Annotated in this window: 54 protein-coding genes and 5 tRNA genes (1 of these 59 only partly in view); 40 read left to right on the plus strand and 19 right to left on the minus strand. The window is 75.2% G+C overall.

The window, feature by feature from the left end; genetic code table 11:
* Window positions 1–1,317: DUF222 domain-containing protein (locus ACI780_RS13120; protein ID WP_457003354.1), on the plus strand; the 1,317-nt coding region annotated here is incomplete at its 5' end.
* 82 nt (window positions 1,318–1,399) lie between these two features.
* On the opposite strand, the gene ACI780_RS13125 is transcribed toward ACI780_RS13120, so the two are convergent.
* Both ACI780_RS13125 and ACI780_RS13130 read right to left on the minus strand, forming a co-directional pair.
* On the minus strand, window positions 1,400–2,155 hold the full coding sequence (locus ACI780_RS13125; protein ID WP_457003356.1) for an SDR family NAD(P)-dependent oxidoreductase: 756 nt from the start codon (window positions 2,153–2,155) through the stop codon (window positions 1,400–1,402).
* Entirely contained in the window at window positions 2,152–2,766 is a 615-nt protein-coding gene (locus ACI780_RS13130) for a nitroreductase family protein (protein ID WP_457003358.1), read from the minus strand. Before ACI780_RS13130 ends, ACI780_RS13125 begins: the two co-directional genes overlap by 4 nt.
* Before the next feature lie 60 nt (window positions 2,767–2,826).
* On the opposite strand from ACI780_RS13130, the gene priA reads away from it, so the two are divergent.
* Genes priA through hisF form a run of 3 tightly spaced genes read left to right on the plus strand, consistent with a single transcriptional unit; the run spans window position 2,827 to window position 4,741 of the window.
* The gene (gene priA / locus ACI780_RS13135; protein WP_457003360.1) at window positions 2,827–3,561 is read left to right on the plus strand and encodes a bifunctional 1-(5-phosphoribosyl)-5-((5-phosphoribosylamino)methylideneamino)imidazole-4-carboxamide isomerase/phosphoribosylanthranilate isomerase PriA; all 735 of its coding nucleotides are present in this window, start codon (window positions 2,827–2,829) and stop codon (window positions 3,559–3,561) included.
* Window positions 3,558–3,950, plus strand: coding sequence for a RidA family protein (locus ACI780_RS13140; RefSeq protein ID WP_456872348.1), 393 nt, complete (start codon window positions 3,558–3,560; stop codon window positions 3,948–3,950). The genes priA and ACI780_RS13140 overlap by 4 nt, the downstream gene beginning before the upstream one ends.
* A complete protein-coding gene (gene hisF / locus ACI780_RS13145; RefSeq protein WP_457003362.1) occupies window positions 3,947–4,741 on the plus strand; it encodes an imidazole glycerol phosphate synthase subunit HisF in 795 nt (264 codons plus the stop codon). Before ACI780_RS13140 ends, hisF begins: the two co-directional genes overlap by 4 nt.
* 75 nt (window positions 4,742–4,816) lie before the next feature.
* Here the strand turns inward: hisF and ACI780_RS13150 are convergent, their stop codons facing one another.
* Entirely contained in the window at window positions 4,817–5,458 is a 642-nt protein-coding gene (locus ACI780_RS13150; protein WP_457003364.1) for a TIGR03085 family metal-binding protein, read from the minus strand.
* A gap of 116 nt (window positions 5,459–5,574) precedes the next feature.
* Between ACI780_RS13150 and ACI780_RS13155 the strand changes: the two genes are divergently transcribed.
* From ACI780_RS13155 to ACI780_RS13235, 17 genes are all read left to right on the plus strand, one after another.
* Window positions 5,575–7,350, plus strand: a complete 1,776-nt coding sequence (locus ACI780_RS13155) for an ABC transporter ATP-binding protein (RefSeq protein WP_456872345.1) — start codon at window positions 5,575–5,577, stop codon at window positions 7,348–7,350.
* Window positions 7,347–9,158, plus strand: coding sequence for an ABC transporter ATP-binding protein (locus ACI780_RS13160; protein WP_456872344.1), 1,812 nt, complete (start codon window positions 7,347–7,349; stop codon window positions 9,156–9,158). The genes ACI780_RS13155 and ACI780_RS13160 overlap by 4 nt, the downstream gene beginning before the upstream one ends.
* A 69-nt stretch (window positions 9,159–9,227) precedes the next feature.
* A complete protein-coding gene (locus ACI780_RS13165; RefSeq protein WP_456872343.1) occupies window positions 9,228–9,647 on the plus strand; it encodes a hypothetical protein in 420 nt (139 codons plus the stop codon).
* Between the two features lie 76 nt (window positions 9,648–9,723).
* A complete protein-coding gene (locus tag ACI780_RS13170; protein WP_457003367.1) occupies window positions 9,724–11,376 on the plus strand; it encodes an FAD-binding dehydrogenase in 1,653 nt (550 codons plus the stop codon).
* The gene (locus ACI780_RS13175) at window positions 11,373–12,053 is read left to right on the plus strand and encodes a hypothetical protein (RefSeq protein WP_457003369.1); all 681 of its coding nucleotides are present in this window, start codon (window positions 11,373–11,375) and stop codon (window positions 12,051–12,053) included. The genes ACI780_RS13170 and ACI780_RS13175 overlap by 4 nt, the downstream gene beginning before the upstream one ends.
* Before the next feature lie 83 nt (window positions 12,054–12,136).
* The gene (locus ACI780_RS13180) at window positions 12,137–12,565 is read left to right on the plus strand and encodes a hypothetical protein (protein ID WP_457003371.1); all 429 of its coding nucleotides are present in this window, start codon (window positions 12,137–12,139) and stop codon (window positions 12,563–12,565) included.
* Window positions 12,566–12,601: 36 nt separating this feature from the next.
* Window positions 12,602–12,967 (plus strand): phosphoribosyl-AMP cyclohydrolase, encoded by a 366-nt coding sequence (gene hisI, locus ACI780_RS13185; protein ID WP_457003373.1) that lies wholly within the window; start codon window positions 12,602–12,604, stop codon window positions 12,965–12,967.
* Window positions 12,954–14,465, plus strand: coding sequence for an anthranilate synthase component I (locus ACI780_RS13190; protein ID WP_456872338.1), 1,512 nt, complete (start codon window positions 12,954–12,956; stop codon window positions 14,463–14,465). Before hisI ends, ACI780_RS13190 begins: the two co-directional genes overlap by 14 nt.
* The gene (locus tag ACI780_RS13195; protein ID WP_457003376.1) at window positions 14,462–15,100 is read left to right on the plus strand and encodes a Trp biosynthesis-associated membrane protein; all 639 of its coding nucleotides are present in this window, start codon (window positions 14,462–14,464) and stop codon (window positions 15,098–15,100) included. Before ACI780_RS13190 ends, ACI780_RS13195 begins: the two co-directional genes overlap by 4 nt.
* A gap of 56 nt (window positions 15,101–15,156) precedes the next feature.
* Window positions 15,157–15,966, plus strand: coding sequence for an indole-3-glycerol phosphate synthase TrpC (gene trpC, locus ACI780_RS13200; protein ID WP_456872336.1), 810 nt, complete (start codon window positions 15,157–15,159; stop codon window positions 15,964–15,966).
* 55 nt (window positions 15,967–16,021) lie between these two features.
* Window positions 16,022–17,398 carry a tryptophan synthase subunit beta gene (trpB, locus tag ACI780_RS13205; RefSeq protein ID WP_457003378.1) on the plus strand — a complete coding sequence of 459 codons (1,377 nt, stop codon included), beginning with the start codon at window positions 16,022–16,024 and terminating at the stop codon, window positions 17,396–17,398.
* Window positions 17,395–18,198, plus strand: a complete 804-nt coding sequence (gene trpA, locus ACI780_RS13210; protein ID WP_457003380.1) for a tryptophan synthase subunit alpha — start codon at window positions 17,395–17,397, stop codon at window positions 18,196–18,198. Before trpB ends, trpA begins: the two co-directional genes overlap by 4 nt.
* Entirely contained in the window at window positions 18,195–19,136 is a 942-nt protein-coding gene (gene lgt, locus ACI780_RS13215) for a prolipoprotein diacylglyceryl transferase (protein ID WP_457003382.1), read from the plus strand. Before trpA ends, lgt begins: the two co-directional genes overlap by 4 nt.
* A gap of 319 nt (window positions 19,137–19,455) precedes the next feature.
* Window positions 19,456–24,120, plus strand: a complete 4,665-nt coding sequence (gltB, locus tag ACI780_RS13220; protein ID WP_456872332.1) for a glutamate synthase large subunit — start codon at window positions 19,456–19,458, stop codon at window positions 24,118–24,120.
* On the plus strand, window positions 24,113–25,600 hold the full coding sequence (locus ACI780_RS13225) for a glutamate synthase subunit beta (RefSeq protein WP_456872331.1): 1,488 nt from the start codon (window positions 24,113–24,115) through the stop codon (window positions 25,598–25,600). Before gltB ends, ACI780_RS13225 begins: the two co-directional genes overlap by 8 nt.
* Before the next feature lie 86 nt (window positions 25,601–25,686).
* Window positions 25,687–27,102, plus strand: a complete 1,416-nt coding sequence (gene pyk, locus ACI780_RS13230) for a pyruvate kinase (protein WP_456872330.1) — start codon at window positions 25,687–25,689, stop codon at window positions 27,100–27,102.
* 29 nt (window positions 27,103–27,131) lie between these two features.
* Window positions 27,132–27,974: an acyl-CoA thioesterase gene (locus ACI780_RS13235; RefSeq protein ID WP_457003385.1), complete on the plus strand. Its 843-nt coding sequence runs from the start codon at window positions 27,132–27,134 to the stop codon at window positions 27,972–27,974.
* Here ACI780_RS13235 and ACI780_RS13240 read toward each other — a convergent pair.
* Together ACI780_RS13240 and ACI780_RS13245 are read right to left on the minus strand one after the other, a co-directional pair.
* Complete coding sequence (locus tag ACI780_RS13240) at window positions 27,952–29,595, minus strand: aminotransferase class V-fold PLP-dependent enzyme (protein ID WP_457003387.1); 1,644 nt, start codon at window positions 29,593–29,595, stop codon at window positions 27,952–27,954. The genes ACI780_RS13235 and ACI780_RS13240 overlap by 23 nt on opposite strands.
* Window positions 29,596–29,809: 214 nt before the next feature.
* Window positions 29,810–29,883: transfer RNA gene (locus tag ACI780_RS13245), tRNA-Leu, on the minus strand.
* Between the two features lie 80 nt (window positions 29,884–29,963).
* Between ACI780_RS13245 and ACI780_RS13250 the strand changes: the two genes are divergently transcribed.
* Both ACI780_RS13250 and ACI780_RS13255 read left to right on the plus strand, forming a co-directional pair.
* Window positions 29,964–30,566, plus strand: coding sequence for an ANTAR domain-containing response regulator (locus ACI780_RS13250; RefSeq protein WP_457003389.1), 603 nt, complete (start codon window positions 29,964–29,966; stop codon window positions 30,564–30,566).
* Window positions 30,567–30,731: 165 nt separating this feature from the next.
* A complete protein-coding gene (locus ACI780_RS13255; RefSeq protein WP_457003391.1) occupies window positions 30,732–32,075 on the plus strand; it encodes an ABC transporter substrate-binding protein in 1,344 nt (447 codons plus the stop codon).
* Between the two features lie 545 nt (window positions 32,076–32,620).
* Here ACI780_RS13255 and ACI780_RS13260 read toward each other — a convergent pair.
* Genes ACI780_RS13260 through ACI780_RS13275 form a run of 4 tightly spaced genes read right to left on the minus strand, consistent with a single transcriptional unit; the run spans window position 32,621 to window position 36,790 of the window.
* A complete protein-coding gene (locus ACI780_RS13260) occupies window positions 32,621–33,475 on the minus strand; it encodes an ABC transporter ATP-binding protein (RefSeq protein WP_456871421.1) in 855 nt (284 codons plus the stop codon).
* Complete coding sequence (locus ACI780_RS13265) at window positions 33,472–34,548, minus strand: ABC transporter ATP-binding protein (RefSeq protein WP_457003393.1); 1,077 nt, start codon at window positions 34,546–34,548, stop codon at window positions 33,472–33,474. Before ACI780_RS13265 ends, ACI780_RS13260 begins: the two co-directional genes overlap by 4 nt.
* Window positions 34,538–35,536, minus strand: a complete 999-nt coding sequence (locus ACI780_RS13270; protein WP_456871423.1) for a branched-chain amino acid ABC transporter permease — start codon at window positions 35,534–35,536, stop codon at window positions 34,538–34,540. The genes ACI780_RS13265 and ACI780_RS13270 overlap by 11 nt, the downstream gene beginning before the upstream one ends.
* A gap of 3 nt (window positions 35,537–35,539) precedes the next feature.
* A complete protein-coding gene (locus ACI780_RS13275) occupies window positions 35,540–36,790 on the minus strand; it encodes an ABC transporter permease subunit (RefSeq protein WP_456871424.1) in 1,251 nt (416 codons plus the stop codon).
* A 333-nt stretch (window positions 36,791–37,123) separates the two neighbouring features.
* Between ACI780_RS13275 and ACI780_RS13280 the strand changes: the two genes are divergently transcribed.
* Complete coding sequence (locus tag ACI780_RS13280; protein WP_456871425.1) at window positions 37,124–37,753, plus strand: GNAT family N-acetyltransferase; 630 nt, start codon at window positions 37,124–37,126, stop codon at window positions 37,751–37,753.
* Window positions 37,754–37,770: 17 nt separating this feature from the next.
* On the opposite strand, the gene ACI780_RS13285 is transcribed toward ACI780_RS13280, so the two are convergent.
* Entirely contained in the window at window positions 37,771–38,175 is a 405-nt protein-coding gene (locus ACI780_RS13285) for a PaaI family thioesterase (RefSeq protein ID WP_457003396.1), read from the minus strand.
* Between the two features lie 58 nt (window positions 38,176–38,233).
* On the opposite strand from ACI780_RS13285, the gene polA reads away from it, so the two are divergent.
* The gene (polA, locus tag ACI780_RS13290; RefSeq protein ID WP_457003398.1) at window positions 38,234–40,972 is read left to right on the plus strand and encodes a DNA polymerase I; all 2,739 of its coding nucleotides are present in this window, start codon (window positions 38,234–38,236) and stop codon (window positions 40,970–40,972) included.
* A 132-nt stretch (window positions 40,973–41,104) separates the two neighbouring features.
* Entirely contained in the window at window positions 41,105–42,343 is a 1,239-nt protein-coding gene (locus ACI780_RS13295) for an MFS transporter (protein ID WP_457003400.1), read from the plus strand.
* A gap of 80 nt (window positions 42,344–42,423) precedes the next feature.
* Here the strand turns inward: ACI780_RS13295 and ACI780_RS13300 are convergent, their stop codons facing one another.
* Window positions 42,424–42,567: a hypothetical protein gene (locus ACI780_RS13300; protein ID WP_457003402.1), complete on the minus strand. Its 144-nt coding sequence runs from the start codon at window positions 42,565–42,567 to the stop codon at window positions 42,424–42,426.
* A 17-nt stretch (window positions 42,568–42,584) separates the two neighbouring features.
* Window positions 42,585–43,079 (minus strand): N-acetyltransferase family protein, encoded by a 495-nt coding sequence (locus tag ACI780_RS13305; protein ID WP_457003404.1) that lies wholly within the window; start codon window positions 43,077–43,079, stop codon window positions 42,585–42,587.
* 82 nt (window positions 43,080–43,161) lie between these two features.
* Here ACI780_RS13305 and ACI780_RS13310 point away from each other — a divergent pair, with 82 nt between their 5' ends.
* Window positions 43,162–43,668 carry a winged helix-turn-helix transcriptional regulator gene (locus ACI780_RS13310; RefSeq protein ID WP_457003406.1) on the plus strand — a complete coding sequence of 169 codons (507 nt, stop codon included), beginning with the start codon at window positions 43,162–43,164 and terminating at the stop codon, window positions 43,666–43,668.
* Here ACI780_RS13310 and ACI780_RS13315 read toward each other — a convergent pair.
* Window positions 43,643–44,482: a class I SAM-dependent methyltransferase gene (locus tag ACI780_RS13315; protein ID WP_457003408.1), complete on the minus strand. Its 840-nt coding sequence runs from the start codon at window positions 44,480–44,482 to the stop codon at window positions 43,643–43,645. The genes ACI780_RS13310 and ACI780_RS13315 overlap by 26 nt on opposite strands.
* A gap of 214 nt (window positions 44,483–44,696) precedes the next feature.
* Here ACI780_RS13315 and rpsA point away from each other — a divergent pair, with 214 nt between their 5' ends.
* Window positions 44,697–46,163 carry a 30S ribosomal protein S1 gene (gene rpsA, locus ACI780_RS13320; RefSeq protein ID WP_089404908.1) on the plus strand — a complete coding sequence of 489 codons (1,467 nt, stop codon included), beginning with the start codon at window positions 44,697–44,699 and terminating at the stop codon, window positions 46,161–46,163.
* Between the two features lie 147 nt (window positions 46,164–46,310).
* Here rpsA and ACI780_RS13325 read toward each other — a convergent pair whose 3' ends face one another.
* Complete coding sequence (locus ACI780_RS13325; protein WP_457003411.1) at window positions 46,311–46,577, minus strand: hypothetical protein; 267 nt, start codon at window positions 46,575–46,577, stop codon at window positions 46,311–46,313.
* Window positions 46,578–46,735: 158 nt separating this feature from the next.
* Between ACI780_RS13325 and coaE the strand changes: the two genes are divergently transcribed.
* Complete coding sequence (coaE, locus tag ACI780_RS13330; protein WP_457003413.1) at window positions 46,736–47,341, plus strand: dephospho-CoA kinase; 606 nt, start codon at window positions 46,736–46,738, stop codon at window positions 47,339–47,341.
* A gap of 64 nt (window positions 47,342–47,405) precedes the next feature.
* On the opposite strand, the gene ACI780_RS13335 is transcribed toward coaE, so the two are convergent.
* The 4 genes from ACI780_RS13335 to ACI780_RS13350 form a co-directional block, all read right to left on the minus strand.
* Window positions 47,406–47,480: transfer RNA gene (locus ACI780_RS13335), tRNA-Val, on the minus strand.
* Window positions 47,481–47,529: 49 nt separating this feature from the next.
* Window positions 47,530–47,600, minus strand: a tRNA-Cys gene (locus ACI780_RS13340).
* 43 nt (window positions 47,601–47,643) lie between these two features.
* Window positions 47,644–47,716 (minus strand) — tRNA-Gly (locus tag ACI780_RS13345).
* Between the two features lie 69 nt (window positions 47,717–47,785).
* Entirely contained in the window at window positions 47,786–48,229 is a 444-nt protein-coding gene (locus tag ACI780_RS13350) for an SsgA family sporulation/cell division regulator (protein ID WP_456871434.1), read from the minus strand.
* Between the two features lie 147 nt (window positions 48,230–48,376).
* Here ACI780_RS13350 and ACI780_RS13355 point away from each other — a divergent pair, with 147 nt between their 5' ends.
* From ACI780_RS13355 to ACI780_RS13370, 4 genes are all read left to right on the plus strand, one after another.
* A complete protein-coding gene (locus ACI780_RS13355; RefSeq protein WP_457003415.1) occupies window positions 48,377–49,018 on the plus strand; it encodes a sigma-70 family RNA polymerase sigma factor in 642 nt (213 codons plus the stop codon).
* A complete protein-coding gene (locus ACI780_RS13360) occupies window positions 49,015–49,959 on the plus strand; it encodes an anti-sigma factor domain-containing protein (RefSeq protein WP_457003417.1) in 945 nt (314 codons plus the stop codon). Before ACI780_RS13355 ends, ACI780_RS13360 begins: the two co-directional genes overlap by 4 nt.
* Window positions 49,960–49,973: 14 nt before the next feature.
* Window positions 49,974–50,447 carry a PGPGW domain-containing protein gene (locus ACI780_RS13365; protein WP_457003419.1) on the plus strand — a complete coding sequence of 158 codons (474 nt, stop codon included), beginning with the start codon at window positions 49,974–49,976 and terminating at the stop codon, window positions 50,445–50,447.
* Between the two features lie 26 nt (window positions 50,448–50,473).
* A tRNA-Val gene (locus tag ACI780_RS13370) sits at window positions 50,474–50,545 on the plus strand.
* Window positions 50,546–50,607: 62 nt separating this feature from the next.
* On the opposite strand, the gene ACI780_RS13375 is transcribed toward ACI780_RS13370, so the two are convergent.
* Window positions 50,608–51,150 carry a dihydrofolate reductase family protein gene (locus ACI780_RS13375; RefSeq protein ID WP_089404902.1) on the minus strand — a complete coding sequence of 181 codons (543 nt, stop codon included), beginning with the start codon at window positions 51,148–51,150 and terminating at the stop codon, window positions 50,608–50,610.
* A 175-nt stretch (window positions 51,151–51,325) separates the two neighbouring features.
* Here ACI780_RS13375 and ACI780_RS13380 point away from each other — a divergent pair, with 175 nt between their 5' ends.
* From ACI780_RS13380 to ACI780_RS13410, 7 genes are all read left to right on the plus strand, one after another.
* A complete protein-coding gene (locus ACI780_RS13380; protein WP_456871438.1) occupies window positions 51,326–51,715 on the plus strand; it encodes an HNH endonuclease in 390 nt (129 codons plus the stop codon).
* 10 nt (window positions 51,716–51,725) lie between these two features.
* Window positions 51,726–52,292, plus strand: a complete 567-nt coding sequence (locus ACI780_RS13385) for an MOSC N-terminal beta barrel domain-containing protein (RefSeq protein ID WP_456871439.1) — start codon at window positions 51,726–51,728, stop codon at window positions 52,290–52,292.
* 88 nt (window positions 52,293–52,380) lie between these two features.
* Complete coding sequence (gene thrS / locus ACI780_RS13390) at window positions 52,381–54,399, plus strand: threonine--tRNA ligase (RefSeq protein WP_457003422.1); 2,019 nt, start codon at window positions 52,381–52,383, stop codon at window positions 54,397–54,399.
* The gene (locus ACI780_RS13395; protein ID WP_457003424.1) at window positions 54,396–54,974 is read left to right on the plus strand and encodes an HIT family protein; all 579 of its coding nucleotides are present in this window, start codon (window positions 54,396–54,398) and stop codon (window positions 54,972–54,974) included. The genes thrS and ACI780_RS13395 overlap by 4 nt, the downstream gene beginning before the upstream one ends.
* A gap of 1 nt (window position 54,975) precedes the next feature.
* Complete coding sequence (gene pgsA / locus ACI780_RS13400; protein WP_456871442.1) at window positions 54,976–55,602, plus strand: phosphatidylinositol phosphate synthase; 627 nt, start codon at window positions 54,976–54,978, stop codon at window positions 55,600–55,602.
* Window positions 55,599–56,558: a phosphatidylinositol mannoside acyltransferase gene (locus ACI780_RS13405; protein ID WP_457003427.1), complete on the plus strand. Its 960-nt coding sequence runs from the start codon at window positions 55,599–55,601 to the stop codon at window positions 56,556–56,558. The genes pgsA and ACI780_RS13405 overlap by 4 nt, the downstream gene beginning before the upstream one ends.
* Window positions 56,558–56,796, plus strand: partial view of a glycosyltransferase family 4 protein gene (locus ACI780_RS13410; RefSeq protein WP_456871444.1) — the start only. Its footprint extends 961 nt past the window's final position; only the first 239 of its 1,200 coding nucleotides appear in the window; it begins with the start codon at window positions 56,558–56,560; the stop codon falls past the right edge of the window. The genes ACI780_RS13405 and ACI780_RS13410 overlap by 1 nt, the downstream gene beginning before the upstream one ends.

The following is a 56,796-nucleotide window of genomic DNA, read 5'->3' on the forward strand; positions in this document are numbered from 1 at the left end:
CCCGAGGACGCCGTGCCCGAGGACGCCGTGCCCGAGGACGCCGTGCCCGAGGACGCCGTGCCCGAGGACGCCGTGCCCGAGGACGCCGTGCCCGAGGACGCCGTGCCCGAGGACGCCGTGCCCGAGGACGCCGTGCCCGAGGTGATGGACGTCAGCGAGTGGCTGCCCTGCGAGCTCGGCCTGGTGCACCCCTACGGCGAGCGCCGGGTCGCCCGCCTGGTCCGGACGTCGCTGGCGCTCACCCGGCGGTTCCCGGCCACCCTCGAGGCGCTTCGCCGCGGCGAGATCGACGAGGAGCGCGCCGAGGCGGTCGTCGACCTGCTCGAGCCGCTGGACCAGGCGCTGGCCGCCCGGGTGGAGTCCGACGTGCTGCCGGGCGCGGCCGGACAGACGCCCGCCCGGCTCCGCGCCGCCCTGCGCCGGCGGATCGACCGGCTGGACGCTCACGCCCGCGAGCGGCGGCACCGGCGGGCCCGGGCGGCCGCCGACGTCCGCTGGTGGCCGACCGAGGACGGCATGGCGCGGCTGGTGGCCGACCTGCCGCTGGCCGAGGCCGCGGCGTGCGGGACGGCGATCGACGCCTGGGCGCGCCAGGTCCGCGACGGTGGCGACGACCGGCCGATCGGGCAGTTGCGCAGCGAGGTGTTCCGCGACCTCGTGCTGCGGCCCTGGGTCCGGCGTCCGGCGATCGGCGTGACGCTCGTCGTGCACGCGACCCTGTCCGCGCTGGGCGGCGGGGACGAGCCGGCCGAGGTCGACGGGCACCCGGTCGGCGCCTCGCAGTGCCGGGCGCTGCTCGCCGAGGTCGGTGCGCTGGGACTGGAACGCCCGGACGGCGGCACGCTGGAGTTCGCCGTCCACGACCGGGCCGGTGACCTGGTCGCCGTGGGCACCCGTCGGGCGGTGGAGCGGGGCGCCCGCGGTCAGGGGTTGCGCCGGCCGCCGGACACCCCGCACTACCGTCCCCGCGCCGGCCACCGCCGGTTCGTGGCGGTCCGCGACCGCCGGTGCCGCCACCCGCACTGCAACCGGCGGGTCGGCCGCACCGACCTCGACCACTGCACCCCCTGGCCGGCCGGCGCCACGGGCTGCGACAACCTGTGCTGCCTCTGCCGCCGGCACCACCGGCTGAAGACCCACGCCCCCGGCTGGCGCTTCCGGCTGCTGCCCGGCGGCCGGCTCGAGGTGACCACGCCCTCGGGCGTCACCCGGGTCACCGATCCGCCGCGGGTCGTCGACGCGCCACCGGTCCGGGCCGGCGCCCCTCCCGGTGGGACCGCGGGTGCCGATCCGCCGACCGCGGGCTGCCCGTTCTGAGCGGCGACCGGCCGCACCGGGGCTCGGTCCCGGCCTCGCCACCGGCCCACCGGGTGGCAGCCCCCGCGGGGGGTGACCGGGGTCAGCTGCGCAGGTAGGACGCCCCGTTGACGTCGACGATCGTGCCGGTGCTGAACCGTGCCTCGGGCGAGGCCAGCCACAGGACCGCCGCGGCCACCTCCTCCGGCCGCGCCACCCGCCCGAACGGCGACTGCGCGCGCACGGCGTCCCCGCCGGGGCCGTCGAGCACCTCCCGCGCCATCTCCGTCTGCACGAAGCCCGGCGCCACGGCGGTCACCGAGATGCCCAGCGGCGCCAGCGCCAGCGCCATCGACTGCGCGAAGGCGTTGAGGCCGGCTTTCGAGGCGCCGTAGGCCGGGTTGTCCGGCTCCCCGCGGAACGCGCCGCGGCTCGACACGTTGACCACCGCGCCACCGCCGGCGGCCCGCAGGTGCGGCACCGCGCGGAAGGTGGCGTGGGCCGCGCCCACCAGGTTCACCGCCAGCGTCTGCTCCCACACCCGCTGCCACTCGTCGTAGGAGGAGCGCAGCGGCGGGGAGGCCACGAACACCCCGGCGTTGTTGACCAGCACGTCGAGCCCGCCGAGGGCGTCGGCGGCGGCGTCGACCATCGCGCCCACCGACCCGGCGTCGGCCATGTCGGCCTGCACCAGCACGTGCCCGGACCCGGGCAGCTCGGCCAGCACGGCCTCGGCCCGCTCGCGGGAGGCGCCCCAGTGCACGGCCACCCGGTCGCCGCGGGCGGCGAAGGCCCGGGCGATCGCCCGCCCGATGCCGCGGGAGCCACCGGTCACCAGCACCGCGCGCGAGGAGGTCACGGGCCGGGAGTCAACCAGCGCCCGCGGTGCACGACCTCGTCGAGACCCCGCCGGCCGCGCCGCAGCGACGGCGAGCGCCGGTCGTCGCTCCCCGGGTACCCGACCGACACCACCCCGACCGGCCGGTGGGTGGCCGGGACGCCGAACGCCGCCCGGAAGGCCCCGAACCGCTCGGCCGGGACACCGAACAGGCAGGCGCCGAGGCCCTCGTCGACGGCGGTCAGCAGCACCATCAGCGCGGCCATCCCGGCGTCGACGTCCCAGTACGGCACCGGCCAGCGGGTCTCGTCGCGGTCGGTCCAGCCCTTGTCCGGCTCGGCGTAGCGGTCGAGGTAGGCCTGCTTCGACGACAGCGGCACGATCAGCAACGGCGCCCGCCGCATCCGCGTCAGCCACCCGTCGGGCGCGCCCTCGGAGGCGGTCACCGACCAGAACAGCTCCCGGTCGGCCGCCGACTCGAGCACCAGGAACGCCCAGCCCTGCGTGAACCCCGCCGACGGCGCCCGGGTCGCGTGCTCGAGCAACCGCTCCCGCACCTCCGGCGGCACCGGCCGGTCGGGGTCGTAGTCGCGCACCATGCGGCGCCTGCGGACGACGTCGGCGAACTCCACGCCCGCCAGCCTGCCGTGGGCGAGGCAGCTCACGGTGGGCCGGTCCCTACGCTGGACGCCGTGCCGACCCTCCAGCTGCTCCCCGCCGTCGACGTCGCCGACGGCCAGGCCGTCCGGCTCGTGCAGGGGGAGGCCGGCAGCGAGACCTCCTACGGCGACCCGCTCGACGCCGCACTGCAGTGGCAGCGCGACGGCGCCGGGTGGGTGCACCTGGTCGACCTCGACGCCGCCTTCGGCCGCGGCAGCAACCGCGAGCTGCTCGCCCGCGTCGTCGGCGCCCTCGACGTCGACGTCGAGCTCTCCGGCGGCATCCGCGACGACGAGTCGCTGGCCGCCGCCCTGGCCACCGGCTGCCGCCGGGTCAACCTCGGCACCGCCGCGCTGGAGTCCCCCGAGTGGTGCGCCCGCGCCATCGCCGAGCACGGCGACCGCATCGCCGTCGGCCTCGACGTGCGGGGCACCCGGCTGGCCGCCCGCGGCTGGACCCGCGAGGGCGGCGAGCTGTTCGAGACCCTCGCCCGCCTCGACGCCGAGGGCTGCGCCCGCTACGTCGTCACCGACATCACCAAGGACGGCACGCTGCGCGGCCCCAACCTCGACCTGCTGCGCGACGTCTGCGCCGCCACCCCGAAGCCGGTGGTCGCCTCCGGGGGGGTCAGCTCGCTCGACGACGTCCGGGCACTGGCCGGGCTGACCGCGGTGGGCGTCGAGGGCGCCATCGTCGGCAAGGCCCTCTACGCCGGCGCCTTCACGCTCCCCGAGGCACTCGCGGTCACCCGGGAGGCCGCGGCGTGACCGCGCAGCGCATCGGCTCCGGCGGGCCGTGGGAGGAGCTCGTCGGCTACAGCCGGGTCGTCGTCGTGGGGGACCAGGCCTGGGTCAGCGGCTGCACCGCCACCGTCGACGGCGTCGTCGTGCACCCCGGCGACGTCGGCGCCCAGGCGCGGGTCGCCCTCGGGGTGCTCGTCGACGCGCTGGCCAGCGCTGGGCTGACCCCCGCCGACGTCGTCCGCACCCGCGTGTACGTCACCGACACCTCCCGCTGGGAGGAGGTCGCGCGCGAGCACGGTGAGGTCTTCCGCGCCGTCCGGCCGGCCAGCGCGATGATCGGCGTGGCCTCGCTGCTGCACCCGGACATGCTGGTCGAGTTCGAGGCCGACGCGGTGCGGGGAGCGGGGTCGTGAGCCTCGCCGTGCGGGTCATCCCGTGCCTGGACGTCGACGCCGGCCGGGTGGTCAAGGGCGTCAACTTCGTCGACCTGCGCGACGCCGGCGACCCGGTCGAGATGGCCCGCGTCTACGACGCCGAGGGCGCCGACGAGCTCACCTTCCTCGACATCACCGCCAGCTCCGGGGACCGCGAGACCACCTACGACGTCGTCCGCCGCACCGCCGAGAGCGTGTTCATCCCGCTGACCGTCGGCGGCGGGGTGCGCAGCCCCGACGACGTCGACCGGCTGCTGCGGGCCGGCGCGGACAAGGTCGCCGTCAACACCGCCGCCGTCGCCCGGCCGGAGCTCATCGGCGAGATCGCCGACCGCTTCGGCAACCAGGTGCTGGTGCTCTCCCTCGACGCCCGCCGGGTCCGCGACGGCGCCGTCACCGACTCGGGCTTCGAGATCACCACGCACGGCGGGCGGCGCGGCACCGGCCGCGACGCCGTCGAGTGGGTGGTGCAGGCCGCCGCGCTCGGGGTGGGGGAGGTGCTGCTCAACTCGATGGACGCCGACGGCACCCGCGCCGGCTTCGACACCGAGCTGATCCGCGCGGTCCGCCGCGAGGTGTCGGTCCCGGTGATCGCCAGCGGCGGCGCCGGCGCGGTCGAGCACTTCCCGCCCGCCGTCGAGGCCGGCGCCGACGCGGTGCTCGCCGCGAGCGTCTTCCACTTCGGCACGCTGCGGATCGGCGACGTCAAGCAGGCGCTGGCGCGGGCCGGCGTCCCAGTGCGGACGGCCGCGGACACGCCCCTGCGCTGACGGCCGGGCTGGATCTGCGTGCACTTCCGCGGAAGTGCACGGACGATCCGTGCACGTCCGCGAAAGTGCGCGCCCTCAGGCGGCGGGGGCGCCGCCCCGGACGGCGACCCGGGCGACGCCGCGCCGGCCGGTGGCCCACAGCAGCACCTCCAGCGGCTCGCCCTCGACGGTGGTGACGTCGCCGCCCCCGCGGATCCGCCTGCCCGGGCCGGGGACGTCGCTGCGCTGCAGCACGAGCCCGCCGGGGTACCGCGGCGCGACCGTGCGGGCGAACAGCTGCGCGGCGCCCCACAGCCGGTCGGCGTCGGCCAGCGGCAGCGCCCGCGGCTCCCAGTCCGGCTGGGCGCGCCGCACGTCCTCGTGGTGGATCGCGAACTCGGCGGTGTCGGTCAGCGCCGCCACCGGCGCCCAGCCCGCCGGCAGCCACGGCGGCGGGCCCTGCCGGACGCGGGTCACCACCTGCTCGTAGGGCGTCGAGGTGCGCAGCCGCTCCTCCAGCCGCGCGGAGTACGCGTGCGCCCGCCCGCCCACCGGGGTGCGCTCCAGCGCGTAGCCCGGCAGCGCGTCGGGTCGCCGGTCGCGGGTGACCAGGTGCGCCGCCAGGTGCGCCGTCGTCCACCCCTCGCAGCAGGTCGGGGCGTCGGGCCCCAGGTCGGCGAGCAGGTCGGCGAGGGCCGCGCGCTCGCGCGCGGCGAACGGGTGGGAAGCATCGGTCACGGCGGCGGGTTACCGACGGTGCGCTCCCCGGAAACGCGGCGGCCCCCGTGGCACCGATCGGTTAGCGTGACTAAGTACGCGCGGCACGCTGCCGCGACCCGATCCCGAGGAGACCCGTGCCCCCCGCTCGAGACGCCGTCGTCCGGCGGGGACTGCGCCACGTCGGCCGCGCGATCGCCGAGCAGCCGGGGATGTTCACGCTCGCCGTCCTGGCCAGCGGCCTCTACGGCGCGATGACGGTGCTGTCGGCCTTCGTGATCGGCGAGCTCACCGACCGGGTGGTGCTGCCGGCCTTCGACCAGGGCGACACCACCGCCGGGGCCCTGACCCTCGCCGTCGCGGTCGTGCTCGGCGTGGCGCTGCTGAAGATCCTCGGCATCCTCGGCCGGCGGCTGTTCGCCGGGATCATGGCCTACCGGCTGCAGGCCGACTACCGCCGCCGGGTCACCGCCCAGTACCTGCGGCTGCCGCTGTCGTGGCACCAGCGCCACCCCACCGGCCAGCTGCTGTCCAACGCCAACTCCGACGTCGAGGCCGCCTGGTTCTTCGTCTCGCCGCTGCCCTTCGCGTGCGGCGCGCTGATCATGATCGGGATCACCGTGGGCGCGCTGGTGGCCACCGACCCGGTGCTCGCGCTGGTCGGCCTGGTCGTCTTCCCGCTGGTCTTCGCCGTCAACGTCGTCTACTCGCAGGTGATGAGCCCGCGCATGCGGCGGGCCCAGCAGCTGCGCGCCGAGGTCAGCGAGATCGCCCACGAGAGCTTCGACGCGGGCCTGGTGGTCAAGACCCTCGGCCGCGAGGACGTCGAGGCCGACCGGTTCGGCCGGCGCGCGTACGAGCTGCGCGACGGGCTGGTCGCCGTCGGCCGGGTGCGCGGGCTGTTCGACCCGATGATGGAGGCGCTGCCCAGCCTCGGCACGCTCGCCGTGCTGCTCGTCGGCGCCGGCCGGGTCGCCTCCGGCGGCACCGACGCCGGCGACCTGGTCAGCGTCGCCTACCTGTTCACCCTGCTCGCGCTGCCCATCCGCGCGATCGGCTGGGTGCTCGCCGACCTGCCGCGCGCCCTGGCCGGCTTCGACCGGGTCACCCCCGTCCTCGACGCCACCGGGGAGACGCCGCACGGGGCGCGCACGGCCGTGCGAGACGACGGCGGGGCGGGCCTGGCCCTGCGCGCGGTCGACCACGCCTTCGACGGCGCCGCGCGGCCGGTGCTCTCCGGCGTCACCTTCGACGTCGCCGCCGGCACCACCGTCGCCGTCGTCGGGCCGACCGGGTCGGGGAAGTCCACCCTCGCCGGGCTGCTCGTGCGGCTGGTCGACCCCGCGAGCGGGGAGGTGCTGCTCGACGGCGTCGACGTGCGCAGCCTGCGCGAGGGCGAGGTCAGCGCGCAGGCCGCCTTCGTCCCGCAGGGCACGTTCCTCTTCGACGACACCGTGCGCGGCAACGTCACCCTCGGCGGCCCCTACACCGACGACGACGTCCGCGCCGCGCTGCGGGTGGCCGCCGCCGAGGACTTCGTCGACCGGCTGCCCGAGGGCCTCGACACCCGCGTCGGCGAGCGCGGCGCCACGCTGTCGGGCGGGCAGCGGCAGCGGATCGCGCTGGCCCGTGCCGTCGTCCGCCGGCCCCGGCTGCTCGTCCTCGACGACGCCACCAGTGCCGTCGACCCCGCCGTCGAGGCCCGCATCCTCGACGCGCTGCGGTCGGCGGACCGGCCCTCCACCGTCGTCGTGGTCGCCTACCGGCAGGCCACCATCGCCCTCGCCGACGAGGTGGTCTGGCTCGAGAACGGTCGCGTCACCGCGCGCGGCAGCCACGAGGAGCTGCTGGCCGCCGTCCCCGGCTACGCGGCCCTGGTGCGCGCCTACTCGCAGGCGGAGGCGGCGGCGTGACCGGCCCCCGGGAGGGTGCGTTCGCGACCCTGCGCCGCGGGCTGCGGGCGATGCCGGAGTTCCGCCGCGGGCTGCCGGCCACCTTCGCCCTCGCGCTGGTCGCCACCGCCGGGCGGGTGGTCGTGCCGATCGCCGTCCAGCAGGTGGTCGACCGCGGGCTGCTCGCCCCCGGCGGGCCCGACCTCGGCCTGGTCCGCACGCTGGTGCTCGTCTGCGCCGCCGTCGTGCTGCTCACCGGCGTGGCCGTCTACCGGATGAACGTCCGGTTGTTCCGCACCACCGAGACCGCGCTCGCCGGGCTGCGCTCGCGCGCCTTCCGGCACGTCCACGACCTGTCGGTGCTGCACCAGCAGGGGCAGCGCCGCGGCTCCCTGGTCTCCCGCGTCACCAGCGACGTCGACCAGTTGTCCACGTTCATGCAGTGGGGCGGCGTGCTCGGCGTGGTCAGCCTCGGCCAGCTGGTCGTGGCGACGGCGGTCATGGCCGTCTACTCCTGGCAGCTGACCCTGCTGGTGCTGGTCTGCTTCGTGCCGCTGGGCTTCGCCGTCCGCTGGTTCGCCAAGCGGCTGGCCGTCGCCTACGGCGTGGTCCGCGAGCGGGTCGGCGACGTGCTGGCCGCGGTCTCGGAGTCCGTCGTCGGCGCCCCGACCGTGCGCGCCTACGGCATCCGCGAGCGCACCGCCGCCCGGCTCGACCGCTCCATCGGCCGCCACTACCGCGCCCAGGTCGACGCGCAGAAGGTCACCGCGGCGGTGTTCGTCAGCGGCGAGTTCGTCGCCGCGATCGCCAACGCCGCGGTGGTCGTCGTCGGCGTGCTGCTGGGCCTGGCCGGCCACATCAGCGCCGGCACGCTGATCGCCTTCCTGTTCCTCGTCACGCTCTTCGTCGCGCCGGTGCAGACCGCCAGCGAGGTGCTCAACGAGGCGCAGAACGCCCTCGCCGGGTTCCGCCGCGTGCTCGACGTCCTCGACACCGAGCCCGACGTCCGCGACCCGGCCGCCACCGGCGCCGCCCGCGACCTGCCCGCCGGGCCGCTGGGCGTCCGCCTCGAGCACGTCGGCTTCCGCTACGCGGAGGGCGCGCGGCCCGCGCTGCAGGACGTCGACCTCACCCTGGCGCCGCGCCGCAGCTACGCCGTCGTCGGCGAGACCGGCTCCGGGAAGACGACGCTGGCCAAGCTGGTCACCCGGCTCATGGACCCCACCGAGGGCCGGGTGCTGCTCGGCTCCGACGCCGCCGGCTGGGTGCCGCTGACCGACGTCGCCTTCGCCTCCCTGCGCCGGCGGGTCGGGATGGTGCCGCAGGACGGGTTCCTCTTCGACGCGACCGTCGCCGACAACGTCCGCTACGGCCGGCCCGGCCTCACCGACGCGCAGGTGACGGCGGCCTTCGAGGAGCTCGGCCTCGGCGACTGGGTGCGCGGCCTGGCCGACGGCGTGGCGACGCCGGTGGGGCAGCGCGGTGACTCGATGTCGGCGGGGGAGCGGCAGCTGGTCGCCATCGCCCGCGCGCACGTCGCCGCCCCCGACCTGCTCGTCCTCGACGAGGCCACCAGCGCCGTCGACCCGGCCACCGAGCGGCGGCTGACCCTCGCCCTCGACCGGCTCACCGAGGGCCGCACCACGCTGACGATCGCCCACCGGCTGTCCACCGCCGAGCGCGCCGACGAGGTGCTCGTCGTCGACGCCGGACGGGTCGTGCAGCGGGGGACGCACGCCGACCTCGTCGACGCCGTCGGGCCCTACGCCCGGCTGCACGCCTCGTGGCGGCGGTCCTCGGCCGGCGAGCCTCAGCGCGTCGGGTCCTGAGCTGTCAGGTCCAGGCTGCCGGGTCCTGGGCTGCCGGGTCCTGGGCTGCTTGGTCCTAGGCTCCGCCGCATGAGCCCCGCCCCGCGGACCCCCGTGCCCGCCGTCGCCGCCGCCCTCCTGGCGGGGCTGGGCGTCCTGCCGCTGGCGATCGTGGCCTTCCTGGTCTACGCGCTCGGCGGGCTGCAGGCCGACGCCGGACGCGAGTGGTTCACCGTGATCCTGCTGGTGGTCCCGCCCTTCCTGCAGCTGTTCGCCCTCACCTGGTTCCTGCTCCGGCGCGGCCGGGTGCCGCTGGTCGTCTCCGCGCTGGTCGCCTGCGCCGTCGCCGGACTGGTGGTCGCCACGGCCCGGTCGGTCGGGGACCCGGTGGGCCCGGGGCCGTTCGTCCTGGCGCTGTGCCCGGTGCTCGCCGCGGGGCTGGCGCTGTCCCCGCCGGTGGGCCGGTGGCTGGCCGACGCGCGCGCCCAGCGACGCGCCCGGGAGACCTGACCCCGCCGGGGGATCCCGCCGGCGGCGACGGCCCGTCCGGACCGCGGGCGGCCGCGCGGCCGCTAGCGTGCCCGCCGTGGTGGACACAGACGTCGTCGTGGTGGGGTCAGGGCTGGCCGGGCTGGTGGCGACCGCCGAGCTGGCCGACGCCGGCAAGCGGGTGGTGCTCGTCGAGCAGGAGCCGAAGGCCTCCTTCGGCGGCCAGGCCTGGTGGTCCTTCGGCGGCCTGTTCCTCGTCGACTCCCCCGAGCAGCGCCGCCTCCGGGTCCGCGACTCCCTCGAGCTGGCCCGCCAGGACTGGTTCGGCACCGCCGGCTTCGACCGCGAGGAGGACCACTGGCCGCGGCAGTGGGCCGAGGCCTACCTGCAGTTCGCCGCGGGGGAGAAGCGGGCCTGGCTGCGCGAGCAGGGCGTCGGCTTCTTCCCGGTCGTCGGCTGGGCCGAGCGCGGCGGCTACACCGCCACCGGCCACGGCAACTCGGTGCCGCGGTTCCACATCGTCTGGGGCACCGGCCCGGGCATCGTCGAGCCGTTCGCCCGCCGGGTGCGCGCCGCGGTCGACCGCGGGCTGGTCGAGCTGCGCTTCCGCCACCGGGTCACCGGGCTGGTCGTCACCGGCGGCGCGGTCACCGGGGTCCGCGGCGAGGTCCTCGAGCCCAGCGGCGCCGCCCGCGGCGAGGCCAGCTCGCGCACGCCGGTCGGGGAGTTCGAGATCGCCGCGCAGGCCGTCGTCGTCACCTCCGGCGGCATCGGCGGCAACCACGAGCTGGTGCGCAGGAACTGGCCGGCCCGGCTGGGCCCCGCGCCGCAGCGGCTGCTGTCGGGGGTGCCCGCCCACGTCGACGGGCTGATGCTGCAGGCCACCGAGGCCGCCGGCGCCCACGTCATCAACGGCGACCGCATGTGGCACTACACCGAGGGCATCGCCAACCACTCGCCGGTCTGGGACCGGCACGGCATCCGCATCCTCCCCGGGCCCTCGTCGCTGTGGCTCGACGCCACCGGCACCCGGCTGCCGGTCCCGCTGTTCCCCGGCTTCGACACCCTCGGCACCCTCGCCCACATCGGCGCGACCGGGTACGAGCACACCTGGTTCGTCGCCACCAAGAAGATCGTCGAGAAGGAGTTCGCCCTCTCCGGCTCCGAGCAGAACCCCGACCTGACCGGCAAGGACCTCCGGCTGCTGCTCAACCGGGTCCGGGCCGGCGTCTCCGCCCCGGTGCAGGCCTTCCTCGACCGCGGCGAGGACTTCGTCACCGCCACCACGCTGCCCGAGCTGGTCGCCGGCATGAACCGCGTCACCGGCGGCACCCCCGAGCTCGACCTCGCCACCGTCGAGCGCGAGGTGCTCGCCCGCGACCGCGCGGTCGACAACGCCTTCACCAAGGACCTGCAGCTGACCGCCGTCCGCGGCGCCCGCAGCTACCTCGGCGACAAGCTCATCCGGGTCGCCCCGCCGCACCGGCTGCTCGACCCCGAGGCCGGCCCGCTGATCGCCGTCCGGCTCAACCTGCTGACCCGCAAGACCCTCGGCGGGCTGGAGACCGACCTCTCCGCCCGGGTGCTGCGGCCCGGCGGCGCGGTCTTCCCCGGCCTGTACGCCGCCGGGGAGGTCGCCGGCTTCGGCGGCGGGGGCGTGCACGGGTACCGGTCGCTGGAGGGCACCTTCCTCGGCGGCTGCCTGTTCTCCGGCCGGGTGGCCGGCCGGGCGCTGGCGGCGGCGCTGTGACCACCCCCGGGACCACCTCCGGCAGCCCCTGGGCCGACCCGGACACCCAGACCGAGGAGGTCGTCTACGCCGGGCCGCCGTCGTACGCGACCCCACCGGCGCCGCCCTCCCCGCCGGCCGGCCACGGCTGGGCGCCCCCGCCGGTGCCCCACTGGGCCGCCTGGGCCGCCTGGGCCCCGCCCGCACCGCCGCGCCCGCGCCGCCCCGGGCAGGTCGTGGCCGCCGCGGTCCTCGCCTTCGTGCAGGCCGGGATCGTCGCCCTGTCCTCGGCCTACCTGCTCCTCCTGGCCAGCACCTTCGGCCTGCTGTCGACGGAGTTCGGCGGCGACGCGGAGGCCGACCCGCTGGTCACCGAGGCCGTCGTCGTCACCGTCGTGCAGCTGCTGTCCGCGGTGGCGCTCGTCGTCGGCGGCGTCCTGGTGCTCAACCGGCGCAGCCGCGCGACCTGGCTGACGCTCCTGGTCGGCTGCGCCGTCCAGCTCGCCCTCGCCCTGTACTGGGTCGTCCGGCTGAGCACCCTCGACGGCTTCACCGACGAGGTCGGGCCCGGCGCGGTGCTCATCGGCCTGGTCCTGTTCTTCGCCGCCGCGCCGGGCGTGGGGCTGGGCCTGCTGCTGTCCGGCAGCGTGCGCCGCTGGGCCGCCGAGCCCGAGCAGGCCGCCGGGACCGCGCGCTGACCGGCCTGCCCGGGCACGCCGGCCCGTTCCCGCCCGCGGCGGTCCCGCTGCCGCCGCCCGCCGCGCCGCGCCGGCCGGGCACCGTGGTCACCGCGTGCGTGCTCGCCTGCCTGCTCGCCGCCGCGTCGGTGCCCGGGGCGGTGGCCACCTGGTGGTTCGCCGGCGCCAGCGACCTCTACGGCGAGCTGGGCTCCACCGTGCCGCGCCAGGGCCTGGTGCTGGCGCTCCTGGAGATCGCCGCCGCCGCGGCCCTGGTCACCGGCGTCGTGCTGCTGGCCACCGGCGTCGACCGCTGGACGCTGCTGGCCACGTGCACCGTGGAGCTCGGCGCGGTCGGCTGGTGGCTGTACCAGGTCGGAGCCGGGCCGTTCGGCCTGTACGACACCGACCGGCTGGTCTTCGGCGGCACCGCGCTGGTCTTCGGCGCGATCGCCGGGGCCACCGCCGCGCTGACCCTGTCGCCGCCGACCGGGCGCTGGCTCGCCGCCCGCCGGGCCCTGCGGGGCCGCTGAGCCGGGCCGGCCCGCCGGCGGGGGAGAATCGCCGGCATGCCCGCCGTCGACACCGCTCTCGACCCCGCCGTCGCCGCGCTGCTGCGCCGCGACCCCGCCGGGCTGGTCGCCGCCGTCGTCCAGCAGCACGACACCGGTGAGGTGCTCATGCTCGCCTGGATGGACGACGAGGCCCTGCGCCGCACGCTGACGACCGGCCGCGCCACCTACTGGTCGCGCAGCCGGCGGGAGTACTGGGTCAAGGGCGAGACCTCCGGGCACCGGCAGTGGGTCCGCGACGTGCGCCTGGACTGCGACGGCGACGCGCTGCTGGTGCTGGTCGACCAGGAGGGCCCGGCCTGCCACACCGGCACGCGCTCCTGCTTCTCCCGCGAGCTGGAGGTCACCCGTGCGGCTCGGTGAGACCACCCCGACCCGCGAGGACTTCCTCGCCGCCGACCAGCCGGTCGTGCCGGTCACCCGGCGGCTGCTGGCCGACGGCGAGACCGCGGTCGGCGTCTACCGCAAGCTCGCCGGCAACCGGCCGGGCACCGTGCTGCTGGAGTCGGCCGAACAGGGCAAGCGGTGGTCGCGCTACAGCTTCGTCGGCGTGCGCAGCGCCGGCGTCCTCACCGAGCGCGACGGGCGCACCCTCTGGCTCGGCGACCGGCTGCCCGGCGTCACCGACGACCTGCCCGACGACCCGCTGGCCGCCGTCCGCACGCTGTCCCGGCGGCTGCGCTCGCCGCGCACCCCCGGCCTGCCGCGGCTCACCGGCGGGCTGGTCGGCTACCTCGGCTACGACGTCGTCCGCCGCCTGGAGCGGCTGCCCACCACCGCCGCCGACGACCTCGGCATGCCCGAGCTGTCGCTGGCGCTGGTCACCGACCTCGCCGTCCTCGACCACACCGACGGCACCGTGCTGCTCATCGCCAACGCGTTCCGGCGGACCGCCGAGGACCCCGGCGCGGCCTGGGACGACGCCGTCGCCCGCCTCGACGCCATGGCCGCCGACCTCACCAAGGCCGTGCCGCCGGGCGTGGCCACCTTCACCCCGGCCGAGCCGCCGCCGGTGCGCAGCACGATGGCGCCGGGGGAGTACGAGGCCGGGGTGGAGACCGTCCGCGAGCACATCCGCGCCGGGGACGCCTTCCAGGTGGTGCTCGCGCAGCGGTTCCAGACCGACACCGACGTCGACGCGCTCGACCTCTACCGGGTGCTGCGGGCGACCAACCCCTCGCCGTACATGTACCTGCTGCGCTTCGCCGGGCGGGAGACGCCCTTCGACGTCGTCGGCTCCTCCCCGGAAGCACTGGTCACCGTCACCGGCAGCCAGGCCGTCGTCCACCCGCCGGCCGGCACCCGCCCGCGCGGGGCCACCGAGGAGGAGGACCTGCGGCTGGCCGAGGGCCTGCTGGCCGACCCCAAGGAGCGCGCCGAGCACGTGATGCTCGTCGACCTCGCCCGCAACGACCTCGGCCGGGTCTGCCTGCCGGGCACGGTCGAGGTGCCCGACTTCATGCGCGTCGAGTACTACAGCCACGTCATGCACCTGGTCTCGACCGTCTCCGGCGAGGTCAGCCCCGACCGCGACGCCCTCGACGTGTTCGACGCCACCTTCCCGGCCGGCACCGTCTCCGGCGCCCCCAAGCCGCGGGCCATGGAGATCATCGAGTCGCTCGAGCCCACCCGGCGGGCGCTCTACGCCGGCACCGTCGGGTACGTCGACGCCGGCGGCGACATGGACATGGCCATCGCCATCCGCACCGCCGTGCTGCACCAGGGCCGCGCCTACGTGCAGGCCGGCGCCGGCATCGTCGCCGACAGCGACCCGGCCACCGAGGAGGCCGAGACCCGGCACAAGGCGCGGGCGGTGCTCTCGGCGATCGCGACGGCGGAGGGCATGCGGGAGGTGCGGTGAGCCGCCGGCGGCGCGAGCTCGGGGTGGCGCTGGCCGGCTGCGCGCTGGCCGGTGCGCTCGCGCTGACGGCCGCCGGGCAGACCTGGTCCACGGTCACCGTCACCCGCCGCCCGCCGCTGCCCCCGGTCACCGAGGCGCTGACCGGGTCGGCGCTCGCCCCGCTGGTCCCCGCCGCCGGCCTGCTGCTGCTCGCCGCCGCGGTGGCGGTGCTGGCCGTCCGCGGCGCCGGCCGCGCCGCCGTCGGCGCGCTGGTGGTGCTCGCCGGCGCGGCGTTGGCCTGGTCGGGGCTGCGGGTGCTCACCGGTGCCGCCGATCCCGGGACGGCGGCGCCGGGGGAGCGGCGCACCGCCGACCTCGCCGCCGCCTGGCCGGTGCTCTGCCTGGTCGCGGCCGTCGTCGCGCTCGCCGCGGGCGGGCTGGTCCTCGCCCGGGGACGGCGCTGGCCCGGCATGGGCGGCCGCTACGAGCGCACCCCGGCCGCCGCGCCCGCCCCGGCGCGGGCGCGCACCGACGAGGAGCGGGCGCTCGACGCCTGGCGCGCGCTCGACCGCGGCGACGACCCCACCGACGAGCCCACCGACGACGGGGAGCCCGCCGGCGACCCGGCGCCCGGCCCCCCGGACCGCCGCCGTTAGGGTGGGGAGACCGTCCGGCCGACCCCGGAAGCCGACCCCAGCAGCGAGGAGGCGGTGTGACCGTCCTCGACGACATCGTCGCCGGCGTCCGTGAGGACGTCGCGGCGCGCGAGGCGGCCACCCCGCTGGCCGAGGTGAAGGCCGCCGCCCGCGACGCCCGCCCCGCGCGGGACGCGCTCGCCGCCCTGCGCGAGCCCGGCGTCGGCGTCATCGCCGAGGTCAAGCGCCGCAGCCCCAGCAAGGGCGCCCTCGCCGACATCCCCGACCCCACCGTCCTCGCCCGGCAGTACGCCGCCGGGGGCGCCCGCGTCATCAGCGTGCTCACCGAGCGGCGGCGCTTCGGCGGCTCGCAGGCCGACCTCGCCGCCGTGCGCGCCGCCGTCGACGTGCCGGTGCTGTGCAAGGACTTCGTCGTCAGCAGCTACCAGGTGCACGAGGCCCGCGCGCACGGCGCCGACGTCGTCCTGCTCATCGTCGCGGCGCTGGAGCAGAACGCCCTGCTGGGCCTGCTCGAGCGGGTCGAGTCGCTCGGGATGACGGCGTTGGTGGAGGTGCACACCGAGGCCGAGGCCGACCGCGCGCTGGACGCGGGTGCCTCGGTGATCGGCGTCAACGCCCGCGACCTCACCACCCTCGAGATCGACCTCGGCACCTTCGAGCGGATCGCGCCGGGCCTGCCCTCGGGGGTGGTCAAGGTCGCCGAGTCCGGCGTCCGCGGCCCCCGCGAGCTCATCGCCTACGCCGCCGCCGGCGCCGACGCGGTCCTGGTCGGCGAGGGCCTGGTCACCGCCGGCGACGCCCGCCAGGCGGTCGCCGACCTGGTCACCGCCGGGTCGCACCCCGCGGTGCCCCGCACGACCCGCTGACGACCCCGCGGACCCCCTCCACCGCACGGGCGCCGCGGCGCGGGACACTGGCTGCATGACCAGCAGCGCCGTGCACCCGCCCCAGGACCGACCCGCTCCGGCGCGTCCGTCCTGGCCGGACGCCACGGGCCACTTCGGCGTCTTCGGCGGCCGCTTCGTGCCCGAGGCGCTGATCGCCGCGCTCGACGAGCTCACCGAGGCCTACGAGGCGATGCGCGTCGACCCCGCCTTCCTGGCGGAGTTCGCCGCCCTGCAGCGCGACTACACCGGCCGGCCGAGCCCGGTCACCGAGGTGCCCCGGTTCGCCGAGCACGCCGGCGGCGCGCGGGTGCTGCTCAAGCGCGAGGACCTCAACCACACCGGCTCCCACAAGATCAACAACGTGCTGGGCCAGGCCCTGCTGACCCGGCGGATCGGCAAGCAGCGGGTCATCGCCGAGACCGGCGCCGGCCAGCACGGCGTCGCCACCGCCACCGCCGCGGCGCTCATGGGGCTGTCCTGCACGATCTACATGGGCGAGGAGGACACGCGCCGGCAGGCGCTCAACGTCGCCCGCATGCGGCTGCTCGGCGCCGAGGTGATCCCGGTCGCCACCGGCTCGCGCACCCTCAAGGACGCCATCAACGAGGCCTTCCGCGACTGGGTCACCAACGTCGAGACCACCAACTACGTCTTCGGCACCGTCGCCGGCCCGCACCCGTTCCCGGCGATGGTCCGCGACTTCCAGCGGGTGATCGGCGACGAGGCCCGCGCCCAGGTGCTCGAGCGGGAGGGCCGGCTCCCCGACGCGGTGCTGGCCTGCGTCGGCGGCGGCTCCAACGCGATCGGGATCTTCACCGCGTTCGTGCCCGACGAGGGCGTGCGGCTGGTCGGCCTGGAGGCCGGCGGCGACGGCGTCGACACCGGCCGGCACGCCGCGACCATCACCGGGGGAGCGCCGGGTGTGCTGCACGGCGCCCGCTCCTACCTGCTGCAGGACGACAACGGGCAGACGATCGAGTCCCACTCGATCAGCGCCGGCCTGGACTACCCGGGCGTCGGCCCGGAGCACAGCTTCCTGCACGACGTCGGCCGCGCCGAGTACCGGCCGGTCACCGACGCCGAGGCCATGGAGGCCTTCGCGCTGCTGTGCCGCACCGAGGGCATCATCCCGGCGATCGAGTCCGCGCACGCCCTCGCCGGGGCGCTCGTCCTCGGCCGGGAGCTGGTGACCCGGGGGGACGGTGGGCGGGGAGGGGAACCGCCGCTGCTGCTGGTGAACCTCTCCGGCCGCGGCGACAAGGACGTGGAGACCGCGTCGCGCTGGTTCGGCCTCGGCGACCGCGAGCACGTCGAGCCCGGCGCCGGCATGGACACCGACCAGCGGCCCACCGAGGGCGCGGTCGTCAACGACGCGGCCGTCGCCGGCCGGGACGCGGGGGAGTCGGCGTGAGCGCGCTGCAGGACCGGATCGGGCAGGCGCGGGCCGAGGGGCGGGCCGCGCTGCTCGGCTACCTGCCCGTCGGCTACCCCGACGTGCCCCGCTCGATCGAGGCCATGGTCGCGCTGGTCGAGGGCGGGGCCGACGCGGTGGAGATCGGCGTCCCGTACTCCGACCCCGGCATGGAGGGCCCGGTCATCCAGGAGGCGATGGACGTCGCCGTCCGGGCCGGCGTGGGCCTGCGCGACGTCTTCGGCGCGGTCCGCGCGGTCGCCGACGCCGGGGCGGTGCCGGTGGTCATGAGCTACTGGAACCCGATCGAGCACTACGGCGTCGACCGCTTCGCCGACGACCTGGCCGCCGCCGGCGGCGCGGGCGCGATCACCCCCGACCTGATCCCCGACGAGGCCGCGCCGTGGCTGGCCGCCACCGAGCGCACCGGCCTCGACCGGGTCTTCCTCGTCGCGCCGTCGTCCACCGACGCCCGGCTGGCCGCCACCGTCGCCGCCTGCCGCGGCTTCGTCTACGCCGCCTCCACGATGGGCGTCACCGGCACCCGGGCCACGGTGAGCGACACGGCCGAGCGGCTGGTCACCCGCACCCGCGCCGTGGCCGGCGAGCTGCCCGTCTGCGTGGGCCTGGGCGTGTCGAACGGCGACCAGGCCGCCGAGGTGGCCGGCTTCGCCGACGGCGTCATCGTCGGGTCGGCCTACGTGCGGCGGGTGCTCGACGGCCGCGGCCCCGAGGGCGTGCGCGCGCTGTCGGTCGAGCTGGCCGAGGGCGTGCGCCGGGGCGCGGGCGTGCCCTCGTGAGCGCGCTCGCGGCGATCCCCAGCCCCGCGCAGGGCACCTGGTACCTCGGGCCGTTCCCGCTGCGGGCCTACGCGCTGTGCATCATCGCCGGCATCGTGGCGGCCTGCTGGATCGCCGAGCGGCGCTGGGTGGCCCGCGGCGGGCGGCCCGGCGACGTCCTCGACATCGCCGTCTGGGCGGTGCCCTTCGGCATCCTCGGCGGCCGGCTCTACCACGTGGTCACCACGCCGCAGCCCTACTTCGGCGAGGGCGGCGACCCGCTGCGGGCGTTCGCGATCTGGGAGGGCGGCCTCGGCATCTGGGGTGCCATCGCCCTCGGCGGCGTCGGCGCCTGGATCGCCTGCCGCCGCCGCGGCATCCCGCTGCCGGCCTTCGCCGACGCCGTCGCCCCCGCCCTGCTGGTCGCCCAGGCCGTCGGCCGCCTCGGCAACTGGTTCAACCAGGAGCTCTTCGGCGGGCCGACGACGCTGCCGTGGGCGCTGGAGATCGACGCCGCCCACCGCCCCGCCGGCTACGAGGCGTTCGCCACGTTCCACCCGACGTTCCTCTACGAGCTGCTGTGGAACCTCGCCGCGGCCGCCGTCGTCGTGTGGGCCGACCGCCGGTTCCGCCTCTCCCACGGCCGGGCGTTCGCCCTCTACGTCGCGCTGTACTGCGCCGGCCGGCTGTGGATCGAGCTGCTGCGCATCGACGACGCCAACCAGATCCTCGGCGTCCGGCTCAACGTGTTCACCTGCGTCGTCGTCGGCCTGCTCGCCGTCGCCTACCTGGTGTGGCAGCGCGGCCGCCCGCGGGAGGTCATCGACCGGGGGCACGCCACCGGCGACACCGCCGGGGACCCCGACGGTGAGACGGCCGACGACCCGGCCGGCGACCCCGCCGCGCCGGACGTCCGGCGGTCGGCGGACCGCTCCTCCGACACGCCCGGGACGCCCTGAGCGGACGCGCCGCGGACACCGTCGGGACGCGTGAACGGCGCGTTGCGGCTGTGTACCCTCCTGGGCAGACTCCCCAGCGATCCTGGGTCGTCGCACGTGTCGGAACCGGGCCAGTGCTGCCCCGCGGACGACGACCCCGTGGCACCACCCGCGGGGCCGCGAGCTCAGCCGGTCCGGGCACACCGTGTCCGCCGGACGCCGGCTCACCGCAGACCCGAGCCGCTCCCCGCGGCTCCGTCGCACCGCCCCCCTGACCACCGGCCGTGCTCCCGCGCCGCCCTCCCCGAGGACGGCGCGGCAGCCGACGACGGGAGTGACCATGTCCGGGTCCCGCACCCCCGCCACCCGCACCACCACCGGCCCGGCCGTGCCCTTCTCGGCCACGCCGCCGGCCGCCGGCCTCTACGACCCGGCGAACGACTCCGACGCCTGCGGGGTCGCCTTCGTGGCCGACGCCCGGGGCCGCCGCTCGCGTGCGATCGTGGCCGCCGGCCTCACCGCGCTGCACAACCTCGACCACCGCGGCGCGGCCGGCGCCGAGCCCAACTCCGGTGACGGCGCCGGCATCCTGACCCAGGTGCCCGACGCGCTGCTGCGCGCCGTCGTCGACTTCGACCTGCCGCCGCTGGGCGAGTACTCCGTCGGCATCGCCTTCCTGCCCCTCGACGACGAGGAGCGCGCCGCCCGCCAGGCCGACGTCGCGCGGATCGCCGCCGAGGAGGGGCTGACCGTCCTCGGCTGGCGCGACGTCCCGGTCGACCCCGACGGCGCCGACCTCGGGCCCACCGCCCGCGCGGTCATGCCGCACTTCGCCCAGCTGTTCGTCGCCGAGACCATGGGCGCCCGCGCCGACGCCGCCGCGTTCGGCGGACCCCGCGCGGTCAACGGCGTCACCCGGCTCGAGCGGCGCTCCTTCGTGCTGCGCAAGCGCGCCGAGCGGGAGGCCCGCGAGGCCGGCAGCTCGCTGTACGTGGTCTCGCTGTCGTCGCGGACGCTGACCTACAAGGGCATGCTCACCACCGACCAGCTGCCCGCGTTCTTCCCCGACCTGCGCGACGAGCGCTACGAGTCGGCGATCGCGCTGGTGCACAGCCGGTTCTCCACCAACACCTTCCCGAGCTGGCCGCTGGCCCACCCGTTCCGGTTCATCGCCCACAACGGCGAGATCAACACCATCAAGGGCAACCGCAACCGGATGCGCGCCCGCGAGGCGCAGCTCGAGACCGACCTGTTCGACGGCCCGGCCGGCCCCGCGAGCGAGCTCGGCCTGGAGCGGGTCTTCCCGGTCACCGCCAGCGACTTCAGCGACTCGGCCACCTTCGACGAGGTGCTCGAGCTGCTGCACCTGTCGGGCCGCTCGCTGCCGCACGCGGTGCTGATGATGATCCCGGAGGCGTGGGAGAACCACGACGAGATGGACCCGGCCCGGCGGGCCTTCTACCGGTTCCACTCCTCGATCATGGAGCCCTGGGACGGGCCGGCCTGCGTGGCCTTCACCGACGGCACGCTCATCGGCGCCGTCCTCGACCGCAACGGCCTGCGCCCGGGCCGCTGGCTGCGCACGAAGGACGACCTCGTCGTCCTGGCGAGCGAGACCGGCGTGCTCGACATCCCCGCCGGCGACGTCGTCGCCAAGGGCCGGCTGCAGCCGGGCCGGATGTTCCTGGTCGACACCTCCTCGGGGCGGATCGTCTCCGACGAGGAGGTCAAGGGTGCGCTGGCCGCCGAGCACCCCTACGAGGACTGGCTGCACGCCGGCCTGGTGCACCTGCCCTCGCTGCCCGAGCGGCGGCGCGCGCGGCCCAGCCACGAGTCGGTCGTGCGCCGCCAGCAGCTGTTCGGCTACACCGAGGAGGAGCTGCGGGTCCTGCTCACCCCGATGGCCTCCACCGGGGCCGAGCCGATCGGCTCGATGGGCACCGACACCCCGATCGCGGCGCTGTCGGACCGCTCCCGGCAGCTCTACGACTACTTCGGGCAGCTGTTCGCCCAGGTGACCAACCCGCCGCTGGACGCCATCCGCGAGGAGCTGGTGACCAGCCTGGGCCGCACCTTCGGCCCCGAGCAGAACCTGCTCTCGGCCGGCGCGGCCTCCTGCCGGCAGGTGTACCTGCCCTTCCCGGTCATCGACAACGACGAGCTGGCCAAGATCCTGCACATCGACGACGACGGCGACCTGCCCGGCTTCGCCGCCGTCCGGATCACCGGCCACTTCGACGTCACCGGCGGCGGCCCGGCGCTGGTCGAGGCCGTCGAGCAGCTGCGGGCCAAGGTCAGCCGGGCGATCTCGGCCGGCGCGCGGATCATCGTGCTGTCCGACCGCGACTGCGACGAGAAGCGCGCCCCGATCCCGTCGCTGCTCATGACCGCCGCCGTCCACCACCACCTGGTGCGCGAGCGCACCCGCATGCAGGTCGGCCTGGTCGTCGAGTCCGGCGACTGCCGCGAGGTGCACCACGTCGCGCTGCTGCTCGGCTACGGCGCGGCCGCGGTCAACCCCTACCTCGCGTTCGAGTCCATCGAGGACCTCATCCGCGACGGCGTCCTCACCGGCGTACAGCCGGCCCAGGCGGTGCGCAACGTCGTCAAGGCGCTGGGCAAGGGCGTCCTGAAGGTCATGAGCAAGATGGGCATCAGCACCGTCGGCTCGTACACGATGGCGCAGATCTTCGAGGCGGTCGGCCTGTCGCAGGACGTCGTCGACGAGTACTTCACCGGCACCTCCTGTCCCCTCGGCGGCGTCGGCATGGACGTGCTCGCCGAGGAGGTCGCCATGCGGCACCGGCGCGCCTACCCGGAGAACCCGACCGAGCGGGCGCACCGCCGGCTGGAGACCGGGGGCGAGTACCAGTGGCGCCGCGAGGGCGAGGTGCACCTGTTCAACCCCGAGACGGTGTTCCTGCTCCAGCACGCCACCCGCTCGCGGCAGTACGAGGTCTTCCAGCGCTACACCGACACCGTCGACCGGCTGTCGGAGGAGGCCGCCACCCTGCGCGGGCTGTTCGCGATCAAGGAGGGCGCGCGGCCGCCGGTGCCGATCGAGGAGGTCGAGCCGGCGAGCGAGATCGTCAAGCGGTTCCAGACCGGCGCGATGAGCTACGGCTCCATCTCGCAGGAGGCGCACGAGACCCTCGCCATCGCCATGAACCGGCTCGGCGGGCGGTCCAACACCGGGGAGGGCGGCGAGGACCCCGACCGGTACGTGCCCGACCCCAACGGCGACCTGCGCCGCTCGGCGATCAAGCAGGTGGCCAGCGGGCGCTTCGGCGTCACCAGCGAGTACCTGGTCAACGCCGACGACGTGCAGATCAAGATGGCGCAGGGCGCCAAGCCCGGCGAGGGCGGCCAGCTGCCCGGCGGCAAGGTCTACCCGTGGGTGGCCCGCACCCGGCACTCCACCCCGGGTGTCGGCCTGATCAGCCCGCCGCCGCACCACGACATCTACTCGATCGAGGACCTCAAGCAGCTCATCCACGACCTGAAGAACGCCAACGACCAGGCGCGGGTCAACGTCAAGCTGGTCGCCGAGGTCGGCGTCGGGACGGTCGCGGCCGGGGTCAGCAAGGCCCACGCCGACGTCGTCCTGATCTCCGGCCACGACGGCGGCACCGGCGCGGCGCCGCTGACCAGCCTCAAGCACGCCGGCTCGCCGTGGGAGCTGGGCCTGGCCGAGACGCAGCAGACGCTGCTGGCCAACGGCCTGCGCGACCGCATCGTGGTGCAGGTCGACGGGCAGATGAAGACCGGCCGCGACGTCGTCGTCGCGATGCTGCTCGGCGCCGAGGAGTACGGCTTCGCCACCGCGCCGCTGGTGGTCTCCGGCTGCATCATGATGCGGGTCTGCCACCTCGACACCTGCCCGGTCGGCGTCGCCACCCAGAACCCCGAGCTGCGCAAGCGGTTCACCGGGCGGCCGGAGTTCGTGGTCACCTTCTTCGAGTTCCTCGCCGAGCAGGTGCGGCAGTACCTGGCCGCGCTGGGCTTCCGCTCGGTCGACGAGGCCGTCGGCCACGTCGAGCTGCTCGACACCCGCCAGGCGGTCGACCACTGGAAGGCCCGCGGCCTGGACCTCTCGCCGGCGCTGGCGCTGCCCGAGCTGCCCGACGGCGCGCCGCGGCGCGCGGTCCGCACCCAGGACCACGGCCTCGACCTGGCGCTGGACCAGACGCTGATCCAGCTGTGCGAGGGCGCGCTGCTCGACGCCCGGCCGGTGCGCCTGGAGCTGCCGGTGCGCAACGTCAACCGCACCGTGGGCACGATGCTCGGCTCGATGGTCACCCGCCGCTTCGGCGGGCAGGGGCTGCCCGACGACACCATCGACCTGACCTTCACCGGGTCGGCCGGCCAGTCCTTCGGCGCGTTCCTGCCCCGCGGGATCACCATGCGGCTGTTCGGCGACGCCAACGACTACGTCGGCAAGGGGCTCTCGGGCGGCCGGGTCGTCGTCCGGCCGGCCCGCGAGGCGACCTTCGCCGCCGAGGACAACGTCATCGCCGGCAACGTCATCGGCTACGGCGCCACCGGCGGGGAGGTGTTCCTGCGCGGCCGGGTCGGCGAGCGGTTCTGCGTGCGCAACTCCGGGGCGCTGGCCGTCGTCGAGGGCGTCGGCGACCACGCGCTGGAGTACATGACCGGCGGCCGCGCGGTGGTCCTGGGGCCCACCGGCCGCAACGTCGCCGCCGGCATGTCCGGCGGCGTCGGGTACGTGCTGGACCTGGCCCGGCACCGGGTCAACACCGAGATGGTCGACGTCGAGCCGCTCGACGTCGAGTCCGCCCAGTGGCTGCGCGAGGTCCTGGTGCGCTACCAGGCCGAGACCGAGTCGCCGGTGGCCGCCGCGCTGCTGGCCGACTGGGGCCGCTGGTCGGGGCAGTTCAGCGTGATCATGCCGCGCGACTACCGGCGCGCACTCGAGGCCCGGCGGGCCGCCGAGGCCGCCGGCACCGACGTGGACCGAGCAGTGATGGAGGCCGCACGTGGCTGACTCGACGGGTTTCCTGAAGTACGAGCGGGCGCTGCCGCCCCGGCGGCCGGTCGACGTCCGCATCCTGGACTGGAAGGACGTCTACCTCTCCCGCCAGAACGGCGAGGACGGCGTCTACCCGGTCGCGGCGCTGCGCCAGCAGGCCGCCCGGTGCATGGACTGCGGCATCCCGTTCTGCCACCACGGCTGCCCGCTGGGCAACCTCATCCCGGAGTGGAACGACCTCGCCCGCCGCGACGACTGGCGCGACGCGATCGAGCGACTGCACGCGACCAACAACTTCCCGGAGTTCACCGGGAAGCTGTGCCCGGCGCCCTGCGAGGGCGCCTGCGTGCTGAACCTGCAGGAGTCCCCGGTCACGATCAAGCAGATCGAGTGGGAGATCATCGACCAGGCCTTCGAGCGGGGGTACGTCGAGCCGCAGGCCCCGGCCGAGCGCACCGGCAAGCGGGTCGCCGTCGTCGGGTCCGGGCCGGCGGGCCTGGCCGCCGCCCAGCAGCTCACCCGCGCCGGCCACGACGTCACCGTCTACGAGCGGGCCGACCGGGTCGGCGGGCTGCTCCGCTACGGCATCCCCGAGTTCAAGATGGAGAAGTCCGTCCTGGACCGGCGGCTGGACCAGATGCGCGCCGAGGGCACCCGCTTCGTCACCGGCGTGGAGGTCGGTGGGTCGGGGGAGGGTGACCTCTCCGCCGAGCAGCTGCGCGGGGAGCACGACGCGGTCGTCCTCGCCGCCGGGGCCACCGTCGGCCGCGACCTGCCCGTGCCGGGCCGCGAGCTCGAGGGCATCCACCTGGCGATGGAGTTCCTGCCCTTCGGCAACCGCCAGGCGCTCGGCGAGCTCGACGACCCGCCGATCACCGCGGAGGGCAAGGACGTCGTCATCATCGGTGGCGGTGACACCGGCGCGGACTGCCTGGGCACCTCCCACCGGCAGGGCGCCCGCTCGGTGACCCAGCTGGAGATCATGCCGGCGCCGCCGGAGTCGCGGGCGCCGGGCAACCCGTGGCCGACCTACCCGATGGTCATGCGGGTGTCCTCCGCGCACGAGGAGGGCGGCGAGCGGCTGTACTCGGTGAGCACCGAGCGCTTCCTGGGCGACGACGAGGGCCGCGTGCGCGCGCTGGTGCTGCACGAGGTCGAGCAGGTCGACGGCCGGTTCCGCAAGGTCGAGGGCACCGAGCGCGAGCTGCCCGCCCAGCTGGTGCTGCTGGCCATGGGCTTCACCGGCGTGCAGCGCGAGGGCCTGGTGGAGGCGCTGGGCCTCGACGTCGACGGGCGCGGCAACGTCGTCCGCGACGACGAGTTCGCCTCCTCCGTGCCCGGCGTGTTCGTCGCCGGGGACGCCGGCCGCGGCCAGTCGCTGATCGTGTGGGCCATCGCCGAGGGCCGCGCCGCCGCGGGCGCCGTCGACCAGTGGCTGACCGGCAGCAGCATGCTGCCCCGGCCGGTCACCCCCACCGCGGTCGCGCTCCGGTGAGCGAGGGGGCCGGGTCCGGCGACACCGCGGGGCCCGGTCCCCGCCCGTCCGGCGGCGCTTGGGAACCGCCGACTAGCGTCTCGGGCATGTCCCGCCGCGCGAAGATCGTCTGCACCCTGGGCCCGGCCACCAGCTCCCTCGAGCAGATCACCGCCCTCGTCGAGGCGGGGATGGACGTGGCCCGGCTCAACTTCAGCCACGGGTCGCACGCCGACCACGAGCAGGCCTACCTCAACGTGCGGAAGGCCTCGGACTCCACCGGCCACGCCGTCGCCGTCCTCGCCGACCTGCAGGGCCCCAAGATCCGGCTCGGCACGTTCGCCGACGGCCCGGTGCACTGGGCCACCGGCAGCCGGGTGTGCATCACCGTCGAGGACGTCGAGGGCACCGCCGAGCGGGTGTCGACCACCTACAAGGGCCTGGCCAACGACGCCCGCGTCGGTGACCGGCTGCTCGTGGACGACGGCAAGCTCGCCCTGTCGGTGGTCTCCGTCGACGGCCCGGACGTGTGGTGCCTGGTCGTCGAGGGCGGCGAGGTCTCCAACAACAAGGGCCTGTCGCTGCCCGGCGTCGCGGTGAGCGTCCCGGCGCTGTCGGAGAAGGACGAGGAGGACCTCCGCTTCGCCCTGCACCTGTCGGTGGACTTCGTGGCGCTGTCGTTCGTCCGCTCGCCCGACGACGTCGAGCTGGTCCGCGACATCATGCGCCAGGAGGACATCACCCTCCCCGTCATCGCCAAGCTGGAGAAGCCGGAGGCGGTGGAGAACCTCGACGCGATCGTCGAGGCGTTCGACGGGGTCATGGTGGCCCGCGGCGACCTCGGCGTGGAGCTGGCGCTCGAGCAGGTCCCGCTGGTGCAGAAGCGCGCCGTGCAGGCCGCCCGCGAGCGCAACAAGCCGGTCATCGTGGCCACCCAGATGCTCGAGTCGATGATCGGCAACTCCCGGCCCACCCGCGCGGAGGCCTCCGACGTCGCCAACGCCGTCCTCGACGGCGCCGACGCGGTGATGCTGTCGGGGGAGACCTCGGTGGGGCGCTACCCGGTCGGCGCGGTCCGCACGATGGAGCGGATCATCGCCGCCGTCGAGAGCGACGACCGGTGGGTGCCCGAGCTGACCCGGCGCTCCCGGTCGCGGTCCGGGGCGATCGTCCGGGCCGCCCGCGACATCGGCGAGGCGCTCGACGTCAAGGCGCTGGCCACCTTCACCCAGACCGGGGAGACCGCCCGCCGGCTGGCCGCGCTGCACCCCCGCCAGCCGCTGCTGGCCTTCACCGTCGACGCCCGCGTGCGCAGCCAGCTGGCGCTGTCCTGGGGGGTGGAGACCTTCATCGTGCAGTCGGTGCAGCACACCGACGACATGGTCCGCCAGGTCGACTTCTCGCTGCTGTCGATCGGGCGGCTGCGCGAGCGCGACCGGGTGGTCGTCGTCGCGGGCAGCCCGCCGAACACCGTCGGCTCGACCAACCTCATCCGCGTCCACGAAGTCGGCACCGACTCGTGACCGGCGGCGGGTCCCAGGCCGCCGCCCTCATGAGCGTCCTCGACCTCGAGGAGCGGTCGCCCGACGTCTTCGTCGGGCAGACGCCCACGACCCGGCTGCAGCGGATCTTCGGCGGCCAGGTCGCCGCGCAGGCGCTCATGGCCGCGGTGCGCACCGTGCCGGCAGAGCGCGGGGTGCACTCGCTGCACTCCTACTTCCTGCGGCCCGGGGACCCCCACGAGGAGCTGCGCTACTCCGTCGAGCGCATCCGCGACGGCCGGTCGTTCGCCACACGCCGCGTGATCGCCTGCCAGCGGCGCCGCGGGGAGGACGTCGCCGTCTTCGCGCTGACCGCCGACTTCCACGCCGGCGAGCCCGCCGTCGTCACCCACGCCCGGCCGATGCCCGAGGTGCCCGGCCCCGAGGAGCTGCGCTCCCTGGCCGAGCACGCCGCCGGCCACGGCGCGCTGGCCGCACCGGCGCTGGAGATCAGCCGGGCCGTGGAGCAGCGGCCGCTGGCCGACCCCTTCGCCCCCGACCCGAAGACGCCGCCGCACACGCAGTCGCACGCCTGGTTCCGGGTGGCCGGCCGCCTGCCCGACGACGCCGGGGTGCACGCGGCGGCCCTCACCTTCGTCACCGACCTGACGCTGCTGTCGGCCGGGCTGGCGCGGGTGGGCGGCGGGTGGGGCGGCCGCTACGTCGGGGCCAGCCTCGACCACGCCGTCTGGTTCCACGCGCCGGTGCAGGCCGACGACTGGTTCCTCTACGAGACCGACAGCCCCGCGGCCACGGCCGGCCGCGCGCTGTGCTTCGGCAGCATCTGGGCCGCCGACGGCACGCACGTGGCCACCGTCGCCCAGGAGGGGCTCATCCGGTCACTGGGGGAGTGACGGCGGCCTCGACCGGCTGCGCGTCCTCCCCGGCGTCCTCCGTCTCGGGCTGAGGCGCCTCGGCGGCGCGCTCGGCCTCGGCGGCGCGCTCGGCCTCGGCGGCGCGCTCGGCCTCCGCCCTGCGCTCGGCCTCGGCGCGGGCGCGCTCGGCGGCGGCCTCGGCGAAGTCGGCGGCCAGCCAGTCGTGGCCCTCGCACAGCAGCGCCCACGCCCGCTCGACGTGCGCCCGCGTCGTCGCCGGCGCGCCGATCGCCACCCGCAGCACCACCTGCCCGCGCACGGTGGTGTGGGTCAGGAACACCTCGCCGCCGTCGTTGAGCCGCTCGAGCAGGGTCATGGTGGCGACGTCGGCGTCGACGTCGTCGGGCCAGCGCGGCCGCAGGCACACCAGCGACAGCGGGTGCGGGACGACGACGTCGAAGCGGTCGTCGGCCTCCGCCCAGCCGGCCAGCTCCTGGGCCAGGGCGATGCCGAAGCGCACGTGCGCGCGCAGCCCCTCCGCGCCGTACCAGCGCAGCACCGCCCACAGCTTCAGCGCCCGGAACCGGCGGCCGAGCTCGATCTGCCAGTCGCGGTAGTCGACCACCGCGCCGGCCTCGGTGGCGGCGTTGCGCAGGTACTCGGGGAGGATCGCCAGCGCGCCGGTGAGCGCGGCGCGGTCGGCGACCCAGAAGAGCGTGGCGTCGAAGCCGGTGAGCAGCCACTTGTGCGCGTCGGTGGTGTAGCTGTCGGCCCACTCCACCCCGGCCTGCAGCGGCCGCAGCTCGGGTGCCACGGCGCTGACCCCGGCGTAGGCGGCGTCCACGTGCAGCCAGGCGCCGGCGTCGCGGCAGATCGGCCCGAGCCCGGCCAGCGGGTCGACCGCGGTGGTCGACGTCGTCCCGACCGTCGCGCAGACCAGCACCGGCGTGTGGCCGCGGGCGGCGTCCCGCTCCAGCCGGGCCCTGAGCGCCGCGGGGCGCATGGCGAGGTCGCCGTCGACCTCCACGACGCGGATCGCGTCGGTGCCCAGCCCGGCGATGCGCACCGCCTTCTCCATCGAGGAGTGCGTCTCGGCGCTCACGTACACCGTCGCCCGGTCGGGGTCGACGCCGTGGCGGACCGTGCCCCCGCCGCTCGCGCGGTGCAGCGCGGCCAGCAGCGCGACCAGGTTGGCCCCGGAGCTGGAGTCCTGGACCACGCCTCCGCCGCTGCCGGTCGAGCGGAAGGACGCGGGCAGGCCGAGGAGGTCGACCAGCCAGTCCAGGACGTGCTGCTCGAGCTCGGTGGCCGCCGGGCTGGTCACCCACGACATGCCCTGCACCCCGAGGCCGGCCGACAGCAGGTCGCCGAGGACCGAGGGGCCGGAGGTGTTGGCCGGGAAGTAGGCGAGGAAGCCCGGGTGCTGCCAGTGGGTGACCCCGGGGAGGACGACGGAGTCGAGGTCGGCCAGCAGCGCAGAGAAGGGCTCGCCCTGCTCGGGGGCCGACGGCGGCAGCGCGGCGCGGACGTCGCCCGGCGCCACCCGCGAGCGGACGGGGAAGGACTGCACCCGCGTCCAGTAGTCGGCGATCCAGTCGACCACCTCGTGACCGTGCTGCCGGAACTGCTCGGGGGTCATGTGGGGGACGGGCTCGCTCACCCGGCCACAGTATTGCCCGCGACGAGTGGGCCCCGGAGGGGTCCACGAGGAGCGAGGCGGCGCAGGACGAGGACTCCGGGACGCGAGCCGCCCTGCGAGGCGGTGCGAGGAGCGGGGCCCAGAGGGTCCCCGACGGGTGCCGGAGAGGGCTGCGCAGGGGCCGGGGACGGCACGTGGCCGCGGTCGTCGTCCGGAGGACGACAGTCCGACACGGTGCCCCCGGTGCGACTCGAACGCACACTGCGCGGGTTTTGAATCCGCTCCCTCTGCCGATTGGGGTACGGGGGCTCGCCGCCGCGACCGGGGTCACGGCGCGGCCAGCGTAGCCGGGCGGCCACTGCCAGCCGCCGTCGCTAGGCTCTGCGCCCGTGAGCAGCGAGCCGACCCGGGTCCTCATCGCCGAGGACGAGGCCCTCATCCGCCTCGACCTCAAGGAGATGCTCGAGGAGGAGGGCTACGTCGTCGTCGCCGAGGCCGGCGACGGGCAGACCGCCGTTGACCGGGCCCGCGAGCTGGGCCCCGACCTGGTCATCCTCGACATCCAGATGCCCGTGCTCGACGGCCTCGCCGCCGCCGAGCAGATCGCCTCGGACCGGATCGCGCCGGTCATCGTGCTGACCGCCTTCAGCCAGCGCGAGCTGGTCGAGCGGGCCCGCGACGCCGGCGCCATGGCCTACCTGGTCAAGCCGTTCTCGAAGAACGACCTGGTGCCGGCGATCGAGGTGGCGCGCGCCCGGTTCACCGAGATCGCCGCCCTCGACGGCGAGGTGCGCACGCTCGAGGAGCGGCTGGAGGCCCGCAAGGTCGTCGAGAAGGCCAAGGGCCGGCTGATGGCCGAGCAGGGGATCACCGAGGCCGAGGCGTTCCGGTTCATCCAGCGCACGGCCATGAACGAGCGCACGTCGATGAAGGCGCTGGCCGAGCGCATCCTGGCCGGCGACGCGACCCCGGCGGAGGGTGCACCCTCCTGAGTGACAGCGGTGGCCCGGGTGATAGGTGCAGGTCACGACCTCGTCACGGTCTCCGCCCACCCACTTCCGCTCCCTGTGGCAGCGGTTACGTTCTGCGGACTGACGGGGCCGGCGCGTCCGCGCCCGGCCCATCGCACCCGACGAACGACAACTGGGAGTTGCTGGATGCGCACGCGTACCTACGCCCGCAGCATCGCCGTCACGTCCGCCGCCCTGATCGCCCTCACCGCCTGCGGTGGCGGGGACGACGGGGAGTCCGGCGGCCGCTCCGGCGGTGGCGGCGACGCCGCGAGCGGCGAGAAGCAGGTCAACATCTACGGCACCGACGGCAACATGGGCAACGCCCTCGGTGAGGACTTCACCGAGGACGGCGCGCTCGCCGGCATGAAGGGCACCACGCCCCTCACCGAGCTGGGCTCGGACTTCACCGACCGGCTGCTCGAGGTCGACCCGAACCTGCAGGACTACAACTACGCGGGTGAGACCTACGACGCGGTGATCGTCACCGCGCTGGCCGCGCAGGCGGCGGGGACCAACGACGCCAACGTCTTCAAGGAGTACGTCAACGGCATCACCGCCGGTGGCGACAAGTGCGAGGACTACCAGGCATGCCTGGACATCATCAACGCCGGTGGCAACGTCGACTACGACGGCATCTCGGGCCCGCTGGCCTTCACCGACGCCGGTGAGCCCGCCGCGGCGAGCTTCGGCCTGCTGCAGTTCGGCGAGGACAACCAGCTCGACAACGACGCCACCGAGTTCGTCATCGCCGGCGACGAGGCCAACGCCAGCACCAACGAGGGCCCGGCGTACGCCCCGGCGGGCACGACCGGCGGCCCGCTGGTCATCGGCACGCTGCTGCCGCTGACCGGCAACCTGGCCTTCCTCGGCCCGCCGGAGGTCGCCGGCGCCAAGCTCGCGCTCAACGACATCAACGCCGCCGGCGGTGTCCTGGGCCAGCCGGCTCAGCTCGTCGAGGGTGACTCCGGTGACGCCTCGACCGACACCGCCACCCAGACCGTCGACCGGCTGCTGCAGTCGGGCGTGAACGCGATCATCGGTGCGGCGTCCTCCGGCGTGAGCCTCACGGTCATCGACGCCATCACCGGCGCCGGTGTCCTGCAGTTCTCGCCGGCGAACACGTCCGACCAGTTCACGACGTACAACGACAACGGGCTGTACTTCCGCACCGCCCCGCCGGACACGCTGCAGGCCCGCGCCCTCGCCGACCTGATCATCGCCGACGGCAACAACACCGTGGGGATCCTGGCCCTCAACGACCCCTACGGCACCGGGCTCGCGGACAACACCAAGAACAACCTGGTCAGCGCCGGTCTGTCCGAGGACGACATCGTCTCCATCACCTACGACCCGCAGGCGGCGAACTTCGACGCCGAGGTCCAGCAGATGGTCGACTTCAACCCCGACGCCATCATCGTGATCGGCTTCGAGGAGTCCTCCCGGATCCTGCAGGGCCTCAACGACCAGGGCATCGGCCCGCAGCGCTGAGCGACCCTGGGAGCGCTGTGAACGCGCAGCGCTGACCTCGTACCACCCGGCAGCGGCCCGGTACCCCTCAGGGGGTGCCGGGCCGCTGTGCTGTCGGGGGGCGCCACGGTCGGTCGGGCAGCCCGCGTCGTCCGCCGCACGATCAGGTCAGCTGATCGTGCTGCGTCCTGGATCAGGGTGGGCGGTGAGCCAGGACGCGCTGCGGTGAGCCAGGACGCGTGGGCGGTGAGCCAGGACGCGTGGGCGGTGAGCCAGGACGCGCTGCGGTGAGCCAGGACGTGCCCTGACGTGTTCTGCCGTGCGCTCGTGCCCGCCAGGTCCGACGGTGCCGGCCCGGTCCCGCGGTGCCGGCGTCCGTCCTCGCACCCTGGTGCCCGACCTCACCCCGCAGCGACAGGTCGGGTACCACGGGGCGGGGGGAGGTCGTCGACCTGCCGGGACCGCACCCGCACGAGGCTGACGGCGGCCGGACGAACACGAGCGAGGCCGGCGCCCCAGGGGGACGCCGGCCTCGTGCTGGGTCGGGAGGGAGGACCCTCCGCGGGTCACTGCGCCTTGGCGAGCGTCCCCAGGTAGAGCTCGATCACCTTCGGGTCGGTCATGAGCGACTGCCCGGTGTCGGTGTAGGCGTTGCGGCCCTGGTCGAGCACGTAGCCGCGGTCGCAGATCTGCAGGCAGCGGCGGGCGTTCTGCTCGACCATGATGATCGAGACGCCGGTGGCGTTGATCCGCCGGCAGCGGATGAACACCTCGTCCTGATAGGCGGGGGAGAGCCCGGCCGACGGCTCGTCGAGCAGCAGCACCGACGGGTCCATCATCAGCGCCCGGCCCATGGCGACCATCTGCCGCTCACCGCCCGACAGCGCCCCGGCCTTGCCCTTGCGCCGCTCCCCGAGCAGGGGGAACAGGTCGATGACGTAGTCGAAGCGCTCCTTGAACGTCCGCGGCCGCAGGTAGACGCCCATCTGCATGTTCTCCTCGATGGTGAGCGAGGGGAACACGTTGTTGTTCTGCGGCACGTAGCCGACGCCCAGGGACACCAGCCGGTGCGCCGGCGCGGAGGTGATGTCCTCCCCGCGCAGCCGCACCGAGCCCGAGCGCACCGGGATGAGCCCGAACAGCGTCTTGAGCAGCGTGGACTTGCCGGCACCGTTGGGGCCGATGATCCCGACCAGCTCGCCGTCCTGCAGGTAGAAGTCACAGCCCCGCAGGATGTTGACGCCGGGCACGTAGCCGGCGACGAGGTCGTCGGCGCGGACCAGCGCGCCCTCGGCGAGGCGCAGGTGCTCCTCGCGGGTGGCGGCCTTCTCCGCGGGGGAGAGGGTGGCCGTGGTGGCGACCTCGTCGGCGCGGGTGCGGTCCTCGCCGGACTCGTCGACCTCGAACAGCGGCTCGCTCATCGCTCGCCCTTCCCGGTGGTGGTGTCGGACCCGAGCACGTCGCCGCCCCCGTGCTCCTCGCGGGCGATCTCACGCTCGGCCTGGGCGAGCACCTGGTCCTCCTCCTCGACGGTGAGGGGCGCGTCGTGGTGCGCCCCGAGGTAGGCGTCGACGACGGCCTGGTTCTGGCTGATCGACTCCGGCGGTCCCTCGGCGATCACCCTGCCGGCGGCCATGACGACGACCCAGTCGCTGATGTCCCGGACGACGTCCATGTCGTGCTCGACGAAGATCACCGTCATGCCCTCCTCGCGGAGGTCCTTGACGTGGCCGAGCAGGCTCTGCGTCAGGGCGGGGTTCACCCCGGCCATCGGCTCGTCGAGCATGACGACCTTCGGGTCGCTCATCAGCGCCCGCGCCATCTCCAGCAGCTTGCGCTGACCGCCGGAGAGGGTGCCGGCGAAGTCGTCCTTCTTCGCGTCGAGCTTGAACCGCCGCAGCAGGTCCATGGCCTTCTCGGTGTTGGCCTGCTCCTGGGACTTCCAGGTGCCGGGCACCAGGGCCCGCCAGAAGCTCTCGCCGCGCTGCCCCTGTGCGCCGAGCAGCATGTTCTGCAGCACGGTCAGCCGGGACAGCGCCTTGGTGAGCTGGAAGGTCCGGACGACGCCGAGCCGCGCGACCTGGTGCGGAGCGAGCTTGCCCAGCGGCCGGCCGTCGAACTCCCAGGTGCCGGTGTTGGGCTGGTCGAACCCGGTCAGCAGGTTGAACAGCGTCGTCTTGCCCGCTCCGTTGGGCCCGATCAGGCCGGTGATGCCGCCGCGCTGCACCTCGAGGTGGTCGACGGCGACGGCCGTGAGCCCCCCGAAGGTCCGGGTCACGCCGTCGACGACGATCGCCGGGTCCGGCTTGGCGACGCCGACCTCCCAGGGGACGTCGCGCAGCGCCGTCTGTGCCAGCCGCTGGGGGACGTCCCCGCGCTGCCAGCCGGAGGGCTTCTGCAGGGAGGCGCCCGACGCGCCGGCGCCGGCCGCGCCGGCACCCGAGGCGCCGGCGCCGGACGCCGTGGCGCCGTGGGGGTTGGGGTCAGCGGGCATCGAGCATCACCTCTCGTCGGTCGCCGAGGATGCCCTGCGGTCGGAAGACCAACAGCAGCATGAGGCCGATCCCGACCAGGACGAAGCGGATCTGCGCCACGTCGGTGGACGACAGCAGCCCCTCGGGGATGATCCCGTTGTCGATGAGGAGCCGCAGGCCGGTGTCGGCGAACTGCAGGATGAACAGCAGGATGATCGAGCCGATGACCGGCCCGAGCACCCGCGCGGCCCCGCCGAGGATCAGGGCGGCGTAGGCCAGGAACGTGTTCGCGTTCTGGTACTGGTCAGGAACGGCCGAGCCGGTGCCGACGGCGTAGACCATCCCGCCGATGGCGCCCAGGACGCCGCCGAGCACGAGGGCCTGCATCTTGTAGACGTAGACGTTCTTGCCCAGCGACCGGACCGCGTCCTCGTCCTCGCGGATGGACTTGAGCACGCGGCCCCACGGGCTGCGCACCAGTGCCCAGACCAGCAGGCAGGACAGGGCCACGAGCACCCACCCGACGAGCGTCACCCAGAGCTCGCCGCCGGACCAGCTCGTGCCCAGGATGCGATAGCGCTCGTTGGTGGCCCACGGGGCCAGGGCGATGAAGTCGCCGTTGAAGGCCGACAGGCCACGGGTCCCGTTGGTGACCGGCGTGGCCGACACCGACCGGAACAGCAGCCGCAACCCCTCGGCCGCCGCGATGGTGGCGATGGCCAGGTAGTCCGCGCGCAGCCGCAGCGTGGGCAGGCCGAGCAGGAGGGCCAGGACGACGGCCGCCGCCAGGCCCACCAGCACGCCCACCCAGAAGGGCAGGCCCCACTTGCTCACGGAGATGGCGATGCCGAAGCCGCCCAGCATCGCGAAGGCGATCTGCCCGAAGTTGAGCAGGCCGGCGTAGCCGAACTGGACGTTGAGGCCGATGGCGAGCAGCGAGAAGAAGATCGCCTGGAACCCGAGGCCGGCCTTGAGGGCGACGGCCAGGGCGTCGATGAGGTCACCCATGGCTCAGCCGATCCGGACCCGGCTGCCCAGGATGCCCTGGGGTCGGATGACGAGGATGACGATCAAGAGCAGCAGCCCTCCGACGTACTTCACGTCATTCGGGATGACGAGGGTCGACATCTGGACGAACACACCCACGATCAGGCTGCCCACCAGGGCGCCGTAGGCGGTGCCGAGGCCCCCGAGGGTGACGCCGGCGAACATCAGCAGCAGCAGGCGGAAGCCCATGTCCCACTGCACCTGGTCGGACAGGCCGAGCAGGACGCCACCGAGGGCGGCCAGCGCCCCGCCCATCATCCAGACCACGAGGATGACGCGGTTGACGTCGATTCCCGAGGAGGCGGCGAGGTCGCGGTTGTCGGCGACCGCCCGCATCGCCTTGCCGATCTTGGTGCGCTGCAGCATGAGGGCCACCAGCACCAGGACGACGATCGAGACGACGATCGAGATCAGCGCCCGGTTGGTCAGGGTGAACAGGCCGTAGTCGACGGCGCGGCCGGTCGACACCTGGTACGGGCTGGACCGGCCGCCGTAGAAGATCTGGATGGCGTAGCGCAGCACCAGCGACAGGCCGATGGACACGACGAGAGCGGCGATGAGGCCGGTCCCGCGACGGCGCAGCGGCCGCCACAGCCCCAGCTCGTTGAGGGCGCCGACGGCCGCGCCGACGACCATCGCGATCAGCGCCGCCGCGACCAGCGGGACACCGCCCTGCACGTTGACGTACCAGGCGGCGATGGCGCCGATGGTGACCAGCTCGCCGTGCGCGAAGTTGGTCAGCCCGGTGGTGCCGAAGATCAGCGACAGTCCGACGGCGCACATGGCGATGAGCAGGCCGAAGCGGATCCCGTCGACGAGCAGCTGGACGGCGCGGACGGTGCCCCCGCCGCCGCCCCGGCTGCCGTCCTCGAGGCCGATGATCACCGGCTCGCGGCGGCCCTCGGCCACGGTGACCGTGCGGTTGTCGGTGCCGGCCAGCTTCACGCCCTCGGGCAGGCCGTCCTCGTCGATGGTGACGACGTAGTCGCCGGGGCCGGGCAGGTCGACCGACCAGCGTCCGTCCTCGTCGCTCTCGACGCTGTCGACCTCCTCGCCGTCGGCGGTGGTGACGGTGACCTCGACGCCCTCGATGGGGCCTGACCGGCTGGTCTGCAGCGTCCCGAGGACCTGCTCGCCCTCGGCGCTGGCGATGCCGGGGACGAGTACGGCGAGCCCGGTGACGGCGACGAGCACCAGCAGGAGCCGGAGCAGCACCCTCCGGGCGGTCCCCGGGCCCGGGCGGATCGCGCTCCGGTGCGGCCGAGGTGGCCCGGCAGTGGCTGACGGGTGCCTCACACAACCTCCCTGGTCGTGGCGGTGTCTGGTGAGCGGTGACGGGCACGGCAGTGCCGACCGTCACAGCGTGCGGTGGGGCGTGACGGTAACCCAGGGCCCTTGGGTCCCCACCTCCCGACGCCGTCCTGTGACCTGAGCGCGACCTGCGCGGGACCGTCGGCAGGTGTCACTCCCGTCCCGTCCCGGCGCGTCGGCGGGGGTCCGGGGCGCTGCCGGGTGCACGATCCCGGCACCGCCCAGGGGAGGACTCCCGTGCCAGCAACCGGTCAGTGGTCCCGCGTCAGCACGCGCACGGCGCGCCCGGAGGACCTGCCCGCGGTCCTCGCGCTGGTGCGCCAGCACCGGGCAGAGGCGCACGCCGAGGGGGTGCTCACCGGGCAGACCCCGGGGGCCGCCGCGGCGGTGGGTTTCCGCCGGCTCTTGTCCGACCCCGGGCACCGCGTCGTCCTCGCCGTCCTCCCGGGGGCCAACGCGCCGGGCGCCGACTCCGCCGGCGAGGTGGTCGTGGGCCTGGCCGTGCTCGGGCTCGACCCGCTGTCGACGGTGCTCGGCGTCCCCCAGGTCACCGTCGACAACCTCGTCGTCCACCGCGAGCACCGCCGCCGCGGCGCGGGCACCGCGCTGCTGGCCGCCGCGGCCGGCTACGCCGGGGAGCTCGGGGCGCTGCACGTGGTGGCCTCGGTGGGCGGGCACGAGGCCGAGCGGCAGCGGTTCTTCGCGCGGATGGGCTTCGCGCCGCTGACGACGCGCCGGATCGTGCCGCGCGAGACGCTGAGCCGGGCGCTGGCGACCTGGCAGCGCAGCGGACTGCCCGTGCCGCGCCGGCTGCCGCGCCGCCGTCCGCTGCCGCCGCGGGCGCTGCCCGTCGCCGTCGAGCGCTGAGGGACGCCCCGCCGGGGTCAGGCGGGGACGATCGCGCAGGTCAGCCGGGCAGTGGCGGTGGTGCGGCCGGACTCGTCGGTGACCTGCACGAGGAACGTCGACAGCGTCCGCCCGATGCGCGCGGGGGTGCAGACGGCGGTGACCGTGCCCGAGGTGGCCGCGCGCAGGTAGCTGGCGTTGAGCTCGACGCCGACGGCCCTGCGGCCGGGCCCGGCGTTGATCGCCGCCGCCCACGACCCGACCGACTCCACCAGGGCGCAGGTGGCGCCGCCGTGCAGCAGGCCGAAGGGCTGCTGGTTGCCCTCCACCGGCATGGTGGCGACGAGGCGGTCGGGCGTGAAGTCGACGATGCGGATGCCCAGCTTGTCGTCGAGGGGTCCCGGCTCGGTCAGCGGCAGCCAGTCGGGGGCAGGTGTGGTCATCCCCGGGACGCTAGCCATCGGCCGTGGACGTCGGTGGCCCGACATACGATCACCGGTGATGTCCGCTCCGGTGACCACCCCCGCGCCCGCCGTCCCCTCCAGTCCGGAGACGCGGCCGCGGCTGCTGCTGCTCGACGGGCACTCACTGGCCTACCGGGCGTTCTTCGCGCTCCCGGTGGAGAACTTCTCCACCACGACCGGGCAGCCGACCAACGCCGTCTACGGCTTCACGTCGATGCTGATCAACGTGCTGCGCGACGAGCAGCCCACGCACCTCGCCGTGGCCTTCGACGTCGGGCGCAAGACGTTCCGGAACGAGATCTACGCCGAGTACAAGGCCAACCGCACCGAGAGCCCCACCGGCTTCCGCGGCCAGGTGAGCCTCATCCAGGAGGTGCTGGCCGCCCTGCACGTCCCGGTCGTGACCGCCGAGGGCTTCGAGGCCGACGACGTCATCGCCACCCTCACCGTGCAGGCCGTCGAGCAGGGCATGGACGTGCTCATCTGCACCGGCGACCGCGACGCGCTGCAGCTGGTGAACGAGCACGTCACCGTGCTCTACCCGCGCAAGGGTGTCTCCGACCTCACCCGGTTCACCCCGGAGGAGGTCGAGGCCAAGTACGGGCTCACGCCGCGGCAGTACCCCGACTTCGCCGCGCTGCGGGGCGACCCCAGCGACAACCTGCCCAGCATCCCGAGCGTGGGGGAGAAGACGGCGGCCAAGTGGGTCCGCGAGTACGGCTCCCTCGACGAGCTCGTCGACCGCGTCGACACCGTCAAGGGCAAGGTCGGCGAGAAGCTGCGCGAGCACCTGTCCTCGGTGCTGCAGAACCGGCGGCTGACCGAGCTCGACCGGTCGGTGCCCCTCGAGGTCGGCCCGCAGGACCTCGCCGTGCGCGCCTGGGACCGCAACGAGGTGCACACCCTCTTCGACAACCTGCAGTTCCGGGTGCTGCGCGACCGGCTGTTCGCCACGCTGAGCAGCGCCGAGCCGGAGGTCGAGGGCGGCTTCGACGTCACCGCCGACGACGTCCCCGCCGGCGGGCTGGGCGCCTGGCTCGACGCGCACGCCCGCACCGGCCGCACCGGCCTGGTCCTCCGCGGCACGTGGGGACGGGGCACCGGGGAGCTGGCCGGCCTGGCGCTGGCCGCCGCCGACGACCACGCCGTCTTCGTCGACTGCGGCCCCGACCTCGACGCCGCCGACGAGCAGGCGCTGGCCGGCTGGCTGGCCGACCCGGCCGCCGAGAAGGTCGCCCACGACGTCAAGGGCCCGCTGCTGGCGATGTGGGCCCGCGGCTGGGACCTGCAGGGCCTGGTCAGCGACACGGCGCTGGCGGCGTACCTGGCCACGCCCGGGCAGCGCTCCTTCGACCTCGCCGACCTCGCCGTGCGGTACCTGCGCCGCGAGCTCAAGGACGACGCGGCGCCCGAGGCGCAGCTGACCCTCGACGGCATGGGCCCCAGCGAGGCCGACCTCGCCGCCGAGGCCGCGCACGCCGACGTCCTCAAGGCCGTGGCGGTCAACGACCTCTCCGACGCCCTGGAGCAGGTGCTCGGCCAGAAGGGCGGCGACCACCTGCTCGACGAGCTCGAGCTGCCGCTGACCCGGGTCCTGGCGCGGATGGAGCAGCGCGGCATCGCCGTCGACACCGACCTGCTCGCCGAGCTGCAGCGGGAGTTCGCCGACGGCGTGGCCGCGGCGGCCGCCGAGGCGTACGCGGTGATCGGCCACGAGATCAACCTCGGCTCGCCCAAGCAACTGCAGGCGGTGCTCTTCGACGAGCTCGGCCTGCCCAAGACGAAGAAGATCAAGTCCGGGTACACCACCGACGCCGACGCCCTCACCTGGCTCCTGGCGCAGACCGGGCACCCCTTCCTCGAGCACCTGCTGCGCCACCGCGACGTCACCCGGCTGCGCACGGTCATCGACGGCCTGATCCCGATGGTCGACGACGCCGGGCGCATCCACACCACGTTCCAGCAGACCGTGGCCGCCACCGGCCGGCTGTCCTCCATCGACCCGAACCTGCAGAACATCCCGATCCGCAGCGCCGAGGGCCGCCGCATCCGGCAGGCGTTCGTCGTCGGGGCCGGCCACGAGTCGCTGATGACGGCGGACTACAGCCAGATCGAGATGCGGATCATGGCGCACCTGTCCGGCGACGAGGGACTGATCGAGGCCTTCACCTCGGGGGAGGATCTGCACTCCTTCGTCGCCTCGCGGGCCTACGACATCCCGATCGAGCAGGTCGACCCGGAGATGCGCCGCCGGATCAAGGCGATGAGCTACGGCCTGGCCTACGGGCTGAGCGCCTACGGGCTGGCCCAGCAGCTGCGCATCACCCCGGAGGAGGCGCGCGGGCAGATGCACGCCTACTTCGAGCGCTTCGGCGGGATCCGCGACTACCTCGACGGCGTCGTCGAGGAGGCCCGGCTCAGCGGCTACACCGAGACCACCCTGGGGCGGCGCCGCTACCTGCCCGACCTGACCAGCGACAACGGGCAGCGGCGGCAGATGGCCGAGCGGATGGCGCTCAACGCGCCCATCCAGGGCTCGGCGGCCGACGTCATCAAGGTCGCGATGCTCGGCGTGGAGCGGGCCATCGAGGCCGAGGGCCTGACCTCCCGGATGCTCCTGCAGGTGCACGACGAGTTGGTCCTCGAGGTGGCGCCGGGGGAGCGGGAGGCGCTGGAGGCCATCGTCCGCCGCGAGATGGCGGGCGCGGCGCAGCTGTCGGTGCCGCTGGAGGTGTCGGTCGGCATCGGCCGCAGCTGGGACGCCGCCGCCCACTGAGGAAGGACCCTCCTGCCCCCCCACCGCTCGCAGGCTCGCGGCGGGGCCCTGCAGGAGGGCCGTTCCAGCACGTCACCGGGCTCGCGGCGGGGCCCTGCAGGAGGGCCGTCCCAGCGGAGTGAGGAGCGTGGCATGGCCACTGCCGGGCTGGCCGGCTACGTGGCGGTGCTCCGGGTGCCCGGCGCGTTCGCGTTCAGTGCGTCGGCCACGCTGGTGCGGCTGGCGCAGGCGATGCTCGGCCTGGGCTCGGTGCTGCTGCTGGTGCAGCTCGGCCGGTCCTACGCCGTCGCGGGGCTGGTGGCCGGTGCGGTCTCCGTCGCGCAGGGCGTCGCCGGTCCGCAGGTCTCGCGCCTGGTCGACGTGCACGGGCAGCGCGCGGTCGTGCTGCCGCAGGTCCTCGTGCACGCCGCGGCCGTGGGCGGGTTGGTGGTCGCGGGCCTGGCGGGCGCGCCGGCCTGGCTCCTGGTCGGGACAGCGCTGGTCGTGGGCGCCTCCCTGCCGCAGGCGGGCGCCCTCGCGCGGGCCCGGTGGACGGCGCTGCTCGACGACCCGTCGCAGCGGGAGCGCGCCCTGGCCCTGGAGTCGTTGGTCGAGGAGGCGGTGTTCGTCGTCGGTCCCGTGCTGGTCACGGTCCTGGCGACCGCCGTCGCCCCGGCGGCGGGGCTGCTCACCGCGCTCGGGCTGGCCGTCGTGGGCACCGGGCTGTTCCTCGCGCAGCGCCGCACGGAACCGGCCCGGCACCGGCCCGGACCGGCCGCGAGCGGTGGGCGCGGAGGGGACGGCGTGCCGGTCCGGCACGGCTGGGCCCTGAGCAGCGCCGGACTGCTCGTGCTGGTCGGCACCTCCGCGGCGATCGGGGCGCTGTTCGGCTTCGTCGAGGTCGGGGTCGTCGCCCTGGCCGGCCAGCAGCAGGCGCCGGGAGCGGCCGGGACGATGCTCGGGCTGTGGGCGGCCGGCAGCCTCGCGGCCGGCGTCCTCTACGGGGCCCGGACGTGGCGGACCGCCCCGTCGACCCGGTTGCAGGTCAGTGCCGTCGCGATGGCTGTCGGCGCGGCCCTGGTCGCCGTCGTCGCGGGGTCGGGGTCGCTGCTGGCGACGACCGCGGCGCTGGTCGTCGCCGGCACGTCGAACGCCCCGGCCCTGATCACGGGCAACACGCTGGTCCCGCTCGTCGTGCCGGCCCCGAACCTGACCGAGGCGTACACCTGGCTCGGCGTGGGCGTCTTCGCGGGCATCGCCCTCGGCTCGGCGGTCGGGGGTGCGCTGATCGACCACGGCGGTCCCGGTGCAGCCCTGTGGGCCGCGGTGGGCGCCGGCGTCCTCGTCGCGGGGCTACCGCTGCTCGGGGGCCGCCGCCTCGCCCCGCGCTGAGCTGGGGAGCCGGGGTGGGACCAGGGCCGACCGGACGGACGGCGTCCTCGGCCGGACCCGGTCCCCGGGACGGTGGGTCCTCAGCGGCGGGCGGCGATCGCGTGCAGCTCGTGGGCGGACTCGACGGTCGGCGCCCGGCTGAGCAGGCGCTCGAGAGCGCGGTCCTCGCGTCGGCGGGCACGGGCGCGGCGGTGCTCGGCGAGGGTGGTGCGCAGACGGGACACGACGGTCTCCTCTCGGGTCAGGCGGCGGCCGGCACGGGTGCGCCGGTCAGGGGGCCGTGCACGGCGTAGACGCCGGCGGTGGGGGTGAGGACGGCGTCCGGGAGCAGCCGGCGCAGCAGACCGACCATCCGGTCGTTGTCGGCCTGGACGTCGGCGGTGAGGGCACGCACCCCGCGCCGGGCGGCCAGCTCGGTGAGCTCACCCAGCAGCTGGCGGCCGATGCCCACGCCCTGCCAGGCGTCCTCGACCACGACGGCGACGTCGGCGGTGGCGGGGTCCTCGGGGGAGCGGTCGTAGCGCGCCACGCCGACGACCTCGCCACCGACGACCGCGACCAGCGCCTCGCGCAGGTCGTGGTCGACCTGGACGAGCCGGGCCGCGCCGAACGGCGGCCGGTGCAGCGGGGCGTGGAAGCGCCGGTAGACCGTCTCGGGGGAGAGCCGGTCCCACAGCCGGCAGAACAGCGGGGCGTCGTCCGGCCGGACGGGCCTGGTGTCGACGGTGATGTCCATCCCGACCTCCTGGGTTCGTGGGATGAACTATGCTCTTCCGGAGTGAGTTCGTCAAGCGAACTCAGCGCGGTATGCTGGGCCCGTGGACGAAGCCGCCTGGGACCGGTCGCGCTGCTCGGTGGCGGGCACGCTGGCCGTCGTCGGGGAGAAGTGGAGCCTGCTGGTGCTGCGCGAGGCGTTCCTCGGCGTGCGCCGGTTCGCCGACCTCCAGCGGGTGCTCGGCGCGCCACGGGCGGTGCTGACCGACCGGCTGAACACGCTGGTGGCCGAGGGGATCCTGCGGCGGGTCCCGTACCAGGCGCAGGGTGAGCGGCAGCGGCACGAGTACCGGCTGACCCAGAAGGGCCTCGACCTCTACCCGGCGCTCGTCGCGCTCATGGCCTGGGGCGACCGGTACCTGGCCGAGGACGGCGAGGCGCCCCTGGAGCTGCGGCACCGCGACTGCGGCGAGCGGGTGCACCTCGCCCTGGTCTGCGACGCTGGCCACGAGCTGTCCGGCGCCCGCGACGTCCGCCCGGTCCCGGCGGGGCAGGTCCCGGCCGGTGCGGCCACGGGCGGTGCGGTCACGGCCGGTGCGCCACCACGATGAGCGTGCCGGGGACCAGCGCGCCCCGGGCGGGTGACCACTGCCCCCACTCCTGCGTGCGCCCCGGCGTCCACTCCGGCTCGACGAGGTCGTCGAGCACCAGGCCCGCGCCGACGACCGCGCGCACCCAGTCGCCGACCGTGCGGTGGTGCTCGACGTAGACCGTGCGCCCCTCGCCGTCGGTCTCCACGTAGGGCCGGCGGTCGAAGTAGGACGACACGACCCGCAGGTCGTCGGGGTCGGGGGAGTCCGGCAGCGGCCAGCGGAAGGGGTGGTTGACCGAGGCGGCCAGCCGCCCGCCCGGCCGCAGCACCCGGGCCGCCTCCGCCAGCGCCCCCTCGACGTCGGCCACGAACGGCAGGCCGCCGAACGCCGAGCAGACGACGTCGAAGGAGGCCCCCGCCAGCGGCAGCGCGCCGGCGTCGGCCTGCAGCAGCGGCACGGCCACCCCGGTGGACCGGTTGAGCTCCGCGGCGCGCGCCAGCATCCCCGCCGACAGGTCCACCGCGACGACGTCGGCCCCGGCCCGGCGCAGCCACCGCGCGCACGGCGCGGAGCCGCAGCCGATCTCGAGCACCCGCCGCCCGGCGACGTCGCCGAGCAGGTGCGCGTCGGCCTCCCGCAGCCCCTCCGGGCACCAGAGGAAGTCGACGTCGCCCAGGTCGGCGCCGTGCTCGGCGAGGTAGGCCGGCGCGGCGGCGTCCCACCAGCCGCGGTTGGCCCGCGCCGACTCCGCGGCGCCGGCCGGCCGGCGCTCGACCCCACCCGCGGCGGGGTAGCCGTCGGGGCCCAGGGGGAGCGCGGGCGGCAGGCTCATGACACGCCGATCGTGACACGCCGCGGGCGACGGGCAGAGGTCGCCCACCCAGGTGGACCCGCGTGCGCCCGCGTCCGTACCATGGGAATGCGCCAGAGGTCTGTCAGTGCTGTACCCGCAAGGGATCGGCGCGCGCCGGCTCTCCCCGCTCCCGCGGTCACCCGGCCGCGGTACCCCCGTCCCTACGCATCCCCCGTCCGGAGCACTCGACCACATGACCTCCACCCAGGTCCGTCCTGACAGCACCCCCCAGATCGCGGTGAACGACATCGGCACCGCCGAGGACTTCCTCGCCGCGATCGACCAGACGATCAAGTACTTCAACGACGGCGACATCGTCGAAGGCGTCATCGTCAAGGTCGACCGGGACGAGGTGCTGCTGGACATCGGCTACAAGACCGAGGGCGTCATCCCCTCGCGCGAGCTGTCCATCAAGCACGACGTCGACCCCAACGAGGTCGTCAAGGTCGGCGACGAGGTGGAAGCCCTCGTCCTCCAGAAGGAGGACAAGGAAGGCCGCCTGATCCTGTCCAAGAAGCGCGCCCAGTACGAGCGCGCCTGGGGCACGATCGAGGCCAAGAAGGAAGCCGACGAGGTCGTCACCGGCACCGTCATCGAGGTCGTCAAGGGCGGTCTCATCCTCGACATCGGCCTGCGCGGGTTCCTCCCCGCCTCGCTGGTCGAGATGCGCCGCGTCCGCGACCTGCAGCCCTACGTGGGCCGCGAGCTCGAGGCCAAGATTATCGAGCTCGACAAGAACCGCAACAACGTCGTCCTGTCCCGCCGGCAGTGGCTGGAGCAGACGCAGTCCGAGGTCCGCAGCGAGTTCCTCAACAAGCTCGCCCGCGGCCAGGTGCGCACCGGCGTCGTCTCCTCGATCGTCAACTTCGGCGCGTTCGTCGACCTCGGCGGCGTGGACGGCCTCGTGCACGTCTCCGAGCTGTCTTGGAAGCACATCGACCACCCGTCCGAGGTGGTCGAGGTCGGCCAGGAGGTCACCGTCGAGGTCCTCGACGTCGACCTCGACCGCGAGCGGGTCTCCCTGTCGCTGAAGGCGACGCAGGAGGACCCGTGGCGTCAGTTCGCCCGCACCCACCAGATCGGCCAGGTCGTGCCGGGCAAGGTCACCAAGCTGGTGCCCTTCGGCGCGTTCGTCCGGGTCGACGAGGGCATCGAGGGCCTGGTCCACATCTCCGAGCTGGCCGAGCGCCACGTGGAGATCCCCGAGCAGGTCGTGCAGGTCGGCGACGAGCTCCTGGTCAAGGTCATCGACATCGACCTCGACCGGCGCCGCATCTCGCTGTCGCTCAAGCAGGCCAACGAGGGCGTCATCGGCGACGAGGAGCAGTTCGACCCCGCCGCCTACGGCATGGCCGCGTCCTACGACGAGCAGGGCAACTACATCTACCCCGAGGGCTTCGACCCGGAGACCGGCGAGTGGCTCGAGGGTTACGAGGAGGCCCGCGAGACCTGGGAGCGGCAGTACGCCGAGGCCCAGGCCCGCTTCGAGGCGCACCGCAAGCAGATCGCCGCGGCCCGCGAGGCCGACGCCGAGGCCGCTGCCGGGGGCAACTACTCCTCCGGCGGTGACACCGCCACCACCGGCGACACCTCCGGTGGCACGCTGGCCAGCGACGAGGCGCTCGCCGCGCTGCGGGCCAAGCTCGCCGGCGGGGAGTGACCCGCTGACCGGCTGACGGTCTGATCGACGACAGAGGCCCAGGACCTGCACAGGTCCTGGGCCTCTGTCGCGTCCGCGGGCCGTGTCGTCAGACCTGCGGAGGGCGGGCGCTCGCCCGGCATCCCCGTCCGGGCGGGCAGACCCGGGCTAGAGGCTGAGGATGATGGCGAACGCCGAGCGCGGCCGGCCACCGGCGGCGGCCAGCGACTGCCACGTGTGGCGGCCGGCCGGGGCGGCGTCGAGCAGCCAGCTCCAGAAGCTGCGGCGGGCCGGCGCGGCGGCCTCCACCACGAGGCGCTCGCGGACGGCGGGCAGGTCGGCGACCCGGATGCCGCCGGCGCGCTCCACCCGGTGCCGGCCGCGGGCGCGGGAGCCGGTGCCGGTGGTCGCGGCAGTGGTGCGGGTCAGCGACATCGTGGTGCCTGCCTCTCTCGGCCGGGTCCCCCTCCGTGGGGAACCGCCGGGGCGGACGTTATGAGGAGTGACGGGTGTGACTGGTGCGACGCGCCGGGCAGGGCGGGCGGGTGTTACCCGTCCGTGACCGCGTCCTGCGCGCTGGTTACGGTCCGTGCGTGCTGCGCATCGGGTTGACCGGCGGGATCGGATCGGGGAAGAGCACGGTGGCCGCGCTGCTGGCCGCCCGCGGGGCGCTGGTGGTCGACTCCGACGCGATCGCGCGGGAGGTGGTCGAGCCGGGCACACCGGGCCTGGCCGCCGTCGCCGACGCGTTTGGGCCGCAGGTGCTCACCGCCGACGGCGCACTGGACCGCGCGGCGCTGGCGTCGATCGTCTTCCGCGACCCGCAGGCGCGCGCCCGGCTCGACGGGATCGTCCACCCGCTGGTGCGGGCGCGGGCGCAGGAGGTGGTCGCGGCGGCGCCGCCGGACGCCGTCGTCGTCCAGGACGTGCCGCTGCTGGTGGAGACCGGGCAGGCCGGCCGGTTCGACCTCGTGCTGGTGGTCGAGACCGACCTGGAGACGCGGCTGGCCCGCCTGGTGCGGCGCGGGCTGTCCGAGGACGACGCCCGGGCCCGCATCGCCGCACAGGCCACCGACGAGCAGCGCCGGGCGGTCGCCGACGTCGTCCTGGACAACAGCGGCGACCCCGACGCGCTCGCCCGGCAGGTCGAGGACCTGTGGGCCGAGCACGTCGCCCCGGCCGCGGGGGAGCGGGGCTGAGCCGGCCCCGGGCCGGCCCCGGGACGACGGGAGCCCCGGACCGCGTGGTCCGGGGCTCCCGTGCTGGTGGGCGATACTGGGTTCGAACCAGTGACCTCTTCCGTGTCAGGGAAGCGCGCTACCACTGCGCTAATCGCCCGAGTCCGGTCGTGTGACCGGCCCGCTCCACCGCCCTCGGCGAGGAGGCGAGGTGGAGACGGGATTTGAACCCGTGTAGACGGCTTTGCAGGCCGTTGCCTCGCCTCTCGGCCACTCCACCGCACACACGAGCGCCGGTGGTGCGACCAGCGCTCGAGGTCCCGAGCGGACGACGGGATTCGAACCCGCGACCCTCACCTTGGCAAGGTGATGCTCTACCAACTGAGCCACGTCCGCGTTGCTGTCGTGCAGGGAGAACCATACCCGACCCGCACGGGGGCTTTCACGGGGGGTCCCCCCGGGGGGTCAGCGCGCGCCGGGGTCGCCGCCGCCGAGCAGCACGGCCAGCTCCTCGTCGACGTCGAGGGCCGCGGTCTCCTGGCCGGTCGGGACCAGGGCCTCGGTCTGCTGCAGGAAGGCGGCCACCGTGGCGCGGGACAGCTCGAACAGCGCCTCGCCGGAGGGGGCCCGCAGGTGCAGGTACAGCACGTCGCCGCTGGTGCGGGCCGGCCACAGCCGCACGTCGCCGTCGCCGGCGGGGTGCTCGAGGCCCGCAGCCAGCAGCTCGCGGCCCAGCAGCCAGGTGATGCCGTCGTCGGCCGGGTCGCCGGGTTCGCCGAACCCGATCCGGACCGCGAAGGGGTCGCTCACCTCGTAGGACAGCACGGCCGGCACCTCTGTCCACGAGCCGGGGCCGACCAGGTGCAGCGTCGTGGGGACGGAGTACCCGGGGGTAGCGCGGTGCGACATGACCTCTCCATCGACCGGTACGACAGGACGGTGCGCGTCCCGACGCCCGGCCGTGTCATCCGTCCGGGTGCCCTGTCGGTACCCGTCCCGTGGCGTGTGAACCGGGATGAGTGTGCCTGTCGAACCCGTCGTGTGACGATGGGGTCCGTGACGCGTCCGGCACGACGACCGGAGGGCGATCCCGGTGACGCCGACCTCGTGCTGCGGGTGCGCGCGGGGGACCGAGGTGCCGTCGACGACCTCTACGACCGGTTCCGCCGCCCGGCCTTCGCCCTCGCCCGGCGGATCCTGGCCGACGACACGCTCGCCGAGGACGTCGTGCAGGACGTGTTCCTGAGCGTGTGGCGCGACCCGCACGCCTACGACGGCGCCCGCGGCAGCTTCTCCTCCTGGCTGATGGCGATGGTGCACCACAAGGCGGTCGACGCGGTCCGCCGCGAGGAGGCGCACCGGCGCCGGCAGTCCCGGGCCGAGGACGACCTGGCGCTGCGCGCGCCCACCGGCACCCACGACGTCGAGGACGAGGCCTGGAGCCGGGTGGTGTCCGAGCGGGTGCGGCTGGCGCTGGGCGCCCTGCCCGACGCCCAGCGCGAGGCGCTGACGCTGGCCTACTACGGCGGGTACACCCAGCGGGAGGTGGCGGCACTGACCAGCGCCCCGCTGGGCACGGTGAAGACCCGCATGCTCGCCGGCATGCGCCGGCTGAAGGAGGAGCTCGGCACGGTGGCCGGTGCCACGGCCGGGGGCGCGCTCAGCGACCCCGCGGCGCTCGACGGGGGCGCCCGGTGAGCGCGCGGCACGACGACCACCAGACCTTCGACGAGCTCGCGGTCGGCTGGGCGCTGCACGCGCTCGAGCCCGAGGACGAGGCGGTCTTCGGGGCCCACCTGGCCACCTGCCCCCGGTGCGCGCGCACGGTCGCCGAGACCGCCGAGGTGATGTCCGCGCTCGCCGGTGACCTGCCGGCGGCCGAGCCCTCCGAACGGCTGCGCGACCGGCTGCGGGACGCCGTCGAGCGCACCGGGCAGGTGCCTCCCCCGGCCGGCGCGGAGCCGGCCCCACCGGCCCTCCCGCCGGTGCCCGCCGCACCCCCGGGCGGCCGGCGGCGCACCGACGTCCCCGGCGCCGGGTCGACGGCGTCCGGGTCGACGGCGTCCGGGTCGACGGCCGCCGGCCGGCGGGCCACCGGCTTCCCGGACTACGCCTCCCCGGCCGCGGGCCCGGGCGCCGACCCCCGGTCGGTGTGGCGGCGGGTGCTGCCCAACGCGCTGGTGGCGGCCGCGGTGGCCGCGATCCTGGCGCTGGGCACCTGGACCGTCGTCCTCGGGTCGGCACGCGACGACGCGCAGGCGGTCGCGGCCCGGCAGGCGGAGGTCATCGACGCGCTGCTGGAGCCGGGCCGGGCGGCCATCGCGCCGGTGGTCGACACCGACGGGCAGGACGTGCTCGCCACGGTGGTCGCCCGCGACGGCCGGGTGCAGGTGGTCACCGACGGGCTGCGGGTGAACGACAGCAGCGACAGCACCTACGTCGTGTGGGGGATCGCCGGGGACGGACCGGTGGCGTTGGGCACCTTCGACGTGATCTCCCCGCAGACCGACCTGCGGACCGTAGGCTCCGCCCCGACCGGGAGCGATGCGTACGCCGAGTACGCGATCAGCATCGAGCCCGGTCGGCAGGTGCCGGCGGAACCGTCGGACGTGGTGGCGCGAGGGCAGGTGACCAGCTGAGCGGACAGGACACCGTGCCGCCCCTCCCGCAGGAGGCGGCGGAACGGCAGGGCGCGGGGCAGCGGCGGGAGCAGGCCGCGCAGGACGGGCGCCACAGCCTGCGCGAGCGCGTCGCCGGGACCCGCTGGCGCCGGCGCGTGGCCGCCCGCCGGTCGATCGACTCCGCCTACCGCGTCGTCGTCGGGATCGTCGGCGGCCTGGTCGTCGCGCTCGGCCTGGCCACCATCCCGCTGCCGGGCCCCGGCTGGCTGACCGTCATCGCCGGTCTGGTCGTCCTCGCCACCGAGTTCCGGTGGGCCGAGCGGCTGCTGGACTTCACGCGGCGCAACGTCCGGGCCTGGACCGACTGGCTGGGCCGCCAGCCGATCTGGGTGCGGCTGGGCATCGGCGCGCTGACTGCGGCGTTCGTCTACGGCGCCATCGTCGTCGTCCTGCACCTGACCGGCGTGCCCGACTGGGTGCCGGGGTGGGTGCCCCTGTGGCGCTGAGCGTCTGGCATCATGGACGGCGCAGCGGGCGATTGGCTCAGTGGTAGAGCGCTTCGTTCACACCGAAGAGGTCACTGGTTCGAACCCAGTATCGCCCACGCACACGAGAGGGCCGGTCCCGTACGGGACCGGCCCTCTCGTCGTCGGTCAGGCCGGTCGGTCAGGCGGGACCGTAGGTCAGGTGCGCCACCCCGTTGCTGAGCTTCTCCACGTCCAGCAGCGCCAGCTTCTGCGCGGTGCCCTCGGGGAACAGCCGGATGCCCTGCCCGACGGCGACGGGGTAGACGTAGAGGTGCAGCTCGTCGGCCAGGCCGTCGGCGACCAGCGCCCGCACCAGCGTGGCGCTGCCGCTCACGTAGAGGTCGCGGTCGGCCTTCAGCTCGCGGATCCGCGCGGGGTCGTAGCCGCCGACCGACGTCGAGTTGCGCCACACCGACTCCGCGTCGGTCAGCGTCGAGGAGACGACGTACTTGGTCGTGTCGTTGAAGAACGGCGCGCCCTCGTCCTCCTCGGCGGTCCGGGTTGACCAGGCGGGGGCGAACATCTCGAAGGTGGTCCGGCCGAGCAGGATGCCGCCCGCCGGCGCGGTGATGGCGCCGATCGAGGCGGCGAGGTCGTCGGGGAAGCCGTAGTCCACCGTCCACATCGGGGCGTCGACCACCCCGTCGACGGTGGTGAACTCGTGCACCCTGATGACGCCCATGTCGTGCTCCTCACTGCTGGTCCGGCGGTCGGCCCGTCCGGGTCGGTCGGTGTCGTCGGGGAGACCCTGGCCCACGGCGGAACTCATCGGCACCGGGCGCGCCGTGTCACCGACGTCACACCCGCGGGAGCCCGGGACCGCGCGGGCACCGGCGGGCGGGCGCACCATGGTGGGGATGGCACTGGACAGGGCCGCCCGCCTGGACGCGGCCGTGGAGCGGGACGGCCCCACGTGCATCTGGTGCGGCCGCGCGCTGACCGGGCAGGTCGCCGCGACCACCGAGCACGTCGTGCCGCGGGTCAAGGGCGGCCCGTCGTGGCTGGAGAACGAGGTCGCCGCCTGCCGCCGGTGCAACGGCGAGCGGGGGCACACCGCGCCGGTCGAGTGGCTGGAGGAGTGCCTGCGCCGGGGCTGGCCCGCCGACGAGGCGCGGCTCGCCCGGGTGCTGGCCGACCTGGCCGCGGCGATCGCCGACCGCGGCGGCCAGCGCCGCGCCCGGCCCTACCTCGACGCGCAGCTGCGCCGGCTGCGCCGCCGGGGGACCCCCGCCGCCCGGTCTGCGTAGCGTGGCCCGCGTGAGCGCGGGAACGGTCGTGGCCATCTCGGTCTACCCGGTGCGCGGCTGCGCGGGGACGGCGCTGCCGCGGGCCGACGTCGGCCCCGCCGGGCTGGCCGGTGACCGGGCGGGCGCCGTCGCGGAGGCCGACGGGCGGGTGCTGCGCGGCAAGGACGCCCCGGAGCTCGCCGGCGTCGTCGCCACCGGGATCCCCGACCGCGACGCCGCGGCCGTGTCCGCGGCGCTGGGGCGGCCGGTGCGGATCGAGCCGCTGACCGGCCGGCCCGACGGCGCCGCGGCGGTGCACCTGGTCTCCCGGCAGGCGCTGGAGCGCGCGGCCGCGGGCGTCGTCCCGGCCGGCTGCGGCGCCGAGGACCCGCGGGCCAACCTCGTGCTCGACCTGCCCGCCGGCGACGACGAGCGGACCTGGGTGGGCCGGCGGCTGCGGCTGGGGTCGGTCGTGCTGGAGGTCACCCGGCTGCCGAAGCACTGCCTGGGCGTCTACGCCGAGGTGGCGCAGCCGGGGACGGTCGCGGTCGGTGATCCCGTGCAGCCGGCCGGCGGGGGAGCCGAGTCGGCCGGGTGAGCGCCCCGGCGGTCGATACGCTGGCCTGCGCGACGCCCGCGCCCGCGCGGACGCCGCGCGAACCGCCCAGCGACCCCCAGGAGATCCCGTGTCCGCCGCGCCACCCCCCGCCGTTGCCACCCCGATCCGGGTGCCGGCCGGGACCACGGCCGAGCAGGCGCTCAAGGACGCCGGGGTCGCGCTCAAGGGCCCCGACGGCGCCGTCGTCGTCCGCGACCTGGCCACCGGCGACCTGCGCGACCTGTCCTGGGTCCCCGGTGCCGACGCCGAGGTGGAGCCGGTCGTCGCCGCCAGCCCCGAGGGCCGCGCGGTCATCCGCCACTCCACCGCGCACGTGCTCGCCCAGGCCGTGCAGGACCTCTTCCCGGGCACCCGCCTGGGCATCGGCCCGCCGGTGGAGAACGGCTTCTACTACGACTTCGACCCCGAGCGGCCCTTCACCCCGGAGGACCTGCAGGCGCTGGAGAAGCGCATGCAGCAGATCGTGAAGGCCGGCCAGCGGTTCTCCCGCCGGGAGGTCACCGAGGACGAGGCCCGCGCCGAGCTGGCGCACGAGCCGTACAAGCTCGAGCTCATCGACCTCAAGGGCGGGGCCGCCGACGGCGCCGACGTCGAGGTGGGCGGCGGGCAGCTGACCATGTACGACAACCTCGACGCGCGCACCGGCGAGCGGGTGTGGACCGACCTGTGCCGCGGCCCGCACCTGCCGCGCACCAGCGGCATCCCGGCCTTCAGCCTCACCCGCTCGGCGGCCGCCTACTGGCGCGGCGACGAGAAGAACCCGCAGCTGCAGCGGGTGTACGGCACCGCGTGGGAGAGCCGCGAGGCGCACAAGGGGTACCTGGAGCACCTGGCCGAGGCCGAGCGCCGCGACCACCGCCGCCTCGGCGCCGAGCTGGACCTGTTCAGCTTCCCCGACGAGATCGGCTCGGGGCTGGCGGTCTTCCACCCGAAGGGCGGGATCGTCCGCCGTGAGCTCGAGGACTACAGCCGCCGGCGGCACGAGGAGGGCGGCTACTCCTTCGTCAACACCCCGCACATCACCAAGGAGGACCTGTTCCTCACCAGCGGGCACCTGCCGTACTACGCGGACACGATGTTCCCGCCCATGGAGTTCGAGGGCGCGAACTACTACCTCAAGCCGATGAACTGCCCGATGCACATCCTCGTGTACCGCAGCCGCGGGCGGTCCTACCGCGAGCTGCCGCTGCGGCTGTTCGAGTTCGGCACGGTGTACCGCTACGAGAAGTCCGGGGTGGTGCACGGGCTGACCCGGGTGCGCGGCCTGACCATGGACGACTCGCACATCTTCACCACCCGCGAGGACATGGCCGGCGAGATCCGCGGGGTGCTCGACTTCGTCCTCGGCCTGCTGCGCGACTACGGCCTCGACGACTTCTACCTGGAGCTGTCCACCCGCGACGACTCGCCGAAGTTCATCGGCGAGGGCGCGCAGTGGGAGGAGGCGACCGCGGCGCTGCAGGCGGCCGCCGACGCCTCGGGGCTGGAGCTGGTGCCCGACCCGGGCGGCGCGGCGTTCTACGGGCCGAAGATCTCCGTGCAGGCGCGCGACGCCATCGGCCGCTCGTGGCAGATGTCGACCCTGCAGGTCGACTTCAACTTCCCCGAGCGGTTCGCGCTGGAGTACACCGCCGCCGACGGCACCCGCCAGCGGCCGGTCATGCTGCACCGCGCGCTGTTCGGCTCCATCGAGCGGTTCTTCGGCATCCTCACCGAGCACTACGCCGGCGCCTTCCCCGCGTGGCTGGCGCCGGTGCAGGTCGTCGGCATCCCGGTCACCGACGACCAGGTCGGCTACCTCGAGGACGTCGCGCTGCAGCTGCGGGCGCGCGGCATCCGGGTCGACGTCGACGACTCCGACGACCGCATGCAGAAGAAGATCCGCAACGCCAGCAAGCAGAAGGTGCCCTTCGTGCTCATCGCCGGGGCCACCGACGCCGAGGCGGGCGCGGTGTCCTTCCGCTACCGCGACGGCAGCCAGCGCAACGGCGTGCCGGTCGACGACGCCGTCGACGCGATCGTCGCCTGGGTGGCCGGGCGGCACAACGTCGACCCCACCGCGGACGCGCCGCTGGAGAGCCCGTGACCACCGGACCGGACGGGTTCTCCGTCCCGGTCTCCAGCGACGACGGCGGCCCGGCCACCGTCTTCGAGCACCTGTGGACGCCCTACCGGATGGCCTACATCCGCGGCTCGGGCAAGCCCACCGGCGAGCACGACTGCCCGTTCTGCCTCATCCCGGCCATGCCGGACGAGGAGGGGCTGGTCGTCGCGCGCGGTGCCACGGTCTTCGCGGTGCTCAACCTCTACCCGTACAACGCCGGGCACCTGATGGTGGTCCCGTACCGGCACGTGCCCGACTACACCGACCTCACCGACGCCGAGGTCGCCGAGTTCGGGGCGTTCACGCAGACGGCGATGCGCGTGGTGCGGCAGGTGACCGGCGCCCACGGGTTCAACATCGGCATGAACCAGGGCTCGGTGGCCGGCGCCGGCATCGCCGACCACCTGCACCAGCACGCGGTGCCGCGCTGGGGCGGGGACACCAACTTCATGCCGGTGATCGGCCTGACCCGGGTGCTGCCGCAGGTGCTCGCCGAGACCCGGGCTCTGCTCGCCGAGCACTGGCCGGGCGCGACCGCGCCGGTCCCGGGGAGCTGACGTGCTCGGCCAGGGGGCGCGTGCGGCGGTCGGCCGGTTCTGGGCGCCGGTGGTGGCCCGGCTGGCCCGCGCGGGGGTGACCCCCGACGCGGTCACCGTCACCGGGACGCTGGGCGCGATCGCCGCCGCGGTGCTGCTCATCGCGCACGGCGTGCTGTTCTGGGGCGCGTTCACCGTCACGCTGTTCGTGCTGCTCGACATGCTCGACGGCGCCCTCGCCCGCGCCCGCGGCGGCGGGTCGGCGTTCGGCGCGGTGCTGGACTCCACCTGCGACCGCGCCGTCGACGCCGCCGTCTTCGGGGCGCTGGTCTGGTGGTTCACCGGCGCCGGTGACGACCGGCTGCTGGCGCTGCTGGCCCTCGTCGGCCTGGTCCTCGGGGTGCTGACCAGCTACATCAAGGCGCGCGCCGAGGGCGTGGGCATCCCCTGCGACGTCGGGCTGGTCGAGCGCACCGAGCGGCTGATCCTGGCGCTCACCGGCACCGGCCTGACCGGGCTCGGCATCCCGTACGCCGTCGACGTCGGGCTGTGGCTGCTGGTCGCCGGCGGCGCGATCACGGTCGGGCAGCGGGTGGTCGCCGTCCACCGGGGTGCGCGCGGGCGGCCCCTGCCGGCGCCGGCCCCGTGAGCGGCCGCCGTGGCTCCGCCGTCTCGCAGGTCGCGTCGCGGGTCGGCGCCCGGGCCACCGACCTCGGCTACGCGGCCGGCTGGCGCGCGGTGCAGTGGCTGCCCGAGCCGGTGGCCCGCGGCGCCTTCGACGCCGGCGCCCGCGTCGCCGCCCGGCGCAGGGGCCGGGGCACCCGGCAGCTGCGGGCCAACCTGCGGGTCGCCACCGGCGGCAAGCTCGACGAGGAGGCGCTCGACGAGCTCACCGTCCGGGCGCTGCGCTCCTACGCGCGCTACTGGCAGGAGGCCTTCCGCCTGCCGCGCCTGGATCCCGCCCGCGTGCTGCGCGACACCGTCATGGAGGGGCAGGAGCACCTCGAGCGGGCGCGGGCGCAGGGCCGGCCGGTGGTCCTCGCGCTGCCGCACAGCGGCAACTGGGACGCCGCCGGCGTGTGGTTCGTCGACTGGCTCGGCGGGCCGTTCATGACCGTCGCCGAGCGGCTGCGCCCCGAGTCGCTCTACGAGCGCTTCCTCGCCTACCGCGAGACCCTCGGCTTCCGCGTGGTGCCGCTCACCGGCGGGCCCCGGCCCAGCTCCGACGTGCTCCGCGAGTGGCTCGCCGGCGGCCGGTCGGTGTGCCTGCTCGTCGACCGCGACCTCGGCCCCGGCGGCGTGCCGGTGGAGTTCTTCGGCCGGCCCACCACCATGCCCGGCGGCCCCGCGCTGCTGGCCGCGCGCACCGGGGCCGCCCTGCACCCGGTCGTCTCCCGGTTCAGCGGGCGCGGCTGGGTGCACGCGGTGTGCCCGGAGGTCCCCCTCGACGGCGGCGCGCGGCTGCGCGGCCGGGTGGCGACGGCGATGCAGGGCGTGGCCGACGCCTTCACCGGCGCGATCGCCCGGCAGCCCGAGGACTGGCACGTGCTGGGGCGCATCTGGGCCGACGTGCCGCCGGACCCGCCGGCGCCGGAGCGCGGCTGATGCGCATCGGCCTGGTCTGCCCCTACCAGTGGGACGTGCCCGGCGGGGTGCAGTACCACGTGCGCGACCTCGCCGAGACGCTGCTCGGGCTCGGGCACACCGTCGGCGTGCTCACGCCCGCCGAGCGCGAGGAGTCGCTGACCGACCCCTGGCTCACCTTCGCCGGGCGCACCGTGCCCATCCCCTACAACGGCTCGATGGCCAGCGTGCAGTTCGGGCCGGTGTCGGCGTCCCGGGT

Source organism: Geodermatophilus sp. SYSU D00814 (assembly GCF_054050055.1).

Bases quoted from the DNA above. Each gene is read 5' to 3' on its own strand.
- ACI780_RS13165 (WP_456872343.1), top strand. From the start codon at position 9,228: ATGAGCCCCGCCCCGCGGACCCCCGTGCCCGCCGTCGCCGCCGCCCTC.
- hisI (WP_457003373.1), top strand. From the start codon at position 12,602: ATGCCCGCCGTCGACACCGCTCTCGACCCCGCCGTCGCCGCGCTGCTG.
- trpB (WP_457003378.1), top strand. From the start codon at position 16,022: ATGACCAGCAGCGCCGTGCACCCGCCCCAGGACCGACCCGCTCCGGCG.
- gltB (WP_456872332.1), top strand. From the start codon at position 19,456: ATGTCCGGGTCCCGCACCCCCGCCACCCGCACCACCACCGGCCCGGCC.
- pyk (WP_456872330.1), top strand. From the start codon at position 25,687: ATGTCCCGCCGCGCGAAGATCGTCTGCACCCTGGGCCCGGCCACCAGC.
- ACI780_RS13235 (WP_457003385.1), top strand. From the start codon at position 27,132: ATGAGCGTCCTCGACCTCGAGGAGCGGTCGCCCGACGTCTTCGTCGGG.
- ACI780_RS13255 (WP_457003391.1), top strand. From the start codon at position 30,732: ATGCGCACGCGTACCTACGCCCGCAGCATCGCCGTCACGTCCGCCGCC.
- ACI780_RS13260 (WP_456871421.1), bottom strand. From the start codon at position 33,475: ATGAGCGAGCCGCTGTTCGAGGTCGACGAGTCCGGCGAGGACCGCACC.
- ACI780_RS13265 (WP_457003393.1), bottom strand. From the start codon at position 34,548: ATGCCCGCTGACCCCAACCCCCACGGCGCCACGGCGTCCGGCGCCGGC.
- ACI780_RS13270 (WP_456871423.1), bottom strand. From the start codon at position 35,536: ATGGGTGACCTCATCGACGCCCTGGCCGTCGCCCTCAAGGCCGGCCTC.
- ACI780_RS13285 (WP_457003396.1), bottom strand. From the start codon at position 38,175: ATGACCACACCTGCCCCCGACTGGCTGCCGCTGACCGAGCCGGGACCC.
- polA (WP_457003398.1), top strand. From the start codon at position 38,234: ATGTCCGCTCCGGTGACCACCCCCGCGCCCGCCGTCCCCTCCAGTCCG.
- ACI780_RS13295 (WP_457003400.1), top strand. From the start codon at position 41,105: ATGGCCACTGCCGGGCTGGCCGGCTACGTGGCGGTGCTCCGGGTGCCC.
- ACI780_RS13305 (WP_457003404.1), bottom strand. From the start codon at position 43,079: ATGGACATCACCGTCGACACCAGGCCCGTCCGGCCGGACGACGCCCCG.
- ACI780_RS13315 (WP_457003408.1), bottom strand. From the start codon at position 44,482: ATGAGCCTGCCGCCCGCGCTCCCCCTGGGCCCCGACGGCTACCCCGCC.
- rpsA (WP_089404908.1), top strand. From the start codon at position 44,697: ATGACCTCCACCCAGGTCCGTCCTGACAGCACCCCCCAGATCGCGGTG.
- ACI780_RS13325 (WP_457003411.1), bottom strand. From the start codon at position 46,577: ATGTCGCTGACCCGCACCACTGCCGCGACCACCGGCACCGGCTCCCGC.
- ACI780_RS13350 (WP_456871434.1), bottom strand. From the start codon at position 48,229: ATGTCGCACCGCGCTACCCCCGGGTACTCCGTCCCCACGACGCTGCAC.
- ACI780_RS13375 (WP_089404902.1), bottom strand. From the start codon at position 51,150: ATGGGCGTCATCAGGGTGCACGAGTTCACCACCGTCGACGGGGTGGTC.
- ACI780_RS13380 (WP_456871438.1), top strand. From the start codon at position 51,326: ATGGCACTGGACAGGGCCGCCCGCCTGGACGCGGCCGTGGAGCGGGAC.